The 53,549-nt window shown below is 71.7% G+C and carries 57 protein-coding genes, 1 tRNA gene and 2 pseudogenes (2 of these 60 only partly in view); 26 read left to right on the top strand and 34 right to left on the bottom strand.

The annotated features are described in order from the left end of the window. Positions 1–876, top strand: the 3' portion of a protein-coding gene (gene xerC, locus KK483_RS15815; RefSeq protein ID WP_262005879.1) for a tyrosine recombinase XerC. The gene continues 264 nt to the left of window position 1, outside the view; 876 of the gene's 1,140 nt are visible here — the last part of the coding sequence; its start codon lies off the left edge, out of view; it ends in the stop codon at positions 874–876. Between the two features lie 78 nt (positions 877–954). Here xerC and KK483_RS15820 read toward each other — a convergent pair. Further along, positions 955–1,028: transfer RNA gene (locus KK483_RS15820), tRNA-Thr, on the bottom strand. Positions 1,029–1,210: 182 nt separating this feature from the next. Between KK483_RS15820 and KK483_RS15825 the strand changes: the two genes are divergently transcribed. The 3 genes from KK483_RS15825 (at position 1,211) to KK483_RS15835 (ending at position 3,833) form a co-directional block, all read left to right on the top strand. Further along, positions 1,211–2,347, top strand: a complete 1,137-nt coding sequence (locus KK483_RS15825; RefSeq protein WP_262005880.1) for an ABC transporter ATP-binding protein — start codon at positions 1,211–1,213, stop codon at positions 2,345–2,347. Between the two features lie 202 nt (positions 2,348–2,549). Further along, on the top strand, positions 2,550–2,972 hold the full coding sequence (locus KK483_RS15830; RefSeq protein WP_262005881.1) for a hypothetical protein: 423 nt from the start codon (positions 2,550–2,552) through the stop codon (positions 2,970–2,972). Positions 2,973–3,116: 144 nt separating this feature from the next. Then, positions 3,117–3,833 (top strand): nucleotidyltransferase family protein, encoded by a 717-nt coding sequence (locus KK483_RS15835; protein ID WP_262005882.1) that lies wholly within the window; start codon positions 3,117–3,119, stop codon positions 3,831–3,833. A 136-nt stretch (positions 3,834–3,969) separates the two neighbouring features. Here KK483_RS15835 and KK483_RS15840 read toward each other — a convergent pair whose 3' ends face one another. The 7 genes from KK483_RS15840 to KK483_RS15870 form a co-directional block, all read right to left on the bottom strand. Continuing rightward, the gene (locus KK483_RS15840) at positions 3,970–5,646 is read right to left on the bottom strand and encodes a DoxX family membrane protein (RefSeq protein ID WP_262005883.1); all 1,677 of its coding nucleotides are present in this window, start codon (positions 5,644–5,646) and stop codon (positions 3,970–3,972) included. A gap of 181 nt (positions 5,647–5,827) precedes the next feature. After that, the gene (rlmB, locus tag KK483_RS15845; RefSeq protein ID WP_262005884.1) at positions 5,828–6,778 is read right to left on the bottom strand and encodes a 23S rRNA (guanosine(2251)-2'-O)-methyltransferase RlmB; all 951 of its coding nucleotides are present in this window, start codon (positions 6,776–6,778) and stop codon (positions 5,828–5,830) included. A 118-nt stretch (positions 6,779–6,896) separates the two neighbouring features. After that, entirely contained in the window at positions 6,897–8,312 is a 1,416-nt protein-coding gene (gene cysS / locus KK483_RS15850; RefSeq protein ID WP_262005885.1) for a cysteine--tRNA ligase, read from the bottom strand. A 96-nt stretch (positions 8,313–8,408) separates the two neighbouring features. After that, complete coding sequence (locus tag KK483_RS15855; RefSeq protein WP_262005886.1) at positions 8,409–8,816, bottom strand: PPOX class F420-dependent oxidoreductase; 408 nt, start codon at positions 8,814–8,816, stop codon at positions 8,409–8,411. Between the two features lie 90 nt (positions 8,817–8,906). Next, entirely contained in the window at positions 8,907–9,449 is a 543-nt protein-coding gene (gene ispF / locus KK483_RS15860; RefSeq protein WP_262005887.1) for a 2-C-methyl-D-erythritol 2,4-cyclodiphosphate synthase, read from the bottom strand. Further along, positions 9,439–10,176 (bottom strand): 2-C-methyl-D-erythritol 4-phosphate cytidylyltransferase, encoded by a 738-nt coding sequence (ispD, locus tag KK483_RS15865; RefSeq protein WP_262005888.1) that lies wholly within the window; start codon positions 10,174–10,176, stop codon positions 9,439–9,441. Before ispD ends, ispF begins: the two co-directional genes overlap by 11 nt. Before the next feature lie 523 nt (positions 10,177–10,699). After that, positions 10,700–11,182, bottom strand: a complete 483-nt coding sequence (locus KK483_RS15870; RefSeq protein ID WP_017945956.1) for a CarD family transcriptional regulator — start codon at positions 11,180–11,182, stop codon at positions 10,700–10,702. A gap of 574 nt (positions 11,183–11,756) precedes the next feature. Here KK483_RS15870 and KK483_RS15875 point away from each other — a divergent pair. Then, positions 11,757–12,491, top strand: coding sequence for a DUF461 domain-containing protein (locus tag KK483_RS15875; RefSeq protein WP_262005889.1), 735 nt, complete (start codon positions 11,757–11,759; stop codon positions 12,489–12,491). Between the two features lie 122 nt (positions 12,492–12,613). Here the strand turns inward: KK483_RS15875 and KK483_RS15880 are convergent, their stop codons facing one another. Beyond that, positions 12,614–13,294, bottom strand: coding sequence for a response regulator transcription factor (locus KK483_RS15880; RefSeq protein WP_126884732.1), 681 nt, complete (start codon positions 13,292–13,294; stop codon positions 12,614–12,616). Further along, a complete protein-coding gene (locus KK483_RS15885) occupies positions 13,291–14,619 on the bottom strand; it encodes a cell wall metabolism sensor histidine kinase WalK (protein ID WP_262005890.1) in 1,329 nt (442 codons plus the stop codon). Before KK483_RS15885 ends, KK483_RS15880 begins: the two co-directional genes overlap by 4 nt. Before the next feature lie 211 nt (positions 14,620–14,830). Here KK483_RS15885 and phoU point away from each other — a divergent pair, with 211 nt between their 5' ends. Continuing rightward, complete coding sequence (phoU, locus tag KK483_RS15890) at positions 14,831–15,508, top strand: phosphate signaling complex protein PhoU (protein WP_262005891.1); 678 nt, start codon at positions 14,831–14,833, stop codon at positions 15,506–15,508. A 109-nt stretch (positions 15,509–15,617) separates the two neighbouring features. Next, positions 15,618–15,770 carry a hypothetical protein gene (locus KK483_RS15895; protein ID WP_262005892.1) on the top strand — a complete coding sequence of 51 codons (153 nt, stop codon included), beginning with the start codon at positions 15,618–15,620 and terminating at the stop codon, positions 15,768–15,770. A gap of 142 nt (positions 15,771–15,912) precedes the next feature. Here KK483_RS15895 and KK483_RS15900 read toward each other — a convergent pair whose 3' ends face one another. Next, the gene (locus tag KK483_RS15900; RefSeq protein WP_262005893.1) at positions 15,913–16,392 is read right to left on the bottom strand and encodes a GNAT family N-acetyltransferase; all 480 of its coding nucleotides are present in this window, start codon (positions 16,390–16,392) and stop codon (positions 15,913–15,915) included. Positions 16,393–16,554: 162 nt separating this feature from the next. On the opposite strand from KK483_RS15900, the gene KK483_RS15905 reads away from it, so the two are divergent. After that, a complete protein-coding gene (locus KK483_RS15905; RefSeq protein WP_262005894.1) occupies positions 16,555–16,995 on the top strand; it encodes a nitroreductase family deazaflavin-dependent oxidoreductase in 441 nt (146 codons plus the stop codon). Positions 16,996–17,065: 70 nt separating this feature from the next. Here the strand turns inward: KK483_RS15905 and KK483_RS15910 are convergent, their stop codons facing one another. Continuing rightward, a complete protein-coding gene (locus tag KK483_RS15910; protein ID WP_262005895.1) occupies positions 17,066–17,827 on the bottom strand; it encodes a phosphoglyceromutase in 762 nt (253 codons plus the stop codon). Positions 17,828–17,959: 132 nt separating this feature from the next. Here KK483_RS15910 and KK483_RS15915 point away from each other — a divergent pair, with 132 nt between their 5' ends. Further along, positions 17,960–19,312 (top strand): MFS transporter, encoded by a 1,353-nt coding sequence (locus tag KK483_RS15915; protein ID WP_262005896.1) that lies wholly within the window; start codon positions 17,960–17,962, stop codon positions 19,310–19,312. Positions 19,313–19,440: 128 nt separating this feature from the next. Here KK483_RS15915 and KK483_RS15920 read toward each other — a convergent pair whose 3' ends face one another. From KK483_RS15920 to mshA, 3 genes are all read right to left on the bottom strand, one after another. Continuing rightward, the gene (locus KK483_RS15920) at positions 19,441–21,108 is read right to left on the bottom strand and encodes a glycosyl hydrolase family 28-related protein (RefSeq protein WP_262005897.1); all 1,668 of its coding nucleotides are present in this window, start codon (positions 21,106–21,108) and stop codon (positions 19,441–19,443) included. A gap of 112 nt (positions 21,109–21,220) precedes the next feature. Then, a complete protein-coding gene (locus tag KK483_RS15925) occupies positions 21,221–21,736 on the bottom strand; it encodes a YbjN domain-containing protein (RefSeq protein WP_262005898.1) in 516 nt (171 codons plus the stop codon). Next, a complete protein-coding gene (mshA, locus tag KK483_RS15930) occupies positions 21,729–23,072 on the bottom strand; it encodes a D-inositol-3-phosphate glycosyltransferase (RefSeq protein WP_262005899.1) in 1,344 nt (447 codons plus the stop codon). The genes KK483_RS15925 and mshA overlap by 8 nt, the downstream gene beginning before the upstream one ends. Before the next feature lie 199 nt (positions 23,073–23,271). Here mshA and KK483_RS15935 point away from each other — a divergent pair, with 199 nt between their 5' ends. The 3 genes from KK483_RS15935 to KK483_RS15945 all read left to right on the top strand — a co-directional run bounded on the left by KK483_RS15935 (position 23,272) and on the right by KK483_RS15945 (position 27,173). Further along, on the top strand, positions 23,272–24,123 hold the full coding sequence (locus KK483_RS15935) for a class I SAM-dependent methyltransferase (RefSeq protein ID WP_262005900.1): 852 nt from the start codon (positions 23,272–23,274) through the stop codon (positions 24,121–24,123). Between the two features lie 187 nt (positions 24,124–24,310). Further along, entirely contained in the window at positions 24,311–25,390 is a 1,080-nt protein-coding gene (locus tag KK483_RS15940) for a C40 family peptidase (protein WP_262005901.1), read from the top strand. 439 nt (positions 25,391–25,829) lie between these two features. Next, on the top strand, positions 25,830–27,173 hold the full coding sequence (locus KK483_RS15945) for a PP2C family protein-serine/threonine phosphatase (RefSeq protein WP_262005902.1): 1,344 nt from the start codon (positions 25,830–25,832) through the stop codon (positions 27,171–27,173). 49 nt (positions 27,174–27,222) lie between these two features. On the opposite strand, the gene KK483_RS15950 is transcribed toward KK483_RS15945, so the two are convergent. The 4 genes from KK483_RS15950 to KK483_RS15965 form a co-directional block, all read right to left on the bottom strand. After that, positions 27,223–27,561: a DUF2516 family protein gene (locus KK483_RS15950; protein ID WP_262005903.1), complete on the bottom strand. Its 339-nt coding sequence runs from the start codon at positions 27,559–27,561 to the stop codon at positions 27,223–27,225. A gap of 220 nt (positions 27,562–27,781) precedes the next feature. Further along, on the bottom strand, positions 27,782–28,414 hold the full coding sequence (locus KK483_RS15955; RefSeq protein WP_262005904.1) for a hypothetical protein: 633 nt from the start codon (positions 28,412–28,414) through the stop codon (positions 27,782–27,784). A 38-nt stretch (positions 28,415–28,452) separates the two neighbouring features. After that, complete coding sequence (locus KK483_RS15960; protein WP_262005905.1) at positions 28,453–28,917, bottom strand: helix-turn-helix domain-containing protein; 465 nt, start codon at positions 28,915–28,917, stop codon at positions 28,453–28,455. Between the two features lie 175 nt (positions 28,918–29,092). Next, a complete protein-coding gene (locus KK483_RS15965; RefSeq protein WP_262005906.1) occupies positions 29,093–29,461 on the bottom strand; it encodes a VOC family protein in 369 nt (122 codons plus the stop codon). Positions 29,462–29,605: 144 nt separating this feature from the next. On the opposite strand from KK483_RS15965, the pseudogene KK483_RS15970 reads away from it, so the two are divergent. Beyond that, positions 29,606–30,234 (top strand): annotated as a pseudogene (locus KK483_RS15970) (class I SAM-dependent methyltransferase); the annotation flags it as partial. A 16-nt stretch (positions 30,235–30,250) separates the two neighbouring features. Here KK483_RS15970 and KK483_RS15975 read toward each other — a convergent pair. Next, complete coding sequence (locus KK483_RS15975; RefSeq protein ID WP_262005907.1) at positions 30,251–31,093, bottom strand: alpha/beta fold hydrolase; 843 nt, start codon at positions 31,091–31,093, stop codon at positions 30,251–30,253. Between the two features lie 173 nt (positions 31,094–31,266). Here KK483_RS15975 and KK483_RS15980 point away from each other — a divergent pair, with 173 nt between their 5' ends. From KK483_RS15980 to KK483_RS15995, 4 genes are all read left to right on the top strand, one after another. Further along, positions 31,267–32,271 carry an SDR family NAD(P)-dependent oxidoreductase gene (locus tag KK483_RS15980; RefSeq protein WP_262005908.1) on the top strand — a complete coding sequence of 335 codons (1,005 nt, stop codon included), beginning with the start codon at positions 31,267–31,269 and terminating at the stop codon, positions 32,269–32,271. 186 nt (positions 32,272–32,457) lie between these two features. Next, positions 32,458–32,943, top strand: coding sequence for a MarR family winged helix-turn-helix transcriptional regulator (locus KK483_RS15985; protein ID WP_262005909.1), 486 nt, complete (start codon positions 32,458–32,460; stop codon positions 32,941–32,943). A gap of 315 nt (positions 32,944–33,258) precedes the next feature. Beyond that, the gene (locus KK483_RS15990) at positions 33,259–34,680 is read left to right on the top strand and encodes an MFS transporter (RefSeq protein ID WP_399016078.1); all 1,422 of its coding nucleotides are present in this window, start codon (positions 33,259–33,261) and stop codon (positions 34,678–34,680) included. 65 nt (positions 34,681–34,745) lie between these two features. Beyond that, positions 34,746–35,375, top strand: coding sequence for a dihydrofolate reductase family protein (locus KK483_RS15995; RefSeq protein ID WP_262005910.1), 630 nt, complete (start codon positions 34,746–34,748; stop codon positions 35,373–35,375). A 9-nt stretch (positions 35,376–35,384) separates the two neighbouring features. Here KK483_RS15995 and KK483_RS16000 read toward each other — a convergent pair whose 3' ends face one another. The 3 genes from KK483_RS16000 to KK483_RS16010 all read right to left on the bottom strand — a co-directional run bounded on the left by KK483_RS16000 (position 35,385) and on the right by KK483_RS16010 (position 38,255). After that, positions 35,385–36,530 carry an aminoglycoside phosphotransferase family protein gene (locus KK483_RS16000; RefSeq protein WP_262005911.1) on the bottom strand — a complete coding sequence of 382 codons (1,146 nt, stop codon included), beginning with the start codon at positions 36,528–36,530 and terminating at the stop codon, positions 35,385–35,387. Between the two features lie 94 nt (positions 36,531–36,624). After that, on the bottom strand, positions 36,625–37,446 hold the full coding sequence (locus KK483_RS16005) for an HAD family hydrolase (RefSeq protein ID WP_262005912.1): 822 nt from the start codon (positions 37,444–37,446) through the stop codon (positions 36,625–36,627). Continuing rightward, positions 37,395–38,255, bottom strand: a complete 861-nt coding sequence (locus KK483_RS16010; RefSeq protein ID WP_262009529.1) for a GntR family transcriptional regulator — start codon at positions 38,253–38,255, stop codon at positions 37,395–37,397. Before KK483_RS16010 ends, KK483_RS16005 begins: the two co-directional genes overlap by 52 nt. Before the next feature lie 217 nt (positions 38,256–38,472). Between KK483_RS16010 and KK483_RS16015 the strand changes: the two genes are divergently transcribed. Continuing rightward, positions 38,473–38,640 carry a hypothetical protein gene (locus tag KK483_RS16015; protein WP_262005913.1) on the top strand — a complete coding sequence of 56 codons (168 nt, stop codon included), beginning with the start codon at positions 38,473–38,475 and terminating at the stop codon, positions 38,638–38,640. 54 nt (positions 38,641–38,694) lie between these two features. Here the strand turns inward: KK483_RS16015 and KK483_RS16020 are convergent, their stop codons facing one another. Together KK483_RS16020 and KK483_RS16025 are read right to left on the bottom strand one after the other, a co-directional pair. Then, on the bottom strand, positions 38,695–39,951 hold the full coding sequence (locus KK483_RS16020) for a GNAT family N-acetyltransferase (protein ID WP_262005914.1): 1,257 nt from the start codon (positions 39,949–39,951) through the stop codon (positions 38,695–38,697). Between the two features lie 51 nt (positions 39,952–40,002). Next, a complete protein-coding gene (locus tag KK483_RS16025; RefSeq protein ID WP_262005915.1) occupies positions 40,003–40,698 on the bottom strand; it encodes an AmfC protein in 696 nt (231 codons plus the stop codon). A gap of 192 nt (positions 40,699–40,890) precedes the next feature. Here KK483_RS16025 and dtd point away from each other — a divergent pair, with 192 nt between their 5' ends. After that, entirely contained in the window at positions 40,891–41,316 is a 426-nt protein-coding gene (gene dtd, locus KK483_RS16030) for a D-aminoacyl-tRNA deacylase (RefSeq protein ID WP_262005916.1), read from the top strand. Positions 41,317–41,433: 117 nt separating this feature from the next. Here the strand turns inward: dtd and KK483_RS16035 are convergent, their stop codons facing one another. The 6 genes from KK483_RS16035 to KK483_RS16060 all read right to left on the bottom strand — a co-directional run bounded on the left by KK483_RS16035 (position 41,434) and on the right by KK483_RS16060 (position 46,338). Then, positions 41,434–42,444 carry a folate-binding protein YgfZ gene (locus KK483_RS16035; RefSeq protein ID WP_262005917.1) on the bottom strand — a complete coding sequence of 337 codons (1,011 nt, stop codon included), beginning with the start codon at positions 42,442–42,444 and terminating at the stop codon, positions 41,434–41,436. 9 nt (positions 42,445–42,453) lie between these two features. Further along, complete coding sequence (locus KK483_RS16040; RefSeq protein ID WP_262005918.1) at positions 42,454–42,891, bottom strand: Fur family transcriptional regulator; 438 nt, start codon at positions 42,889–42,891, stop codon at positions 42,454–42,456. A 19-nt stretch (positions 42,892–42,910) separates the two neighbouring features. Beyond that, positions 42,911–43,483, bottom strand: a complete 573-nt coding sequence (locus KK483_RS16045) for an FABP family protein (RefSeq protein ID WP_262005919.1) — start codon at positions 43,481–43,483, stop codon at positions 42,911–42,913. Positions 43,484–43,736: 253 nt separating this feature from the next. Further along, positions 43,737–44,615 carry a hypothetical protein gene (locus KK483_RS16050; protein ID WP_262005920.1) on the bottom strand — a complete coding sequence of 293 codons (879 nt, stop codon included), beginning with the start codon at positions 44,613–44,615 and terminating at the stop codon, positions 43,737–43,739. Further along, complete coding sequence (locus tag KK483_RS16055) at positions 44,612–45,475, bottom strand: hypothetical protein (protein ID WP_262005921.1); 864 nt, start codon at positions 45,473–45,475, stop codon at positions 44,612–44,614. Before KK483_RS16055 ends, KK483_RS16050 begins: the two co-directional genes overlap by 4 nt. Continuing rightward, the gene (locus tag KK483_RS16060; RefSeq protein ID WP_262005922.1) at positions 45,472–46,338 is read right to left on the bottom strand and encodes a hypothetical protein; all 867 of its coding nucleotides are present in this window, start codon (positions 46,336–46,338) and stop codon (positions 45,472–45,474) included. The genes KK483_RS16055 and KK483_RS16060 overlap by 4 nt, the downstream gene beginning before the upstream one ends. A gap of 108 nt (positions 46,339–46,446) precedes the next feature. Between KK483_RS16060 and KK483_RS16065 the strand changes: the two genes are divergently transcribed. Beyond that, on the top strand, positions 46,447–46,809 hold the full coding sequence (locus KK483_RS16065; protein WP_262005923.1) for a DsrE family protein: 363 nt from the start codon (positions 46,447–46,449) through the stop codon (positions 46,807–46,809). 92 nt (positions 46,810–46,901) lie between these two features. On the opposite strand, the pseudogene KK483_RS16070 reads toward KK483_RS16065, so the two are convergent. The 3 genes and pseudogenes from KK483_RS16070 to KK483_RS16080 form a co-directional block, all read right to left on the bottom strand. Beyond that, positions 46,902–47,153 (bottom strand): annotated as a pseudogene (locus tag KK483_RS16070) (DUF3099 domain-containing protein); the annotation flags it as partial. Positions 47,154–47,195: 42 nt separating this feature from the next. Beyond that, positions 47,196–48,218 carry a LacI family DNA-binding transcriptional regulator gene (locus KK483_RS16075; protein WP_262005924.1) on the bottom strand — a complete coding sequence of 341 codons (1,023 nt, stop codon included), beginning with the start codon at positions 48,216–48,218 and terminating at the stop codon, positions 47,196–47,198. A gap of 23 nt (positions 48,219–48,241) precedes the next feature. Further along, positions 48,242–49,045 (bottom strand): response regulator transcription factor, encoded by an 804-nt coding sequence (locus tag KK483_RS16080; protein WP_262005925.1) that lies wholly within the window; start codon positions 49,043–49,045, stop codon positions 48,242–48,244. A gap of 272 nt (positions 49,046–49,317) precedes the next feature. Here KK483_RS16080 and KK483_RS16085 point away from each other — a divergent pair, with 272 nt between their 5' ends. The 6 genes from KK483_RS16085 to KK483_RS16105 all read left to right on the top strand — a co-directional run. Then, positions 49,318–50,184 (top strand): alpha/beta hydrolase, encoded by an 867-nt coding sequence (locus KK483_RS16085; protein WP_262005926.1) that lies wholly within the window; start codon positions 49,318–49,320, stop codon positions 50,182–50,184. Positions 50,185–50,226: 42 nt separating this feature from the next. Beyond that, positions 50,227–50,481, top strand: a complete 255-nt coding sequence (locus KK483_RS16090; protein WP_262005927.1) for a MoaD/ThiS family protein — start codon at positions 50,227–50,229, stop codon at positions 50,479–50,481. A gap of 10 nt (positions 50,482–50,491) precedes the next feature. Further along, positions 50,492–51,676, top strand: coding sequence for a hypothetical protein (locus KK483_RS16095; protein WP_262005928.1), 1,185 nt, complete (start codon positions 50,492–50,494; stop codon positions 51,674–51,676). 95 nt (positions 51,677–51,771) lie between these two features. Then, positions 51,772–52,518 (top strand): DUF2993 domain-containing protein, encoded by a 747-nt coding sequence (locus tag KK483_RS16100; RefSeq protein WP_262005929.1) that lies wholly within the window; start codon positions 51,772–51,774, stop codon positions 52,516–52,518. A gap of 244 nt (positions 52,519–52,762) precedes the next feature. Continuing rightward, positions 52,763–52,870, top strand: a complete 108-nt coding sequence (locus tag KK483_RS35515; protein WP_360444406.1) for a putative leader peptide — start codon at positions 52,763–52,765, stop codon at positions 52,868–52,870. A 152-nt stretch (positions 52,871–53,022) separates the two neighbouring features. Beyond that, positions 53,023–53,549 carry the 5' portion of a sulfurtransferase gene (locus KK483_RS16105; protein WP_262005930.1) on the top strand. 319 nt of this gene lie beyond the right edge of the window, so the window shows 527 of its 846 coding nt (coding positions 1–527); its start codon is at positions 53,023–53,025; its stop codon lies beyond the right edge, outside the window.

Genomic DNA, 53,549 nt, shown 5'->3' on the forward strand with positions numbered 1-53,549 from the left:
AAGCGCACCACGTACGCGAAGTACGAGATGCATGTGCGGCTCTACCTCGTGCCCCTGCTTGGCAGTCGACGGTTGGAGTCGCTCACCACGGCGAACGTCCGGCAGATGCTTTCGAAGGTCACCTCACAGGCGTCGGCCGCGACTGCGAAAGAGGCACACCGAGTGCTGCGCACGGCGGTCACGGCTGCCTGCCGCGACGAGCTGATCAGTCGCAACGTCGTCCAGTTGGTCCCAGCACCCCGAGTCGAGCCGCGTGAACTGCGCCCCTGGTCACTGGACGAAACTCTGACGTTCCTGGAAGCCGCACGGACTGACCCCCTCTACACCGCGTTCGTTCTGGCGGTCGTCCTCGGGCTGCGGCGGGGCGAAGTCCTCGGGGTGCAGTGGAAGGACGTCGATCTTGACCGGCGCACCCTCACCGTCCGGACCACGCTGAACCGTGGCGGCAAGGAGTTGTACCTCGACACGACGAAGAACCGGCGCGCGCGGGTGATCCCGATTCCGCTGATGTGTGTGGCGCCGCTCCGGTGGCAGCGTTTACGGCAGGCCGGCGGCCGCGCGGCGGCCGGAGCGGAGTGGCAGGAGAGTGACCACGTCTTCACGACCCGCAGCGGACGACCGATCGAGCCGCGGAACCTCTACCGGTCGTTCCAGCGAATCTCCGAGTCCGCGGGACTGCCCAGGGTGCGGCTGCACGACACCCGCCATGGATGCGCATCCCTGCTCTTCGCGGCCGGTGTCGCGCCGCGCACGGTGATGGAGATTCTGGGTCACTCGCAGATCGCAGTGACGATGAACGTCTACACGCACGTAAGCGACAACCATCGGCGGGAGGCCATGGGTCATATGGACCGCCTGCTCAAACGGCGCCGCTGACCGGGACTGCCGTCAATCGCTACCGTCAGCGCCCCCACGATCCAAGATCGTGGGGGCGTTGTCCCTGGTAGATCAAAGAGCCCCCTGTCGGGTTCGAACCGACGACCCCCGCTTTACAAGAGCGGTGCTCTGGCCAGCTGAGCTAAGGAGGCACTGCGCATGAGTGTAACCGGATCAGCGGTCGTCCCGGTCGAGAATTTCGTGGCCTCTGAACTGCTGACAGACGCGAACTCGCCAGGTAGCGTCTCGGGGAGTTCACCCCGGTGGACTAGACCCATTCCTTCCTTTACTCGGACCGTCCGGCACGTTCCTGCCGGTGAAGGGACACATCACCATGGCCACTGTCACGTTCGACAAGGCGACCCGGATCTACCCGGGCACCACCAAGCCCGCCGTCGACGGGCTCGACATCGAGATCGAGGACGGGGAGTTCCTCGTTCTGGTCGGCCCCTCCGGCTGCGGCAAGTCGACCTCCCTGCGGATGCTCGCGGGTCTCGAGGACGTCAACGGCGGATCGATCCGCATCGGTGACCGCGATGTCACCCACCTCCCGCCGAAGGACCGGGACATCGCCATGGTGTTCCAGAACTACGCGCTCTACCCGCACATGACCGTGGCCGCGAACATGGGCTTCGCGCTCAAGATCGCCGGTGTCAACAAGGACACCATCCGGCAGAAGGTCGAGGAGGCGGCGAAGATCCTCGACCTGACCGAGTACCTGGACCGCAAGCCGAAGGCGCTCTCCGGCGGTCAGCGGCAGCGTGTGGCGATGGGCCGCGCCATCGTGCGTGAGCCGCAGGTGTTCCTCATGGACGAGCCGCTGTCGAACCTCGACGCGAAGCTCCGTGTCTCGACCCGTACGCAGATCGCCTCGCTCCAGCGCCGGCTCGGCATCACCACCGTGTACGTCACGCACGACCAGGTCGAGGCCATGACCATGGGCGACCGGGTCGCCGTGCTGAAGGACGGCCTGCTCCAGCAGGTCGACTCGCCGCGGAACATGTACGACCGTCCGGCGAACCTGTTCGTCGCCGGCTTCATCGGCTCCCCCGCCATGAACCTGGTCGAGGTGCCGATCACCGACGGCGGTGTGAAGTTCGGCAACAGCGTGGTGCCGGTGAGCCGCGAGGCGCTGTCCGCCGCCGCGGACAAGGGCGACCGGACCGTGACCGTCGGCGTCCGGCCCGAGCACTTCGACGTGGTCGAGCACAACGGCGCAGCCGCCAAGGCGCTGACGAAGGACAGCGAGGACGCCCCGGCCGGTCTGGCCGTGACCGTGAACGTCGTCGAGGAGCTCGGCGCGGACGGCTACGTGTACGGCACCGCCGAGGTCGGCGGCGAGAAGAAGGACCTGGTGGTCCGCGTGAACGGCCGTTCCGTGCCGGAGAAGGGCGCCGAGCTGCACGTCGTGCCGCGGCCGGGCGAGACGCACGTCTTCTCGACCTCGACGGGCGAGCGCCTCAGCGACTGACACCACTGACGGGCGCATCTGCCTGTACGAGCGGCCCTCTCGCTTCGGCGAGAGGGCCGCTTTCGCATGTCGACAAATACCCCGGCAGATCGGGCAATTCGCACCCCCGCGTCAACACCCGATTCGAAAAATGCACTCGAACGATCCCCCGCAGGGGTGACTAAATGTCGCCAAATCACTACTGCCCGCTACGCTCGCCTGCGTGACCCACACAGCCCGCCGTATCGGCCGCACTCTCGCCCTCGTCCTGCCCGTCGTCCTGGTGCTCTCCGGAACTCTCGCGGTCACCAGCGTCCCGTGGGCAGGGCGCTCCTCCGAGTCGCGGATGCTCACCGCGTCCTCGGAAAATGTATCGGCCCCCGCCAAGTCGCGTGCGCCGCAGGACGTTCTCCGCGACAGGCTGCTCGCCGAGCTCCAGGAGAAGGACCCCGGCGTCGCCCTCACGAGCCTCCAGCGCGAGGTCGAGGCACGTCCGTCGCTCGCCGGCCACTGCATGGCGATCGCGAAAGCGCTCGGCCGCGCCGCCGTGGCGCACTACGGCCCCACGCGCGCGCAGTCGTTCTCGCGCCCCGTGTGCGACACCTCGTTCGCGGCGGGCGTGTACCAGCAGGCGCAGGGCAGCTGACCGGCCGGCAGCCGGCCCGCAGGCCCACCGAGCCGCCGCTGATCGCCACCGAGCCGCCACTGACCGCCGCTGAGCCGCTAACGGGCCGCCACCGAACCGCCGCCGAGCCGCTGACGACGTAAGGGCACCGCATATGGTGCCCTTATGCCTATGTATCCGACACAGGCCGTCGTCCTGGCGGGCGGCCAGGGCTCGCGGCTGCGCCCGTACACCGACGACCGCCCCAAGCCGATGGTCGAGATCCCCGGAACGGGGACTCCGATCATCGGCCATCAGCTTTCGTGGCTGGCCGACGAGGGCGTGACCGACGCCGTCGTCTCCTGCGGGCACCTCGCGGAGGTCCTGCGGGAGTGGCTGGACGGCGCCGATCTGCCGCTGCGCGTGACGACCGTCGTCGAGGCGGAGCCGCTTGGCCGCGGCGGCGGCCTCAAGTACGCCGCCAAGAGCCTGCCGCACCCGGACGAGCCCTGGTACGCGACCAACGGCGACATCTGGACGCGCTTCTCGCTGCGCGAGATGGCGGCCTTCCACGCGGAACGGGACGCCACCGCGACGCTCGCCCTGGCCCGTCCGCGCATTCCGTGGGGCGCCGTGGAGACGGACGAGTTCGGCCACGTTCTGGACTTCATCGAGTCTCCGCCGTCGCCGTATCTCATCAACGCTGGTGTGTACGTCTTCTCCGCGGCCTTCACGGAACTGCTGCCGGACCGGGGCGACCATGAGCGGACGACGTTCCCGCGGCTGGCGCGTGAGCGGGCGCTGGCGGGGTTCCCGCTGCCGCAGGGAGCGTACTGGCGGGCCATCGACACCGCGAAGGATCTGACGGAGGCTGCCAAGGAGCTTGCGGCGCACACCCGTTGAGGAGGCGCCCGGACGCACGCGGAGGGCACACGGAGGGCGCGCGGAAGGCACACGGAAAGCACGCGGAAGGCACGCGGAGGGGCGGTCACCGATGATGCCGGTGACCGCCCCTCCGTACGTCCGGGACCCGGACGGCTCAGCCCAGGAGGCCGCCGATCGGATTGCGGTTCCCCCCTCCGGAACCGCCGGAGCTTCCGGAGCCGCCGCTGCCCCCGGAGCCGCCGCCGTCGTCCGATCCGCCGGTGCTGCCTCCGGAGTCGCCGCCACCGCCCGTGGTGCCGGCTCCGCCCGTCGTGGAGGGACCCGAGCTGCCGGACGGCGGCGGGACCGGCTGCGACTGCTCCGGAGACTGGCCGCCTCCCGCACCCTGGGACTGGCTGGGGCTGCCGGCCTCGCCGACGCGGCCGGTCTCGCGGACCGTCTCGGACGGTTCGGCCTGCTCGGCGGCGGGGCTGCTCGACTCGCTCCGTGAGGGCTCGGACGACTGCTGCCGCGCCTCGCGGGACGGGCTGCGCTCGCCCGACTCCTGCGGCAGCGGAGAGCCGGGAAGGTGGTTGGTCGGGTCGACGTTCGGCCCCGGCACGGTCACCAGCTCCGTGGAGCGCACCGCTCCGCCGAGGATCGAGCCGGTGAGCAGCGTCAGGCCGACGACCACCGCGGCGAGCATCCCGCCCCGCCGCAGCACCCGGCGGCGCAGCTCCCACAGTTCGGAGCGCGGGCCGAGCGTGCGCCATGCCTCGCCGGCGAGGCGCCCGTCGAGCGAGTAGACCGGGGCGCCGGCGATGACCAGGGGGGACCAGGCCGCGAGGTAGATGATGTCGGGGGCGTCGTAGACCGGCAGGGTGTGCCAGCTCACGGTCATGATCAGCACGGCGGAGAGCAGCACGCCGACGACGGCCGCGACCCGCTGCCAGAGGCCGAGGACGGTCAGCACGCCGACGACGACCTGGAGGAACGCGACGGTGAGCCCGGCGCCCACCGGGTGCTGGAGCGCGAAGTCGCGCAGCGGTTCGGCGAGCGTCCAGGGGTCAAGCGAGGTGAGCCACTTGACCATGGAGCCGCGCTCGCCGCCGTCGAAGTAGACGGGGTCGCAGAGCTTGCCCATGCCGGCGTAGACGGAGATGAGGCCGAGGAAGACGCGCAGCGGGAGGAGCACGACGCCGAGGTTCATCCGGCGGCCGGGGTAGTAGGCGTGCCGTACGCCGTTGCCGGTGTCGGCGGACTGGGACGAGGGGCGGAAGTCCGGCTCCTCGTCGGCCTCCTGCCCGTACGGCTCGTACGCGTCGTACGCGCCCTCCGCCTGCCGCATCGACGGCAGCAGCGGGGCCCGGTGCCGGGCGGTGGGCGTGGGCACGGTGTCGTCGATGCGCGGAAGGACCCGCGTCGCACCGCCGTCGAAGCCGTCGGCGAAGCCGCCTTCACCGAGGCCGTCGCCGAAGCCCTCGCCGAAGGCCCCGTCGGCGTGCGGACCCGCGTGGCGCCCGCCTGCGTGACGCCCCCCGGTGCGGGTGACCGCTCCGGAGCCGCGCACGGCCTGGAGCAGTCCGGTCGCCCCGGGATCGCCCGGAGCGGACCTCCCGCTCCATACGACGGGTGCGCGTCGGCGCGTCGCCGCACCGGCGCCGCTCATCGCGGGGATCCTGACGGTGTCCGTCATGGCGTGCGCGGTGAGCGTGGTCTGGCTCGGGCCGAGCTTCACCCGGAAGCTGGCGTGGTTCACGATGACCTGCGCGGGATCGCAGTTCACCTTCGTCATGCTCAGAGGCGACTGCTCGTCGAACCCGGGCCGGGGCGTTCTGGTGTCCACACTCATCTAACCGAGTGACCTGTCTTTAGGACACTGCCTTGACGACCGCGAAATGTCCGAGACCCGTCAAGATCGTTACGCGCCCGGGCGGCGGCCGCCGGCCCCGCCCGGTCAGGTCTCAGTCAGGCCCCGGTCAAGACCCGGTCCGGTCCCGGTCAGGGCTCCCGTCAGGTCCTCTCAGGCCCGCTCAGGCCCGGCGGCGCGCCGCCTCGTACAGCACCACGCCCGCCGCCACGCCCGCGTTCAGCGACTCCGCCCCGCCCGGCATCGGGATGCGGACACGGAAGTCGCATGTCTCGCCGACCAGTCGCGACAGGCCCTTGCCCTCGCTGCCGACGACGATGACGACCGGGCCGTCGAGGGCTTCGAGCTCGCCGACCTCGGTCTCGCCGTCGGCGGCGAGGCCGACGACGGTGATGCCGGCCTTCTGGTACGCCTCAAGGGCGCGGGTCAGGTTGGTGGCGCGGGCCACCGGCGTGCGGGCGGCGGTGCCGGCCGAGGTCTTCCAGGCGCCGGCTGTCATGCCCGCGGCGCGCCGCTCGGGCACGACCACGCCGTGGCCGCCGAAGGCCGCGACGGAGCGGACGACCGCGCCGAGGTTGCGCGGGTCGGTGACACCGTCGAGGGCGACGATCAGCGGGTCCTCGCCGTCGTCGAAGGCGGCGGCCGCGAGGTCCTCGGGGTGCGCGTACTCGTACGGCGGGACCTGGAGGACGAGGCCCTGGTGGTTGAGGCCGTTGGTCATCCGGTCCAGCTCGGCCCGCGGCGCCTCCATCAGGTGGATGTTGCCGCGCTGACCGGCGAGCTGGAGCGCCTCGCGCACCCGCTCGTCGTTGTCGATGAACTGCTGGACGTACAGCATCGTCGCGGGCACCCCGTCGCGCAGCGCCTCGAAGACGGGGTTGCGGCCGACGACCATCTCCGAGGAGCCCTTGCCGCCGCGCCGGGCCACGGGGCGCCGTGCGGCCTGCTTGGCCCTGGCGTTGGCGACGCGGTTCTTCACATGGCCCTTGCGGGCCGAGGCGGGCGGGGTCGGGCCCTTGCCCTCGAGGCCGCGGCGCCGCTTGCCACCGCTGCCGACCGTCGCGCCCTTCTTGTTGGACGTGCGGCGGTTCCTGCGCTGGCTGTTCCCGGCCATGACTACCTGTTTCCCTGGATCTTCACAGTCTGCGAATGCGTGTGCGTGTGCGTGCGTACGTCACTGCGTACGTAAGAAAGTGTGCCGCCCAGCACGCCGGGCGGCACAATGTCGCGGGTCAGCGGGGTCCCAGCGTCCAGCGTGGCCCGTCGGGACTGTCCTCGATGACGAGCCCGGACTGGTTGAGCTGGTCGCGGATCGCGTCCGCCGTGCCCCAGTCCTTGCGCGCCCGCGCGGCCTCGCGCTGCTGGAGCACCAGCCGCACGAGCGTGTCGACGACGCCGTGCACGCTCTTGTTGAACACAGCCTCGCCGCGGTCGGCCTCACCCGCCCAGTGCGGGTCGAGCGGGTCGAGCCCGAGGACGCCGAGCATGGCCCGTACCTCCGCGAGGCGGGCCACCGCCGCTTCCTTGTCGTCGGCGGCCAGTGCGCTGTTGCCCTGGCGGACCGCGGTGTGGACGATCGCGAGCGCCTGCGGGACACCGAGGTCGTCGTCCATCGCCTCGGCGAAGGCGGGCGGCACCTCGGTGGCGGGAGCGACCGCCTTCCCTGCCTTCTCGGTGACTCGCTGGACGAAGCCCTCGATGCGCGCGAACGCCGACTCGGCCTCGCGCAGGGCCTCCTCGCTGTACTCGATCATGGATCGGTAGTGCGGGGTGCCCAGGTAGTAGCGGAGCACGATCGGCCGCCAGTGCTTGACCATCTCGCTCACGAGGACCGAGTTGCCGAGCGACTTCGACATCTTCTCGCCGCTCATCGTCACCCAGGCGTTGTGCACCCAGTACGAGGCGAAGTCGTCGCCGAACGCCTTGGCCTGCGCGATCTCGTTCTCGTGGTGGGGGAAGACCAGGTCGAGCCCGCCGCCGTGGATGTCGAAGGCGGAGCCCAGGTACTTGTGGGCCATGGCGGAGCACTCCAGGTGCCAGCCCGGACGGCCCCGCCCCCACGGTGTCTCCCACGAGGGCTCCCCGGGCTTCTCCGCCTTCCACATGGCGAAGTCCCGCTGGTCGCGCTTGCCGGTCTCGCCCTCGCCCGACGGCTGGCGCAGATCGTCCAGGTCCTGGTTGGAGAGCTCCAGATAGCCGGGGAAGGAGCGCACGTCGAAGTAGACGTTGCCGTCGGCCTCGTAGGCGTGGCCGCGCTCGATCAGGCCGCGCATCATCTCGACCATCTCGGTGATGTGGCCGGTGGCGCGCGGCTCGTAGGTCGGGGCCAGGCAGCCGAGCACGTCGTACCCGGCGTTGAACGCCCGCTCGTTGTCGTACCCGATGGCCCACCAGGGGCGGCCCTGGAGCTCCGCCTTGGCGATGATCTTGTCGTCGATGTCCGTCACGTTCCGCACGAACGTGACCTCGTAGCCGCGGTACTCGAACCAGCGGCGCATGATGTCGAAGTTGAGCCCGGACCTGATGTGCCCGATGTGCGGGGCGGACTGCACGGTCGCGCCACACAGGTAGATCGAGACACAGCCCGGCGTGAGCGGGACGAAGTCACGGATCTGCCGGGCGCTGGTGTCGTACAGCCGAATAGTCACCACTCAAGAGTAGTGGCCCGGCACCAGTGCCCCGCGCCCCTTTGGGGGCGCGGGGACCGGATTGTGACCGGCGGGGCCGGCCGGGTGTCGGCCGCGTTACGCGAGCGCGCCCACGACCTTCCGCGGAGTGATCCGGACGACGACGCGCGGGGCGTCCTTGCCGGCCTCCGGGTTGAAGTCGGCGTAGTGCTTGCCGGTGTACTTCATCGACAGTTCGTCGATGAGCTCCTGGCCGCCCTCGCTCGTGAGGTCGGCGGTGCCGCGGATCTCCGCGTACGTGTACGGCTCGTCGAAGGGCTGCACGACGACGGTCACACGCGGGTCCCGGCGGAGGTTCTTCTCCTTGCGGCGCCCGACGGTGGTCGAGATGAGCAGGTCGTCGCCGTCTCGCTTCACCCAGACGGGAGACACCTGGGGGCTCCCGTCCGGCTGGATGGTGGCGAGGTTCACGAAGACGGGGCCGTCGAGCAGTTCCTTGAGCTTGTCGCTGAGCGGGGCGGTCACGGTGCGGTCCTCCTGTGCACAGGAATTCGTTGACGTCACAACCGCATCTACCCCACCCGGCGCGCCGTAGCGGTCAGGACGCGCGCCGCGTCACCCGGGGAGACGAGCCCCGGGCCCCGGGCCGAGCCGAGGAGGCAGGACCAGCGCCGTCGCGATCGCCGCCAGCCCTTCGGCCCGGCCGGTCAGCCCGAGGCCGTCGGTCGTCGTGCCCGAGACGGAGACAGGGGCCCCGGCCGCCTCGCTCAGCGCCTTCTGGGCCTCGTCGCGCCGCTTGCCGATCTTCGGCCGCACGCCGATGACCTGGACCGCGATGTTGCCGATCTCGAAGCCCTCGGCGCGTACGATCCTGGCCGCCTCGGCGAGCAGTGTCACCCCGGAGGCGCCGGACCACTCGGGGCGGCCGGTGCCGAAGTGGGCGCCGAGGTCGCCGACGCCGGCGGCCGAGAAGAGCGCGTCGCAGGCGGCGTGGGCGGCGACGTCGCCGTCGGAGTGGCCGGCGAGACCGTACCCGTCGCTGTCGGAGCTCTCCCAGCGCAGGCCGGCGCACCACAGCTCGCGGCCCTGCTCGAAGGCGTGGACGTCGGTGCCGACGCCGACGCGGGGGATCGGGGGCGGGGTCGGGCTAGAAGCCATCGTTGGCCCTCCTGCGGGCGAGTACGGCCTCGGCGAGCACGAGGTCCAGCGGGCGGGTCACCTTGAACGCCTCTTCGTGGCCGGGCACGACCACGACGGGCGCGCCGAGCTGCTCGACCATGCTCGCGTCGTCGGTGACGTCGTCGGTGACCGTCTCGTGGGCGCGTACGAGCGTCTCTCGGTCGAAGCCCTGCGGGGTCTGCACGGCGCGCAGACGGGCCCGCTCGGGGGTGGCGACGACCGGCTCGGGCTCGCCCTTCTCGCGCGGCTCGACCTGCTTGACGGTGTCGGCGAGCGGCAGGGCGGGCACGACGGCGACGGCGCCGTCCCGTACGGCCTCGATGACGGCGTCGACGGTGTCGACGGGGACCAGCGGCCGGGCGGCGTCGTGCACGAGCACGGTGGTGACCGTCTCGGGGAGCGCTTCGAGGCCGAGGCGCACGGACTCCTGGCGGGTGTCGCCGCCAGGGACGACGAGGTAGTCGGTGCGCTCGGGCAGGGCGTGGTCGTCGAGGAGGTTCTTGACCTCGCCCGCGCCGTCGGGCGGAGCGACCACCACGACGAGCGCGACGGCCCGGGACGCGGCCATGGCCCGTACCGCGTGGATCAGCATGGGGGTGCCGCCAAGGGCGCGGAGCGCCTTGGGGGCACCCGGGCCGAGTCGTACGCCCCGGCCTGCCGCGGGGATCACCACGGCGGTGCGGCCGGTGCGCGTCTGTTCTGACATCGGTTCCACTCCGGAGGTCGGGGACGGTCCGTGACGACGCCCCAGTTCTGACATGGCCAGGACCGAGTTGGGCTTGGCCAGGTTTGTGTCCTCGGCCGTTGTGGGTATGGCCACAGCGTGCCGGGAGCTCCGCCTTGACCGGACCCTTTTCCGTGACAACTGGTTGAGCGAGCTGCGCCAGCCGCCCGGGCCCGGCACACTGCGTGGCCGGAATCGGTCGGGAGTCGATCGTCGGGGACAGTCGGGGGACAGGGGGGACGTCGGGGTAGACGGGGGACGTCGGGAGATCGATCTTTCGGATCCTGCGTGCGGATCCTGCGGGGACTGTGCCGCGGGAGCAGCCCATGGGGTCACCTGAGGGTGCTGCCTCGGGGGCGCTGCCGTCAGGGCGCTTGGGTCTGGCCCTGCGGACATGCCGCAGTGCCCGGCGACACAACCCTTCAGCTGGTCAGCGGGCACCGCGGCATTCAGTTCTGCACCGTGGACGCTTGGGCGCGCGAGAGCGCCGGCGCGACGACCGGCGTCAGGACGCGAGGACCTCGTCGAGCAGAGCCTCGGCCTTGTCCTCGTTGGTGTTCTCCGCGAGGGCCAGTTCGCTCACCAGGATCTGCCGAGCCTTGGCCAGCATGCGCTTCTCACCTGCGGAGAGACCGCGCTCACGCTCGCGGCGCCACAGGTCGCGCACCACTTCGGCGACCTTGATGACGTCGCCGGAGGCGAGCTTCTCGAGATTTGCCTTGTAGCGACGGGACCAGTTCGTGGGCTCCTCCGCATACGGCGCACGCAGCACGTCGAAGACCCGGTCGAGCCCGTCCTGACCGACCACATCGCGCACGCCAACGAGATCCGCATTGTCCGCCGGCACACGAACCGTCAAGTCGCCCTGGGCGACCTTGAGCACCAAGTAGGTCTTGTCCACGCCTTTGATCTGGCGAGTTTCGATGGCCTCGATCAGCGCGGCCCCGTGATGGGGATAGACCACGGTGTCGCCAACCTTGAACGTCATGTGACAGGTACCCCTTCCGTGGCTATCCAGGGTAACACGAGAACGGCTTCTTCTGAATGGCGTTTCCGCAGGTCAGGGCATATCTCGGGGCTTGACAACAGCAACCCGGACGTGCTGCGGGCGGCTTCGGGGAGGGGGTAATCGCAGGTCGGAGCCGCTGCACGGGCATGCGGAAACGCGCACGTTACGCGCGCCACAACCCCCGCCCAAGCGGATGAACGTCCCGATTTGCCGGTTTCTCAGCAGTCTACTTCCCGTACTCCGTTCGAGGCTCGGTCACCCGCACGGCGGGACGGCGAGAAGGAATCCGGAATTGATCACCGAGGCGACCTCGGCGGTTTATTCGCAAGGAATGCGCGAGGGCGGCGGAATTGATCATCCGCCTTATGTGAACAGCAGACCAAATCCGGGTGAGGGTGCCGACAGTGGTGCTCACTCGGGGTGTCGGGCGGCCTCCGGGGGCGGGTCGGGTGCGGGACGCCGACTCCGGCTCGGTAACCTGAGCCCGCTGTAAGACCCGTAAGACCCGTTCAGTCCGTCCGCACGTCCGTACGTCCAAGGAGTTGCCGCCGCCGTGAGCCGCAGCCTTCGACGCGGCGCCATCGCCGCCTCTGTCCTCGCGATCTCGATCGCCACGCTCTCCGCCTGCGGTGCGGGCCAGGACGCGCAGACGCTCGGCGTGAAGCCGGACAACGCCGCCACCTCGGTCGGCGTCATCAAGGTCCAGAACGCGACGGTGCTCGCCCAGCCCGTGGCGGGCGCGGAGGGGCCGGCCGTCGTGTCGGCGACGCTCTTCAACGACGGCCAGAAGGACCAGACGCTCGAGTCCATCACGCTGCCCGGCAGCAACTCCGCGGTGAAGCTGTCCGCGGCCAAGGGCGGCGGCCCGGTCACCGTGCCGGCCGGCGGCTCGGTCATCCTCGGCGGCGAGGGCAACGCCTCGGCGGTCATCGAGAACGGCCGCGAGGCCGGCAAGGCCGGCGATGTCCAGGAGGTCGTCTTCCGGTTCAGCGAGACCGGCGACGTCCGCCTCGACGCCTTCGTCATGCCGGCGATCGGCTACTACAAGGACTACGGCCCGACCGGTGCCGCGCAGCCCCCGTCCGAGTCCCCGTCGCCGACGGGCTCCCCGACCGCCGGCGCGCACGGCGGCGAGGGCGAGCACGGCGAGGAACAGGACGGCGAGCAGGGCAGCCAGCAGGGTGGCGAGCACGGCTCGGAGCAGGGCGGCGGCGACGAGCACGGCGGCGAGGGCGGGGCGACCCCGTCCGAGTCCACCACTCCCGCCGAGGGCGGCTCGGGTCACTGACCCCGCCGCGTACGGTCCGTACGCGAACGCACGGCGGCGCCCCACCGGGAGGATCCGGTGGGGCGCCGCCGTGCCGCGCGTGCGTACGTGCCGGTTAAGGCGTACGGCTTGCGGCTTGCGGCTTACGGCTCGAACTTGTAGCCGAGGCCGCGGACCGTGACCAGGTAGCGCGGCGCGCCCGGGTCCGGCTCGATCTTGGCGCGGAGGCGCTTGACGTGGACGTCGAGGGTCTTGGTGTCGCCCACGTAGTCCGCGCCCCAGACGCGGTCGATCAGCTGCATACGGGTCAGCACACGGCCCGCGTTGCGCAGCAGCATCTCCAGGAGGTCGAACTCCTTGAGCGGCAGGTCGACCTTGCCGCCGGCGACGGTGACGACGTGGCGGTCCACGTCCATCCGGACCGGACCGGCCTCCAGGGCGGCGGGGGTGACCTCCTCCGGCTCACCGCGGCGGCGCAGGACCGCGCGGATGCGGGCGACCAGCTCCCGCGAGGAGAAGGGCTTCGTCACGTAGTCGTCGGCTCCTATCTCCAGACCGACGACCTTGTCGATCTCGCTGTCCTTGGCGGTCACCATGATGACGGGGACGTTGGAGCGGCCGCGCAGCTGGCGGCAGACCTCGGTGCCGGGCAGGCCCGGCAGCATCAGGTCGAGGAGCACGAGGTCGGCGCCGTTGCGCTCGAACTCGTCGAGCCCCTCGGGGCCGGTGGTCGCGACGGCGACCTCGAAGCCCTCCTTGCGGAGCATGTAGGAAAGAGCGTCGCTGAAGGACTCCTCGTCCTCGACGACAAGCACTCGGGTCACGGAAGGACCTCCGGGGCAGGCAGTGGTTCGCGTGGGGTGGTCCGGGGATCCGGACCGGGGTGGGTTCGGGGGTGGGGAGCGGTGTCGGCGGCGTGGTGGGGACCGGGACCGGGATCCGAGTCGTACGGAGCGTCGTCGGCTTCGTCGGCGACGTGGCTGTGTGTACGGTCCCGGACGGAGCCGGCCTCCGGCAACCGCAGGGTGAACGTGGAGCCCTGACCCTCGGAGCTCCACACCGTGACCTCCCCGCCGTGCGAGGCGGCCACGTGCTTGACGATGGCCAGGCCCAGGCCCGTACCACCGGTCGCCCGGGAGCGGGCGGGGTCGACGCGGTAGAAGCGCTCGAAGATCCGCTCACGGTCCCGCTCGGAGATGCCGATTCCCTGGTCGGTGACGGCGATCTCGATCAGGTCGCCGCCGGAGGCGGAGACGCGGCGCGCGGCTATGCCGACGCGGGTGCGGGCCGGCGAGTAGTTGACGGCGTTCTCGACGAGATTGCCGAGGGCGGCGGCCAGCTGGCCGCGGTGGCCCCAGACGTGCAGGTCGGCGGTGCCACCGGCGGCCATGGTGATCTGCTTCGTGGACGCGGTGTGCCGGGATCGGTCGATGGCCTCGGCGACCAGCTCGTCCACGCGCACGGGCTCGGCGTCCTCCAGCGGGTCGTCGTTCTGCACCCGGGAGAGGTCGATGAGCTCCTGTACGAGACTGGTGAGGCGGGTCGCCTCGATCTGCATGCGGCCCGCGAAGCGGGTGACCGCCTCGGGGTCGTCCGACGCGTCCATGACCGCTTCGGAGAGCAGCGAGAGCGCGCCGACGGGCGTCTTGAGCTCATGGCTGACATTGGCGACGAAGTCGCGTCGTACCGCTTCGATACGGCGGGCCTCGGTGAGGTCCTCGACCAGCAGCAGCACCAGGCGGGAGCCGAGCGGCGCGACCCGGGCGGAGACGGCGAGTGCCTCGCCGCGGCCGCTGCCGCGCCGGGGCAGGTCGAGCTCGACCTGCCTTATCTCACCGTCGCGGCGGGTGTCGCGGGCCATGTGCAGCATGGGCTCGATGGCCAGCTTCCCGCCCCTGACCAGACCCAGCGCGTACGCGGCCGAGCTGGCCTTGACCACGGAGTCGCTCTCGTCGAGGACGACCGCGGAGGAGCGGAGCACGGAGAGCACGGTGTCGACGCCGGGCGGAAGCACGGCGTCCGTGTGCAGCGATGTGCGGGTGGGCCGTGCCTGGTCGCGCTCGCTCCAGCGGAACGCCAGCATGGCGATCACGCCGGTGCACACCCCGGCGATCGCAGCCAATGCGGCGACCGCCGCGTTCACGTCCATGCATCCAGACTAAGCGGGCCGTCTGACCAGCTCCCAGCCTTCCGAGTGGCACCTCGAACACTCGTCGCCCAGAGTTCACCGAGGGGATAGTGGCGGTTCACTTGGGAGGGAGGGATCGGACGCGTTGCACACGGAACGTGGGAGCGTGGGAGTCTCATCCCCACCACCGGACACTCGTTCGTATCAAGAGGTATCAAGAGAGGGACATCCCATGCGGGACGCGTACCACGAGGAACTGGACTCGATCGGCGAGGGCCTCGTCGAAATGGCCCGGCTGGTCGGGTCGGCGATCGGGCGCGCAACGACGGCCATTCTCGACGCGGATCTGAAGCTCGCCGAGAGCGTCATCGCCGCGGACCAGAAGATCGACGAACTGCAGCACGACCTGGAGGCCCGGGCGATAGCCCTGCTCGCCCGCCAGCAGCCGGTCGCGACGGACCTGCGGATCGTGGTGACCTCGCTGCGGATGAGCGCGGACCTGGAGCGCTCCGGCGACCTGGCCCAGCACGTGGCCAAGCTGGCCCGGCTGCGCTTCCCCGACACGGCCGTCCCGCGGGACCTGCACGCCACGATCCTGGAGATGGGCCAGCTCGCGCAGCGCCTGATGGCGAAGGCGGCGGAGGTCATCATCACCAAGGACGTCGACCTGGCGCTCCAGCTGGAGCACGACGACGACGAGATGGACATGCTGCACCGCACGCTGTTCACGCACCTCATCGACGAGCGCTGGAAGCACGGCATCGAGACCGCGGTCGACGTGACGCTGCTGGGCCGCTACTACGAGCGGTACGCCGACCACGCGGTCGCGGTCGCCAAGCGCGTCGTCTACCTGGTCACGGGCGAGCACGCGGACGAGCTCCAGCCGGAGACGACGGTCGAGGGCGCGTGAGCGAAGAGCTCACCGGCGGCATGAGCACATCCGTGCGCCGTTGATGCGCCGGGCCGAGTGGGCATGCAATGGGGAGAGGCGACACACGCACGCCTTCGAGGAGGACCCCATGGCCGATTCCCCCACGACCGACGCACAGCAGGACGCACCTGTCGAAGTGGCCCCCACGCCCCGCCGCCTGCCGCTCCTCGGCGCCTGCGGCTGCGGCTCGGGCTGCGGCTGTGGCTGCCAGTCGGGCGCGCCGTGCCAGTGCGGCGGCTGAGCTAGGGAGTGTCTTCACAGTGGCGTCGTCCGCCCGGAGGGCAGGCGTCACCGGGCAGACGGGACTTGAAGACACGACCTAGCAGCGCGAAGACAGCGGAAGGGCCCCGTCCGACACCGGACGGGGCCCTTCCGCGTCCTCCTCAGCCGGTGAGGTCGAGCACGCCGACGGTCTGGCCGCCGCTCGTCTCACCGGTCGTGCGGAACCCCAGCTTCAGGTAGAACGCGCCCGGCCCGTCCTCCCCCGGCTCCCAGCTCACGTACATCCGCTTCCCCCCGCGCCGCCGCACCTCGTCCGCCACGGCCCCCACCGCGAACCGCCCGTACCCGCGCCCCTGGGCGTCCGCCCGGATGTTCAGCCGCCACAGCCCGCTGCGCCGGTCGGCGGGGTCCTTCTCCGGGGCCCACGGGATGTCGATGAAGGCCATCAGGAACCCCACCGGCTCGTCCCCGTCCTCGTCCCCGTCGAAGACCAGCCGCGGCCAGGCGACGTCCCCGTGCGCGTACGCCTCCGCGAGCGACCGCGCCACGGACGCGACGTTCTTCTCCTGCCCGGGCCGCACCCGCAGCTCCAGGGCCGCGTCCACGTTGTCGGGGGTGATCTTCTCCAGCCTGGGCGTCATCCGGGCAACGTAACAGCGGGTCGGACCGCCTGCCCACGGGATTTCCGCGAGCGGGCGATCGGGCAGGCGGATCGGCCGGCCGTGACGAGGCGGTCTCGCCTCCGCGCGAGGCTTGTGGTGAACTGCGCACCATCAGACGTACGCGACGATGGGGTGACCGCGATGCCTCTTGAGGGCGAGTACGAGCCGAGTCCGGCGCAGTGGGTGCGCGAGCAGGTCGAGCTGTACGAGAGTTCGGGCGGCACGCAGGGGACGACACTCTGGGACACGGGGCTGCCCGTCGTCGTTCTCACGACGCGCGGCGCAAGGAGCGGCAAGCTCCGCAAGGTCCCGCTGATGCGCGTGGAGCACGACGGGAGGTACGCGGCCGTGGCCTCGAAGGGCGGCTTCCCGCATCACCCGGTCTGGTACTTCAACCTCAAGTCCGACCCGCACGTGGAGCTCCAGGACGGGTCCGTACGCCAGGACATGACGGCCCGTGAGGTCACCGGTGACGAGAAGGCCGACTGGTGGGAGCGCGCGGTCGCCGCGTATCCGCCGTACGCCGAGTACCAGGAGAAGACCGACCGCGAGATCCCCGTCTTCGTGCTGGAACCCTCCTGAAGAGGTCCCACGGCATGAAAATGCCCCTGAGCCGCGCCGTATGCGCAGCTCAGGGGCATGATCACCAAACCTACTTCTTCTTGCCCTGGTTCTTGACCGCCTCGATCGCGGCCGCGGCGGCCTCCGGGTCGAGGTAGGTGCCGCCGGGCTTGACCGGCTTGAAGTCGGCGTCGAGCTCGTAGACCAGCGGGATGCCGGTCGGGATGTTCAGGCCCGCGATGTCGGCGTCGGAGACGCCGTCGAGGTGCTTGACCAGCGCGCGGAGGCTGTTGCCGTGGGCGGCGATCAGGACCGTGCGGCCGGCCAGGAGGTCCGGGACGATGCCGTCGTACCAGTACGGGAGCATGCGGACGACGACGTCCTTCAGGCACTCGGTGCGCGGCCGAAGCTCCGGTGGGATCGTGGCGTAGCGGGCGTCGTGGGCCTGCGAGAACTCGTTGTCGTCGGCGAGGGCCGGCGGCGGGGTGTCGTACGAGCGGCGCCACAGCATGAACTGCTCCTCGCCGAACTCCGCGAGCGTCTGCGCCTTGTCCTTGCCCTGGAGCGCGCCGTAGTGGCGCTCGTTCAGGCGCCAGGAGCGGTGGACCGGGATCCAGTGGCGGTCCGCGGCCTCCAGCGCGAGCTGGGCGGTGCGGATGGCGCGCTTCTGGAGCGAGGTGTGGAGTACGTCGGGGAGCAGGCCGGCGTCCTTGAGCAGCTCACCGCCGCGCACCGCCTCCTTCTCGCCCTTCTCGGTGAGGTTGACGTCCACCCAGCCGGTGAACAGGTTCTTCGCGTTCCAGTCGCTCTCGCCGTGGCGGAGGAGGATCAGCTTGTACGTCGCGTCGGCCATGGGCCCGAGCCTAATAGACGCCCGGGACGGCCGACGATTGACGTCCGCCGTCAATTGACTGGCGCGGCGGAGCACACGGCTTGTAACTTCCGGAGTGCCGCTGCGCCGCTTACACCTCGGGGGGATGCCCACATGTCCGTTGCCTCGCTCAGACGGGCCGCGAAGGAGAGCGTCTCGGGCCTTCCCCGGGCGTTCTGGTGGCTGTGGGTCAGCACCCTGGTCAACCGGCTCGGCGCCTTCGTCGCCACCTACATGGCGCTCTACCTCACCCTGGAGCGCGGCTACTCCGCCTCGTACGCGGGGCTCGTCGCCGCCCTGCACGGACTCGGCGGTGTGGTCTCGTCGCTCGGCGCCGGGGTGATGGCCGACCGGCTGGGGCGGCGGCCCACGCTGCTCCTCGCGCAGACGTCGACCGCGCTGTCCGTCGCGCTCCTCGGCTTCATGGAGCATCCGGCCGCGATCGCGGCCGTCGCCTGCCTCGTCGGCATGACGAGCAACGCCTCACGCCCGGCGGTGCAGGCGATGATGGCGGATATCGTCCGGCCCGAGGACCGTCTGCGGGCCTTCTCGCTCAACTACTGGGCCATCAACCTCGGTTTCGCGATCTCCTCCGCCGCCGCCGGCCTCATCGCCGAGTACAGCTATCTCGCCGGTTTCGTCGGCGAGGCCGTGCTCACCCTCGTCTGCGCGGTGCTGGTCTTCGTCAAGCTGCCCGAGTCCCGCCCCGAGCGGAGCGCCGCGGCGGCGAAGAGCGAGCCCGGGATCGGTCTCGGTACGGTCCTGCGCGACGGCCGCTTCATGGGCGTCGTCGGGCTCTCCTTCCTCATCTCGCTGATCTTCATGCAGGGTTCGGTGGGCCTGCCGGTCGCGATGGGGCTGAGCGGCTGGTCCCCGTCCGACTACGGCTTCGTCATCGCGGCCAACGGCGTGCTGATCGTCGCCCTCCAGATCCCCGTCACCCGCTTCATCGAGCACCGCGACCCGCAGCGGCTGCTGGTGATCTCCGCCCTGCTCGCGGGGTACGGCTTCGGGCTCACGGCCTTCGCGGGCTCGATCGGGGTGTACGTGCTGACCGTCTGCGTGTGGACGCTGGCCGAGATCGTCAACTCCCCCACCCAGATGGGCCTCGTCGTCCGGTTCTCGCCGCTCCACGGCCGCGGCCGCTACCAGGGCGTCTACACCATGTCGTGGTCGGCCGCCGCGCTGATCGCCCCGCTGATGGCGGGATACGTCATCGACCGGTACGGCGCCGAGTGGCTGTGGGGTTCGTGCGCGGCGATCGGAACGGTGGCGGCGCTGGGGTACTGGCTGCTGATGCGCGGGCTCCCGGAAACCGCCCCGGAAGCCGCCCCGGACCCGGCGCAGGTACCGGCGCAGGCGCCGGAAGCGGAGACCTCGGCCGTCCCCGCCGCGTCCGAGGCCGCTCCCGCCACCTCCGCATCCGCACCCGCACCCGCACCCGCACCCGCACCCGCCCAGGGCTAGGGCGAGGGGGCGGTCGGAGCGCGGGCCCGGAACAGCGCAAGGGGCGCCCCCTGTGGCGCCCCTTGTGTCGCTCTTTCTAGATTTTCCCCTCGGGTGGCCCGTCCCGCACGCCGGAGGCGGACAGGGCTTCAGCGGTCGAGCGCGCGCTGCGCCTCGTACAGGTTCCGCGGGTGCACGGCGCCCGGCGAACCGTACGCCTCGATCCGTGAGTTGAGCTCCCCCGCGAAGTCCGGCACATCGGTCTGGTCGAACTCGCGAACCGTGGAGATGCCGACGGTCGCGCTGTACGGGGCGATGCCGTCGATCCGTACGAGACCGGCCCGCTCGTTGGTCACCGTGACGTTCCAGTGGGTGAAGCGTGCGCCGTACAGCGGCCCGGAGCTCGCGTCGCCGCCGTGCCGCCCGTTGTTGTTGACGGTGATGTCGGTGCGCACGTTCGCGAAGGGCATCCCGCGGTGCGTGTCGAAGGTCCCCATCCCCATGACGCCGCGCGACCAGACGTTGTGGCTGGACAGTCCCTCGACGTTGATGCCGTGCAGCTGGGTGCCGGCCGGCGCGGGCACGGTGCGCTCCTCGACGGCGAAGTCCTCGACGAGGTTGTCGTGCGCGCCCTCGCGGCAGAAGTACGGGTGGTGCGAGCCGCGGCCGGCGACCCGGGTGCGGCGCAGCGTGCAGGCGGAGGCGGCGACGAGCCCGAAGCCGTTGTCGACGTGCCGGACGGTGATGTCGTCGGCCCAGCAGTCGTACGCGCACTGGAAGGTGACGCCGTTGTAGCCCTTGTCCAGCAGGTGCGGCTGCTGCGGGGTCTCGACGGCTTCGAGCGTCAGTCCTTCGACGCCCGAGCCGGTCAGCGGCGCGACGTGGGTGGTCAGGCGCGGGTCCCATTCGGGGCGTACGTCGAGGGGCAGCGGCCGTTCGAGCGCGACGGTGTTCCCCTTGACGGCCCGGATCCGTACGGGCCATTCGTAGGGGACGTAGCTGGTCAGCTTGGCCTTGTCGTCCCAGACGTACGCCTCGGGGCCCGGTCCGCCGCCGGCCATGTGCTCCAGCAGCGTGTGCGCCGTGTCGTCGGCGAGGCGCAGCAGGACGAGCTGTCCCGGCCGCAGCGCCGACGGGTCGTCGACGGTGACGGCGCGGTCGCCGCGCCGGGCGGGGCGAACGGCGGTGAGGCTGTCCCATTCGTCGCGCTTGTTGCCCGTCCAGCCCTCGAACGGCCACTCCCTGGCCCGGATGGCCGCGGTGAGACTCTCGTAACGGCCCTGCGGGCAGAGCCAAATGAGGCCGCCCGCCCAGGACCAGCTCGACTTGTCGCCGCCGTAGCGACTGCCGTACGGGCCGATGAGCTCGGTCAGGTTCTTGGTCGCCACGAGTTTCGTCCGGCCGCTGCCGGCGCCGCGCAGGACGACGTTGCTGTGGCCGATCCGGATGACGTCGTCGATGCGGTACGTCCCGGGCGGGATGGTGACCGTGCCGCCGCCGCGCTCACCGGCAGCGGCGACGGCACGGTTGATCGCGGGCGCGGCGTCCGTGGAGCCGTCGTTCAGGGCGCCGTATCGGAGGACGTCGGCCACGACGCGCCGCCGGGGGAAGTGCGCCGATCCGCCGCGCTGTCCCGCCCGTGCGACGAAGGGGATCTGGGGGTGGTCGTACGGATTGCGGGCGAACTCCCGCCAGAGCTCGGCGGTCCCCGGCCGCGGCGCGGCCGAGGCCGCCGCTGCCCCGGCTCCGCCGCTCGCGGCGACGGCCGCGACGGCGATCGCGCCACCGAGCAGGCCCCGCCTGGTCAACCCCTCCATACGCCCCCACCTTCCACGCATGTGAACGACGTTCAGGTTTGCGTCGGCGGTGAGCATGCCACGGCCTCGGCCGGGCGCGGAAGGGGTTGAGCGGAAGGGAAGGTGATCCCGGTCAGTCCGACGGGCGTCGGGTCGGATGAGGCTGGGTCAGATGCGTGAACGCATCGAGGTTACGGGTCGACTCCCCCCGCGCCACCCGCCACGCGTACTCCTTGCGGATCGCGCTCGCGAAGCCCAGCTCAAGCAGGGAGTTGAAGCCGCCGTCCGCCGCCTCCAGGACCGCGCCCAGCAGCCGGTCCAGTTCGTCCGGGGTGACGACCGCGAGCGGGAGCCTGCCCACGAGGTAGATGTCGCCGAGCGGATCGACCGCGTAACTCACGCCGTACAGCTTGAGGTTGCGCTCCAGCAGCCAGCGGTGGACACCCGCCTCGTTCTCGTCCGGGTGGCGGATGACGAAGGCGTTCAGGGACAGCGAGTGCCGGCCGACGAGGAGGGAGCAGGTCGTCGCGAGCTTGCGGGTGCCGGGCAGCGTGACGACGTACGAACCCGGTGCGGGGCTCTCCCACTCCAGCTCGGCGTCCTTGAGGTACGTCTCGACGACCTCGTTGGTCTGCCGCGCGTCAGCCATGGTGGGAGCGTACGCGACGGCGGTGCTCGTGCATCGCCGCGGTGTACACGTCCGCCGTGGCCGAGGCCGCCGTGGCCCAGCCGAAGCCGCGGGCGTGGCGGGCGGCCGCCGCGCCCATCCGGTCCGTCAGCCGCTGGTCGTCGACGAAGCGGCGCAGCGCGCGGGCGTAGTCCGCCGGATCGTGCCCCGGCACGAGGAAGCCGGTCTCACCGTCGCGCACCGCCACCGGAAGGCCCCCGACGCGGGCCGCGACGACCGGTGTGCCGGTGGCCTGCGCCTCGATGGCACACAGTCCGAAGGACTCGCTGTACGAGGGCATGACCAGCACGGACGCGGCGCGGAACCAGTCCGCGAGCCGGTTCTGCGCGACCGGCGGGCAAAACCGTACGACATCGGTGATGCCGAGCCGCGCCGCGAGCTTCTGCAGGCCCTCCGGCTTGGCGAGACCGCTGCCGCTCGGGCCGCCGACCACCGGCACGACCAGGCGGGAACGGAGCGAGGGGTCCTCGTCGAGCAGCAGCGCCACCGCGCGCAGCAGCACGTCGGGGGCCTTCAGCGGCTGGATGCGGCCGGCGAAGAGCGGGATCACGGCGTCCTGCGGGAGGCCGAGGCGGGCACGGGCGGCGGCCCGGCCGTCGGCCGTGCGGAAGCGCTCCAGATTGACGCCGGGGTGGACGACGGCGACCTTCGCCGGGTCGGCTTCGTAGTGGCGGACCAGCTCGGCCGCCTCCTCCGCCGTGTTGGCGATCAGCCGGTCCGCGGCCTCGACTATCTGGGTCTCGCCGATCACCCGGGCCGGCGGCTCGGGGGTGTCGCCCTCGGCGAGCGCGGCGTTCTTGACCTTGGCCATGGTGTGCATGGCATGGACCAGCGGGACGCCCCAGCGCTCGGCGGCCAGCCAGCCGACGTGGCCGGAGAGCCAGTAGTGGGAGTGGACGAGGTCGTAGTGGCCGGGGCGGTGGCCCGCCCACGCCTGCATCACGCCGTGCGTGAAGGCGCACAGCTGGGCGGGGAGGTCCTCCTTGGCCAGGCCCTCGTAGGGTCCCGCGTCCACGTGGCGTACGAGCACACCGGGCGTGAGCTCGACCACCGGGGGCAGTCCGCCCGTGGTCGCGCGGGTGAAGACCTCCACTTCGACGCCGACGGCGGCGAGCCGCTTGGCGAGCTCCACGATGTAGACGTTCATCCCGCCCGCGTCGCCGGTGCCCGGCTGGTGGAGCGGGGAGGTGTGGACGCTGAGCATGGCGACACGGCGGGGCTTGCGGTGCTGACCGGGAAACCGCAGCCGGGGCGGGGCCGCAAGGGTTCCGGCGAGCCGGGACACGTACTGGCTCACGTGGACGGTCCTCTCCGGGGGCTGGGGTCCGGGACTCGGGCCCCTCGTCTCGGGCATGTCAGAGCAAGGGCACGCACCGCCCTTCAAGCCCGTCAACAGCGGAACCGACCCTTTCATTTCCCCTTTGCCCAATCATTGCCAAGGCCGGCCGGAGCATTGCCAAGGCCGGCCGGCCTCCCGGGCCCGTACCCTCGTTCCCATGCCGCCGCACCCCACCACCACGCTCACGACCCGCCCTGCGGGCGCGTCGAGCCGCCCCGTGGGGGCAGTGACCCGGGGGACCACCAATCCGAACCGGCTGCGCCGTATGGACCGCTGGATCGCCGCCGTGCACGGCCCCGCGCTGCGCCGCTCGACCGCCGCCCCGGTCGCGGTGGACCTCGGGTACGGGGCCGCCCCCTGGACCGCCGTGGAGCTGCTGGAGCGGCTGCGCGGCGCCGAGCCCCGCACCGAGGTCGTCGGCATAGAGATAGAACCCGCCCGGGTCGCCGCCGCGCGCCCGTACGAGCGCGCCGGGCTGCGCTTCCTCCACGGCGGCTTCGAGATACCGCTGCCGGAGCCGGAGCGGCCGCTGCTCATACGGGCGGCGAACGTGCTGCGCCAGTACGAAGAGGACCAGGTCGCCGCGGTCTGGGAGCGGCTGTGCGCCCGTCTCGCCCCGGGCGGACTGCTGGTCGAGGGGACGTGCGACGAGATAGGACGGCGCCATGTGTGGGTGGCGCTCGGGCCCGAGGGGCCGCGGACGGTGACCTTCGCCACGCGGCTGGGCTCGCTGGCCCGGCCGTCGGACCTGGCGGAGCGGCTGCCCAAGGCGCTGATCCACCGCAATGTGCCGGGCGAGCCGGTCCACGCGTTCCTGCGCGACTTCGACCGGGCATGGGCGGCCTCGGCGCCGTACGCCTCGCTGGGCGCGCGCCAGCGCTGGATCAGGACCGCGCGGGAACTGTCGGCCGACTGGCCGCTGACCGGGACGGGTACGGATGGGCTACGGCGGTGGCGGCAGGGCGAAATCACCGTGAACTGGTCAGCCCTGGCGCCCAACTCCCGCTGAACGTGCGGCGACGGGGGCTGCGCGGGGAACGCTCGGCGGGTTTTGTTCGTCTCTGACGGATGGTTACGGATGTGGGGGGTCACGCGCGTGCCTCTGTCGTTTTGCGCGTGTGCGTGGCACCATCACGACGTCCGCGCGTAAGTTACTGACGGTAAATCACATTTTGCCTTTGCATGAGGGGGAGCTCGTGAACCGACGCCACCGCGCCGCCGCCGCGATCGCCGTGGTCTGCGCCGTCACGCTGCTGGCGGCACCGGGACACGCCTTCGCCGCGCCGTCACCGCCCGAGCCCCCGGCCACGGCCCCGCCCGCCGCCGGACAGGGCGCCGGAAAGAAGAGCCTTGAGGACGTCCGCCTGGAGATCGACGGCCTCTACGCCGCGGCTGCCTCCGCGACCGACGCGTACAACCTCGCCGAGGAGCGGACCAGGAAGCAGTCGACCGAGATCGTCAAGCTGGCCCAGGAGATCGTGAAGGGCCAGGACAGGATCGCCGACCTCAAGCAGCGCGCCGGCGCCGCGGCCCGCGCGCAGTACCGCGGCGGCGGGCTGCCGCCCGAGGCCCAGCTGATGCTCACCGACGACCCCCAGCTCTTCCTCGACGGCATCGGCCGCTTCCAGCAGGGCCAGAAGGCGACGAAGGACCTGATCGCCGAAGTCGAGGAGACCCAGGCCTCCTTGGCGGCGTACACCAAGGAGGCCGGTGCCCAGTGGACCCGGCTGGAGGCCGACCGGGTCAAGCAGGAGAAGGCCAGGAAGCAGATCAACGAACGGATCGCGGAGGCCAAGAAGATCGAGGCCAGGCTGGCGAAGGAGGAGCGCGAGCGGCTGCTCGAACTGGAGCGGCAGGCCGCGTACCGGGCCCAGACCGCCTGGCTGAGCTCCGGCGTCCTGAAGAACGCGAAGGGCAGCGCGAGCGCGCAGGGCAGGAAGGCCATCGCCTTCGCCACCGCGCAGATCGGCAAGCCCTACGTGTGGGGCGCGGAGGGCCCCGGCTCGTACGACTGCTCGGGGCTGACGTCCCAGGCGTGGGCGGCGGCCGGACGCGGCATCCCGCGGACCTCGCAGGAGCAGTGGCGGCTGCTGCCGCGCGTGGACGTCAAGGACATGCGGCCGGGCGACCTGATCATCTACCACGCCGACGCGAGCCACGTCGGGATGTACGTGGGCGACGGGGCGATCGTGCACGCGCCGCGGCCGGGCCGGCATGTGACGCTGGCGGGCGCCGGGTCGATGGCGATCCTCGGGGTCGTCCGCCCCGACAAGTAGCCCGTCCCCCGCGGCTGGACGGGCAGCGGCGCGCCCCCCGCGCGGACGGGCAGCCCGTCCCCCGCGCGAGCGGCAGCCCGTCCCCCATGCGGACAAGTAGCCGTCGCACAGGGCGGTATGCGCGGTTTGCGCTCCTTGCCGCGACAAACGCACCCATGTACGTCTGTTACCGTCGTTGCCACCGATGACGTGAGCGGGACCACGTAACTGCCGCCACAGTGAGCCGGGTCACGCGGCGTCAGCGTGACACCCGTCACCCGTGGCGGGTGACGTTCGTCATCACCGCCCGGGCAACTACCTCCCGATGCGCGGCATATGCCAACCGATCTTCGCGGAAGACCATTCCGCTGCACCGTCCCCTACCGCTATGGTCCCCGTCTGGCGGGACGTCGTTCGTCGACCTGCCGCGCCCTCGGGGGGAGGGAAGGAAACCAGACCGATGCCCGTACCCGTTCCGCGCCAGCGGACCGGTTCACCCGTATCCGTACCGGCCGCCCGCCCGGCCACCGCACCGCCCGCAGCCCCGGCACCCGCCGCGGGCACCCCCGTCGACGCCGTGACGGACACCGCCACGGACGCCGTCACCGGGACCGCGGGCGGCGGTGACCTCACCCTCCTCGTCATCGAGGACGACCCCGCGGGCACCTTCACCGTCCCCGAACTGCTCGGCGCGGCCGGCACCCGCGTCCGTATCCGCACCGCCCGCAACCTCACCGAGGCCGAGCGGCTGCTCACGGACGACGTCCACTGCATCCTCGTCGACCTGGCGCTGCCGGCGCCCGGCCGGGTGCGCGACGGCGAGGAGGCCGACGAGCTCGCCGTCCTGCGGCATCTGCTGCGCCTCGCGCCGCACCACGCCGTGCTGGCGCTGACCGCGGAGGCGGACATCGAGCGCGCGGCCGAGGCGGTACGCGTCGGCGCCCAGGACTTCCTTCTCCGGGACGAGCTGGACGGCAGGCTGCTGAGCCGCGCCATCCGGTACGCGGTCGCGCGCAAGCGCGCCGACAGCGCCCAGGTGAAGCTGGCCGAGTCCCGGGTGCGGGCGCAGGAGAACGCCCGGCTGGAGCGCGGCCTGCTGCCCACCCCGCTGCTCCAGGGCTCGGACCTGCGCTTCGCGGCCCGCTACCGGCCCGGGCGCTCCCGTGCCCTGCTCGGCGGCGACTTCTACGACACCGTCCGCACCCCGGACGGCACGGTCCACGCGATGATCGGCGACGTCTGCGGCCACGGCCCCGACGAGGCCGCGCTCGGCGTGGAGCTGCGGATCGCCTGGCGGGCGCTGACCTTCGCGGGCCTGTGCGGCGACGAGCTGCTCTCCACGCTCCAGCAGGTGCTGGAGCACGAGCGGGAGAGCGAGGAGATCTTCGCGACGCTCTGCACGGTCGACATCGCCCCTGACGGACGCCGCGCCGGTCTGTGCCTGGCCGGCCACCCGTCCCCGCTGATCGCCCGCCAGGGCCGCCCCGCGCAGCTGCTGCCGTACGAGAACGGCGGTCCGGCGCTGGGCCTGCTGCCGAAGGCGCGCTGGCCGCGCCGCCAGGTCGAGCTGGGCGGTGCGTGGAGCCTCATGATGTACACGGACGGGCTCATAGAGGGCCGTGTCTCGCCGGGCGGGGAGCGCCTGGGCCAGGACGGCATGGTCGACATGATCAACCGCCGGCTCGCGGCCGGACTCCGCGGCGAGGCGCTGCTGGAGGCCGCGGTGGCGGAGGTGCGGGAGCTGAACGGCGGCGACCTGACGGACGACGTGGCGGTGCTGCTGCTGGACCGGACGCGGGGCTGAGCTCCTCCCCCGACTCCCGCCGCTCCTCCCCGGGCGGGCGCCTCGGCGGCTACCGCCCGCCGTTGTACGGACCGTAGGGCCCGTCGCTGCTCGACCCGCCGCTCCGGCCGCGCCCGCCGCCGGAGACCTGCCGGAGCGCGGGCCGCACGTCGACCAGGAAGACGATCGTCGCGACCAGCCCGGCGAGCTGCAGGAACAGGAACGGCACGAAGAGATTCACCGCGACCGCGACGCCCAGCAGGATCAGCCAGAACATCTTGGTCTGCTTGTCCGCGGCCCGGTAGGCGTCCTCGCGCGCGAACACGGCGATGCCCAGCGCGACCACCGCGAGAACGAGCATCGCCAGATAGAGCAGCGAGAGGAACGTCCCGAATCCTTCGAGCAACATGCTGAGCACCGCCTAGTGCCTAGTGGGTGGTGTACGACGTGTCTGCACGACGCCTGCTTACGGCCTCGCGGCCAACGTACTCCTACGTACCCCGACAACGGGCCGGACACCTGTGAGGTGCCCGGCCCGTTCGTCCGAGGTCCGCCGTGCTCGCTGTCCGCTTGCCCGGCCTGCTCCGCGCCTGCTTCGCTTACTGTCCGCTACTCCCTGCTACTTCCCGTTACTTCCCGGCGGAAGGGCTGGACTTCTTCGCGGCAGGCTTGCGGACCGGCGCCTTGCGCGGAGCCGGGGTGGCGGCCTTCGCCTGGCCCGCCGGAGCGGCCTTGGCCTGGGGCGCCTTGGCCTCGGCCTTCACGGCGGTGCCGTTCGCCTTGCCCTGGTCCTTCTTCGGCTCGTCGGCGTCGGGCTCGACGGCGATCGCGATCTCGGTGATCTCCTCGGCGGCCTCGCCGCGCCACGTCTTGACGGTCTGCTCGCCGTGCTCGGCGACCTTCTCGTACGTCTCACGGGCCCGCACGGCGTACTCGGCGGCCACGCCCACGCCCCGCAACGCGAGGTCCTGAGCGCTCTCGCCCAGCTTCTTCAGATCGGTGTCGAGGTTCCCGAGCACCTCGGTCACCTTGGCCTGCACGGTGGCCTGGGCCTCCTTGGCCTGCTCGGTGACCTTCGCCTGCACGGCCTTCGGGTCGGTCTCCCGCACCTTCTCCAGCCGCGCGGGCGCCTCGGCCCGCAACTGCTCGATCAGCGCGGGCACCTTCTTGGCCTGCTGCACGGCGAGGTCGGCCGTACCGGCCGCGAAGTAGAGGGGGGTCGGGTCGGTGAACGTCTTGCGCAGGTCATCAGCGATGGCCATGACTGTGGTCCTCCCGGATCGCAGAGTCGGTGGGTGGTTCACGTACGGGGTCCTGCGGGTTGTTCTGCACCACTGCCTCCCCCGGAGACTCCGTCCTGGGAGGTGCCCCCAGCCGTGCGGGGGCCGTCATCGGTGGCGTCCTTATCCGTATCGGCGTCGAAGCCGTTCTCCTTGCGGAACGAGTCGTAGATCTGCAGAAGAACCTGCTTCTGCCGCTCGTTGATCGACGGGTCGGCAAGGACGACGGCCCGCGTCTCCAGCTCGTCCCGCTCCCGCTCGTCCAGAATCCCGGCCCGCACGTACAGCGTCTCGGCCGAGATCCGCAGCGCCTTCGCGACCTGCTGCAACACCTCGGCGCTGGGCTTGCGCAGCCCGCGCTCGATCTGGCTGAGGTACGGATTCGACACCCCGGCGGCGTCGGCGAGCTGCCGCAGGGAGAGCTGCGCGGAGCGCCGCTGCTCGCGGAGGTACTCGCCGAGGTTGCCGACGTTGAGTGATGCCATGGATCGATACTGCGACATTGGCGCTAACTTTTGCAAGCACCCGCTTGCAAAAGTGCGCCCTGTCACTGCGACGGGCCACATCACCGTCGACCACCGAACTGGTGTTCATCGGAGGGCGGTCGGCGCGGCTGGATGTCGACGCGGCTCCGGTCCTCGTCGAACGGCTTGCCCCCGATCAGCCCCTGACGATGCAGAAGGGATGTCCCGCCGGGTCGGTGAGGACCCGCCACCTCTCCTCATGCGGCTGGTGATCCGGCTTGCCCGCGCCCAACTCCAGCAGCCGGGCCTCGGCCTCGTCCAGGTCCATGACGTCGAAGCAGAGGTGAAGCTGCTGGGGAACGGTCGGGTCGGGCCAGCTCGGAGGCCGGTGGTCGTCGACCCGTTGAAAGCCGATGACGAGTCCGTCCTCACGGGTGAGGCCGGCGAAGTCGGCGTTCGACTCCGGGTGGGGTTCGAGGCCGGTGGCCTGCTGGTAGAACGCCGCCAGCGCCGGCGGATCCGGGCAGTCCAGCGTTATCGCGCTCAACGTCATCTGCGGGGGCATGGCTCTCCGGGCCGATCGGCGCACTTTCGGGACGCACACCCTAGAGGCTGCTGGGACTGAAGGGCTCAGCAGCCGGTCACGATCGGTGCGCCGGGAATCGAACGCAGGTCGAGCGGAGTGCGTGAGATCCCGGCCGATCGGTGCCGTGTGCGGTGGGTGCGGGCCCGCGCCGAGGAACTGCCCGCAGGTCTGGGCACGTTCACCGTCGCGGTCTTCGGCCAGTCCTTCCACTGGATGGATCGCGACCTGGTGGCTGCGACCGTCCGGGAGATGCTCCGGCCGGGCGGAGCGCTGGTGCACATCTCGGACCTGAAGACGGAGGCGGAGGCGGAGGCGGAGGCGGAGGCGGAGGCAGAGGCGGAGGCGGGGACGGGGGCAGAGACCCGGGCCGTCGACGGTCCTCCGCACCCGGCAGTGCCGTATGCGGCTCTGGAAGAGCTGGTCAAGCACTACCTGGGCCGGTACGACGGGCCGGGCGAGGAGTACTGCCGCACGGAACGCCCGGCGGCGAGGCGGCGGTGCTGATCCGGGCGGGGTTCTCCGGTCCCCGGCGCCTTGTCGTTCCCGGCGGGCAGGTGCTGGAACGCACGGTCGACGATGTCGTCGCGTCGGTCTTCTCGATGTCGTTCTCGGCGCCGCACCTGTTCGGCACGCGCCGCGGCGACTTCGAGGCCGACCTCCGTCGACTCTTGGCGGAGTTCTCCCCTGCGGGCCGGTTCTCCGAACGCCTGCCCAGCACCGAGGTCTTCGTCTGGGGGAACGACCACGCGTGATCGCACCCCGTACGCCTCACTCGGCCAGGAACGCCGCAGTCGCCGCCACGAACCGGTCGGCGTCGTCGAGCCACGGGAAGTGCCCGGCGCCGGGCTGGACGACCAGGTCCGCGTGGGGGAACAGGCCGGCGAACTCGGCCATCGCACCGGGCGGCGAGTTCAGGTCGACCTCACCGGCGAGCAGGAGCACCGGCGACGTGAAGCGGGCGAGTGCGGCGCGGGTGGCGGGCGGGTCGAAGGCGCCGTCGGCGCCGAAGACGGCCGCGGCCTCCTTGTTCCTCTGGCCGTCCTCGGCGGCCCGGAAGGTCCGGGCCGTGTCGTCCCAGCGGCCGTACCAGAACGGGGCAATGGCCTGGAAGTCGTCGGCGGTCCCCCTGCCGGCGAGGATCGTCTCCAGCGCCGCGTACGCCGCCGGGAACCACGGCTCGTCCCGGCGGAGCAGCGCCGTCTCGTGCCGGAGGTCACCCGTGACCGTGATGCCGACCGCCGCGACGCTCGGTGTGATCAGCGCGAGCTTGCCGACGCGTTCCGGATGGCGCTCCGCGTACAGCACGGCCAGGTTCGCACCGGCGGAGTGCCCCAGCAGGTCCGTCCGGTCGCGGCCCAGGTGCTCGCGCAGGGCCTCCACGTCGTCGACGAGCCGGTCGCAGCGGTAGGACGCGACGTCCTCCGGTGTCGCCGAGCGGCCGGTGCCCCGGAGATCCGGCACGATCAGCTGCCGGTGCCCGGAGAGGCCGCCGAGCTCCCCGAGGTACACGGAGTCCTGCATCGGCCCGCCGGGCAGGCAGACCACCGGAGGACCGTCCCCGACGACGCGGTAGGCCAGCTCGGTCCCGTCGTACGCGGTGAAGGCAGGCATGGCGAAGACCATGTCAGCGGCGGGAGGGCGAAGCAACCGGGTTCCCCGGCGCACCACGTCGCTGCGGTACTTCTGCCGCGGCGCGGGACTTTTACGCCGTGCGAGACCCTCGCCGCCACAGACGCGCCGCCGCCGTTTGACTTCGAGTGCGCTCCAGTCCTTAGCGTCGAAACATGACGACTCCACAGCACAAGATCGGCTCTGGCTTCGGAGCACGCAGCACCACTCAGGACGTCCTGCACGGGATCGACCTCACCGGCAAGCTCGCGATCGTCACCGGCGGCTACTCCGGCCTGGGACGGGAGACGACGCGTGCGCTGGCCGGCGCCGGCGCCCATGTCGTCGTGCCGGCCCGGCGCCGCGCGGTCGCCGAGGAGGCGGTCGCGGGCCTGGGCAGTGTGGAGGTCGACGAGCTCGACCTGGCCGACCTCGACAGCGTCCGCGCCTTCGCGGACCGGTTCGTGGCCTCCGGCCGGCCCATCGACCTCATGATCAACAACGCCGGGATCATGGCCGCGCCCGAGACCCGCGTCGGACCGGGCTGGGAGGCGCAGTTCGCGACCAACCACCTCGGCCACTACGCCCTGGTCAACCGGCTCTGGCCGGCGCTCGCACCTCGCGACCGGCGCGAAGGGGCGCGCGAGGGAGCACGCGTCGTCTCGGTGTCCTCCCGGGGCCACCAGCTCTCGGACATCCGCTGGGACGACCCCCACTTCGAACGCGGCTACGACAAGTGGCAGGCGTACGGGCAGGCGAAGACGGCGAACGTCCTCTTCGCCGTCCGGCTCGACGCGCTCGGCCGGGACTTCGGCGTACGGGCGTTCGCGAACCACCCCGGCGAGATCATGACCGAGCTGGCCTGCCATCTCGCCAAGGAGGAGATGATCGCCGCCGGCTGGATCGACGAGGACGGCAACCCGACGGACCGCGGTTTCAAGACCCCCGAGCAGGGCGCGGCGACGCAGGTCTGGGCCGCGACCTCCCCGCAGCTCGCGGGCGCGGGCGGCGTGTACTGCGAGGACTGCGACATCGCGGAGCCGAGGGACGAGGGCCCGGCCGCCATGGGGCAGCTCGGTGACGGCGTACGGACGTACGCGACCGACCCCGAGGCGGCGGCGCGCCTGTGGCGGCTGTCGGCGGAGCTGACCGGGGTGGACGCCTTCGCGAAGGCGCCCTGACCCGGGGCCCGGATGCAGGGCCCGGATGCAGGGCCGGTGACAGGGGCCGAGGACGGGGTGAGGGGGTCGGGGACGGGGCCGAGACCGGGAACGGGGCCGGGGACGGGGGCCTCGGCAGCCTGGGAGCGGCGCCAGTAAGTCCGCTTCCGGATAATCCGTCACGGATCGAATTGTTACGCTGGCACCATGACCGCCATGACACCCGCCCGCACCTCCCCCGACCTGTCCTTCCTGCTCGACCACACCAGCCACGTGCTGCGCACCCAGATGGCGGCCGCGCTCGGCGAGATCGGACTGACCGCGCGGATGCACTGCGTCCTCGTGCACGCACTGGAGGAGGAGCGCACACAGGCGCAGCTCGCGGAGATCGGGGACATGGACAAGACCACGATGGTGGTGACGGTGGACGCGCTCGAAGAGGCCGGGCTCGCCGAGCGGCGACCGTCCCGCCGGGATCGGCGGGCGCGGATCATCGCCGTGACCGAGGAGGGCGCCCGGGCCGCGGAGCGGAGCCGGCGGATCGTCGACCGCGTCCACGCGGAGGCGCTGGCCACGCTCGCGGAGGGGGACAGGGAAACGCTGCTGCGGGCCCTGCGCCAGCTGGCGGGCGAGGCCCTGGCGACCCCGGCCGAGAGTGCGCGGCCGGCCCGGCGGGCGCGGCAGCGCGGATGATCCGGGCCCCGGGCGTCGGTGAACGTCCCCACAGGCATCGATAAATCCGAGAAAGATAGTCTGCAACAAAACCATCTGTTACGGTCTCTCTGTCATGCTGTCCCGGCCCCTGCGGTCCGACAGGAGAGCTCCGTGTCCCGCGACTCCTTCGCCTCTGCCGCACCACCCGCCGCCCAGACCGTCCCGGCCACACCGCCCACCCTGGCCACCCCAGCCACCCCGGCCACCGCGGCCACCGCGGCCACCGCCACCAGCACATCCCCCCGACGGCCGTCCCGATGGCTCGCCCTCGCCACCATCGCCACCGCCACGCTCATGACGATCCTGGACGGCAGCATCGTGACGGTGGCCCTGCCCGCCATCCAGGACGACCTGCGTTTCTCCCCCGCCGCCCTCAGCTGGGTGGTCAACGCCTATCTGATCGCCTTCGGCAGTCTGCTGCTGCTCGCCGGGCGTCTCGGCGATCTCATCGGCCGCAAGCGGATGTTCCTGGGCGGCACCGCCGTCTTCACCGCGGCCTCGCTGCTCGCGGGCATCGCCACCACCCCGGGCGTGCTGCTGGCCGCCCGCTTCCTCCAGGGCGTCGGCAGCGCGATGGCCTCGGCGGTCGGCCTCGGCATCCTCGTCACCCTCTTCACGGAGCCCGGGGAGCGCGCCAAGGCGATCGCCGTCTTCAGTTTCACCGGCGCCGCCGGGGCGTCGCTGGGCCAGGTGCTCGGCGGCGTGCTCACCGACGCGCTCGACTGGCACTGGATCTTCTTCATCAACCTGCCGATCGGCCTCGCGGCTCTCGCGGTCGGCGTGCCCGTCCTCCCCGGCGACCGCGGGCTCGGCCTGCGGGCGGGAGCCGACCTCATCGGTGCGCTGCTCGTCACCGCCGGGCTGATGCTCGGGATCCACACCGTCGTCAAGGCGGAGGAGTACGGCTGGGCCTCACCGCACACCCTCGGCCGGGGCGCCCTCGCCCTCGTCCTGCTCGCCGCGTTCACCGCCCGCCAGGCCACCGCCCGCACCCCGCTGATGCCCCTGCGGCTCCTCCGCTCGCGCGGCGCCTCGGGCGCGAACCTCGTCCAGCTGCTGATGGTGGCCGCCCTCTTCTCGTTCCAGCTGCTCGTCGCGCTCTACCTCCAGCGGGTCCGCGGATACGGCGCCCTCGAAACCGGGCTCGCCATGCTGCCGGCGGCGGCCGTGATCGGTGTGGTGTCCCTCGGCGTCTCCGCCCGGCTGATCGCCCGCTTCGGCGAGCGCGCGGTCCTGCTCACCGGACTGCTGCTCCTGGGCGCGCTCCTCGGGCTCCTGACCCGACTGCCCGTAGACGCGAACTACGCCGTCGACCTGCTGCCGGTGATGCTGCTCGCCGCCGGTTTCGGCCTCGCCCTGCCCGCGCTGACCTCCCTCGGCATGTCCGGCGCGAGCGAGGAGGACGCCGGACTCGCATCCGGTGTCTTCAACACCACCGCACAGATCGGCATGGCCGTCGGCGCCGCGGTGCTCTCCACCCTCGCCGCCTCCCGCACCGGAAGCAGGCTCGCGGCGGGCGCCGGCCAGGCCGAGGCGCTGACCAGCGGCTACCACCTCGCCTTCGCCACCGGGGCCGGGCTCATCGGCGCCGCGTTCGTGGTCGCGTACGCCGTACTGCGTCCTCGTCGCCCCCGTCACCCTCGTCGGCCCCGTCGCTCTCGTCGTCCTCGTACGGCCCGCCGTGTCGAAAGCGGCGTCTCCCGTTCGACGCAATAGGCAGGAAGAGCAACGCGGGACGAGCAGCCCGCACGAGGCAGGAACAGGCAGGAACAGGAGACGCCATGACGAACGTGACCGCGGATCTGATGATGTCGCTCGACGGCTTCATCGCCGGCCCCAACGCCGGCGTCGGCAACCCCGGCGGCGACGGCGGCGAGGCCCTCCACGCCTGGATGGCGGAGCTGGCCAGCTGGCGCGAGCGCCAGGGGCTGTCCGGCGGTGCGCACAACCGCGACTCCGAGCTCGTCGGCGAGTGGTTCGACGCGACGGGCGCGGTGGTCATGGGCCGGACGATGTTCGACTCGGGTGAGAAGTACTGGGGCGACAACCCGCCCTTCCGCACCCCGGTGTTCATCCTGACCCACCGCCCCCGTCCGGTCGAGGTGAAGCAGGGCGGCACCACCTACACCTTCGTCACCGACGGCATCCACAGCGCCCTCGACCAGGCCAGGGCCGCCGCCGGCACCCGTAACGTCGACATCGCGGGCGGCGCCGCCACCGTGCAGCAGTTCCTCCGCGCGGGGCTGCTGGACGAGCTCCAGCTCCATGTGCTCCCGGTCCTCTTCGGCGAGGGCCTGCGCCTCTTCGACCACCTGGGCGTGCTCCACCAGGAGTTGGAGCCGCTCAGGGTGGTCCGCACGCCGAACGCGACGCATCTGAAGTACCGCCTCGTCAAGCCCCCGACGGCGTAGTGCGCCCCTTCAGCGCCCGGAAGCCCCGGCGGGGACGGACGGGGCGGCGGGGACGGCGGGGACGGCCTCGGCCCCTGACCGCTTGTGCCAGGCGGTCAGGGCGTTCCCGATCTCCCACGCGCTCGGCACCGCCGCAAGCCCCAGGGGTCTCGCGGCCGCCGCCAGCACGTCGTGCAGCCGGGCCGCCGTACGGTCCAGCAGCGGCCGGTCCGGTTCGGCGGCGGCGGCGAGGGTGAGGGCCGAGCGGATGGTGTCGGTGAAGACGGACTGGGCCCGCTTGAAGTCCAGCAGCCGGTCCAGGTCCTCGTACCAGCCGGCGGAGCCTCCGGGCAGCGCCTCCTCCACGGCGGCCGCCCAGGCACGGGTGACCTCGGCGGCCTGGGCGGCGGGGTAGCGCATGAGGTGGAGATGGGTGGCCAGGTCGTAGAGGGGATCGCCGACCATGGCCAGCTCCCAGTCGATCGTCCACACCTTGCCGTGTCCGTCCAGGATGAGGTTCTCCCGGTGCAGATCGCCGTGGAGCAGGCAGAACGGCCGCCGGGTCAGCCCGGAGACGCGCCGCCTCAGGTGGTGCAGTGCGGCATCGGTGATGCCGAGTTCGGTGAAGATCTCGCCGTACTCGGCGGAGTTCTCGCGCAGGACGCGCTCTTCGACGAAGAGGACCAGACGCTCCAGGAAGCCCTGGGTGTCGCCGTCGTGGGGGCGGTCGGCCGATTCGCAGGTACGGTCGGCCGCGAGGTTGCCGGCGCGGACGGCCGCCAGTTCGCTCACCAGCCGCATCAACTGACGGACGACGTCCGCGGGGAGCGGGCCCGCGTGCCCGAACGCCTCGCCGAGCGTGGCACCTTCGACGAAGCGCTGAAGCGAGACGCCGCCGGTCTGGAGGACGATCCCCGGAAGGCTGCTGATGCGCCCTCTGAGGGCCTGGACGAGGCCCTCCTCGGACTTGAAGCACCGGCGGTCGAACCAGAGGAGCCCGGCCCTGGGCTCACGGCACTTCACCGGTACCGGCAGGCCCGTCTCGGGGGACACCACCGGGAAGAAGTACGTCTCGTGATGGGAGCCGCGGAAGGGCCCCTTGATGCAGTGCGGGTCTACGTGCAACTCGTCGGCGGGGGCAGGGCGACGCGTCGCGGACACCGGTTCGGCGACCATGGTGCACCCTAGCGCTTCCCACGGTGGCGGCCGGCCAGGCATCGCCGGGCCGCCTCTTGCCGGTCCGGGGGATGTGCGCGGGGTGCGGCAGGTCTCAAGGCCGCCCCAGCGTCCGTACGGCCTGAAGCAGGGGCTCCAGCGACTCCACGACCATCGGCGCACCCGCCTTCCACAGCCGTGCGGTGCGGTGCTCGCCGCGGCCGTACCCGAGGAAGCGGACGCCCGCCTCGCGGGCCGCGTACAGGTCGGCCGGGGTGTCACCGATCATCAGCGACGCGGCGGGGTCCGCGCCGAGGGAGTCCAGGGCCCGGCGGACGCAGTCCGGGTCGGGCTTCAGGAGGCGGGGGTCGCCGGTGCGGCCGTGGATGTGCGGGGCGAAGCACTCACGCAGCCCGCGGCCGGTGAGGTACTCCTCCGCCACCCGCGGGGAGTTGTTCGTGGCGACGGCGAGGCCCACCCCGATCGCGCTCCAGGTCCGTATCAGCGGATCCGCGTACGCGGTGGGCCAGGAGGTCCGTGTGGCCTGGAGCTCCTCGCGGGTGAGCTCCGCCTCCAGCTCCCCGACGAGTCCGCTGCCCGGATGGTCCCGGCTCACGGCACGCAGCACGGCGTGCGGATCTCCCGCCTCGTCCTCGGCCAGCCGCACCGCGGCCCCGCGCGCCCGCAGCCACTCCACCAGGCCGGCGGCGACGGTGCGCGGGGGATGGCGCGCGAAGAGATGGCAGATGGGGCCGTCGAAGTCGAAGAGGACGTACTCCGCGCCGCTGATCAGATCCTCGATGCTCTCGGCCACCGTGTGTGCCGCCTGTTTCGCTTGTTTCGCCAGTTCCGCTTGTTTCGCTTGTTCCGCCTGTTCCGTGGTCACTAGGAGAGTGTCAGGTCCGAGGCGATGGTGTTCCAGAGTGCGTCGAACCATTGCTGCGCCTGTTCCACGAAAGCCGCGTCGCGCGGCCCGCTGCCGGCCCGGAAGGGGAACAGGAGCGACTCGGTGCCGAGCGCGTCGTACATCTCCACGGGTGTGGAGTTGATCTCCTCCTCCCGCCTGGTGACCTTGTAGTACCCGAAGAGCGCCTCGGTGCCGTTGAGCACGTACAGCTTGACCGGCGGGGTCAGGGGCAGCGCGCGGAACGAGATGCGGACGTCGATCCCGTGGCTGGCGTGCAGGGCCTGGAGGCTGTGGCGCAGGACCTGCCCCTGGGCGTTGCGCTGGGCGAGCCACCGGTCGTGGACCGCGTGGTCGTCGGGCTGCGCGTCGACCGGGCTGGGGAAGGCGAGGTTGATGGAGCTCGCGGGCAGCAGGATCCGGGCCGTGACGGACCCGGGGCGGATCCGGCCCTCGTGGATCCGCCGCAGTGGCTCCGAGAGCGCGAGCATCAGGGTCTCGGAGGTCAGTCCGAGGGAGTCGATGCGCACGTCCGGGACGGCGAACGCCCGCGCCATCCGGGCCGCGAGCGCAACCATCGTCGGCTGGGGTTCGTCGTCGGCGACCGCCTCTCGCTCCGACGGGTCGACGACACGGGGCGGGGCGCCCCGGGTGGCCCCGGTGAGCAAACCCTCGTCGTGGAGGAGTTCGAGGGCCCGGCGGACGGCGCCCCGCTCGACGCCGAACTCCGCGACGAGCTGGGACTGGGTGGGTATCGGGGCGCCGGGCCGGAGCTCTCCGCCGTGGATACGCCCCCGCAGGGCATCGGCGATGTCCTGGTGGGTCAGCCTTCGTCCGTTCATCGCGCCGTTCTCCTGAGTCACCACTCGACGCTACAACTCTCTTCCAATTGTGGGGAGTTGTTGGAGGCAAGGTTATTGTCCACCGCCAAGTGGGGACAACTCCAGTAGTTGGCGACAACTTTCGGAACTTGGTCGAAGTAGGCCGACAGCGATCACAGTTGGCTGATCAGCCGCCCCCGTTCATGCGCTCCTCCCCACCCCAAGGAGGGATTCCGCCATGCCGCTCCTCACCTTCGCCGTCGAAGAGTTCATCCACTGGCGCTTCGGTCTCATGGGCGCGATCAGCCTCGGACTGCTGAGCTTCGGCCTGCGAGCCAGGAACGCCACCGCCGCGGGAGCGGGCAGCATCATGCTGGCGCTGCTGCTCCACTCCGCCTCGGGATGAGCGAAGGACACCTACCGCCCCTCAGGCCGTCGCCGAGGAAACCGTCTCCGGCCGTCAGAACATGTCCGGGCACCAGGGCCGCCGCCGCGCGCGGAACACCCCGTCCGCGCGCGCCGCCGCGCCCTGCCGCTCCTCGTCGAGGCACCCCAGGGCCACCAGCCGCAGGACCGACTCGTCCCCGAGGTAGAGCCGCCCCAACTCGCCCGCCCCCATGACCAGATCGGGCTCCTCCGTCGTCGGTACGCACCAGGCGCCCTCGGGCGTCGCGTCCAGCCGGAAGCGGCCGCCCGCGAGGCCCGCCTCGTCCCGTACGTCGAGCACCAGCGAACCCGACGCCTCGTACGTGCGCGACTGGAGGGCCCGCACGACGTCCAGCAGCCGCACCCACAGGAAGTCCGTGTGCGACACGGTCCGGGCGGCGCGCGGGTCCGGCAGGAGCAGCGGGAGCAGATCGTCGGGGGCGCGGCCGCCCGACCGGACCCTGGTGATCCAGTCGATCGAGCAGACGAACTGCCACAGGGCTCGCTCGGCCGCCGGGGAGACCGCGATCAGACTCTGGACCCTCGCCGTGTCCGCGGGCTGGCCGCCGTCGGTCCAGTGGGACTCCGCGGTGTACGTGATCAGGCCCTCCACCTCGCCCGCCGCCGAGCGGTACACCGCGTGGTACGGCTCGGTCCACGGCTGTGAGGGCAGCCGCACCGCGCCGGTGTGGAGGCTCCACCACCGCTCGTCCCGGTCGATCGCGCCGTGCTGCCGTGCGCGGAAGCGTTCGTGCAGTTCAGGGCCGACCTTGCGGACGTCCTCGGCGTCGGCCAGGTCCACCCTGCCGCCGTCGGCCGGGCCCGACCGACGGGGGTCGAGGCCGCTGCGGGTGACGTCGATCTCCCATTCGGTGCACGAGGTGGCCGGGCCGAACCCGAAGCGCCCGTAGATCGCGTACTCGGCCGGGAGCAGCGTCGCCGCGGTGTCCCCGCGCTCCTTCGCCGCCGCGAGATCGTCGGTGATCATCCGGGTGAGGATGCCCCGGCGGCGGTGCGTCGGTGCGACGGTGACCTGTGCGACGGCGTTCGCCGTGACGAACGCGCCGCCGACCACGGTCAGTTGCTGGCTGAAGGAGCGGTACGTCGCCACGCACCGCCCGTCCCCCGCGAAGCCCCCGCGCACCCGGCCGAGGTCCATATGGGCGAGCCGGTCGGCCGCCTCGGACTCCTCGACGACAGGCGGCTGCAGAAACCCGGTGGCCAGGGCCCGCAGCCAGTCGCGGCCCTCGGCCGCGGTGACGGTACGCACCTCGACATCGTCACGGCTCATACCGTCCACGCTAGGGGGTGTCCTCACCGACCCGCCCGGGGCGGTGGCGCTTCAGGTCAGAAGATCGTCCACTTGCGCTTCCCCTTCGCGGTATCTGCGGGCGATCTCTGCACTGCAGCCGTCGGCCGTCCGCTGGAGCTGCGCGCGCTGCCGCGACACCTGCTGCTCGTAGCGCGCGAGCCGCCCCATCGCCGCGCGCAGCTCGTCGTCCGTGCGTGCGTCCAGGTCGGAGAGCTCCACCTCGGCGAGCATCTGCGCGGCGAGCCGCCCGTACTCCTCGCCCCGCGGGGTGGACAGCGTCACATGGCGGGCCGAGCTGCCGCGCCGCGACGGCGGGTCCGCGAGGATGGCCGAAAGCCGGTCGACCACCGCGGCGTCAGGCCCGAGCCGGCCCGCCGCGGGCGCGGCGACGGACGGCGCCGGCAGGGCCGGCGGGTCCGTGCGCCGGGCCAGCTCCGCGCGCAGGATGTCGATGCGGCCGTGCAGCAGCCGCCGCACATAGCTGAGGTCCGCCTCGTCCCGCTGCGCCTCGCGGCGCAGCGCGCGCAGCTCGGGCAGCCCGAGGGCGGCGAGATCGTGGACACGGGGCTCGGACAGCGCGTACGGCGAGGCTTGCGAGGCCGACGAGGCCAGCAAGGCCGACGAGTCCGAGGTGCGCTGCTGGGGCGGCCGCATGGCGCCCGAGCCGCTGCACGTGGTCGTCGTGGGTACGGGACCGGACGGCTGCCCGGCGCCAGGTGTGGTCATGCGTGAATCAGTCCCCTCGACCGGTGCATGGGGTCTCCCGGAGGCCCGGAGGGCCGAGGGGATGCACCGTCTCGGTGCATCGTGCCATTACGGACGGTTCGGGCGCAGGCCCTCTCCACCCGTTCAGCCCCGGATGGCCCCGCGATCGGCCGCCCGACGGGTGCCGGTCGGCTCCCGGATAGGTTGGTCCGTATGCGAGCAGTGGTACAGCGGGTCGACGGCGCGAGTGTCGCGGTGGCCGGCGAGACGGTGGGCGAGATCGTCGGCGAGGGGCTGTGTGTGCTGGTGGGGGCCACCCACGGGGACACACCGGAGAAGGCGGCGCAGCTCGCCCGCAAGCTCTGGTCGCTGCGGATCCTGGACGGCGAGAAGTCCTGCTCGGACGTGAACGCGCCGCTGCTGGTGATCTCGCAGTTCACCCTCTACGGGGACGCCCGCAAGGGCCGCCGTCCCACCTGGCACGCCGCGGCACCCGGCGAGGTCGCCGAGCCGCTCGTCGACGAGGTGGTGGCGCAGCTGCGGGGGCTGGGGGCGCGTGTGGAGACGGGCCGGTTCGGGGCGATGATGCGGGTGTCGCTCACGAACGACGGCCCGTTCACGGTGCTGCTGGAGGTGTAGCACCGCGGAGGGGCGGCACCTGAAGATGCGGCACTGCGGCAGTGCGGCACCTGGGGAGGTGTAGCGCCTCGGAGGTCGGTGCCTCCGAGGGGCTCCGCCGCCCCGGGAGGACACGGCCTACGGCTCGACGACCGTCTCCTGGGCCGCCGCCGTGCCGCCGGCCAGCAACTTGGCGTCGACCGGCACGTTCCGCTTCACCAGCGCCAGCGCGATCGGGCCCAGCTCGTAGTGGCGGGCCGAGGTGGTGATGAAGCCCAGCTGACGCCCCTCCTCCCCTCCCCCAGAGCCTTCGGCCTGGGAGGTGCCCCCAGCCGCGAGCCGTACCGGCGTACCGTGCCCGGGCAGGTGCACCTCGCTGCCGTCCAGGTGCAGGAAGACCAGCCGGCGCGGCGGCTTCCCCAGGTTGTGGACGCGCGCCACGGTCTCCTGGCCCCGGTAGCAGCCCTTCTGGAGGTGCACGGCGGTGCCGATCAGCCCGATCTCGTGCGGGATCGTCCGGTGGTCGGTCTCGAAGCCGAGCCGCGGGCGGTGCGCCTCGACCCTCAGCGCCTCGTACGCCAGCACGCCTATCGCGGGGCCGTTGGCCGCGGCGTACGCCTCCAGGCCGTCCCGCGGCAGGAACAGGTCGCGGCCCTGCGGGGTCTCCCGAACGACCACGCCCTCCGGCGCCTCGGCGATCGAACCGGCGGGCAGATGCACCACGGCGAAGTCGTCCGTCCGGTCGGCGACCTCCACCCGGTAGAAGAACTTCATCGACTCCAGGTACGCGATCAGCGCCTCCTGCGTCCCGGGCTCGACATGCGCCCACACGGTCTCGCCGTCGTCCACGAGGGACAGCGCGTGCTCGATATGGCCGTGCGCGGACAGGACCAGTGCCTCGGTGGCCTGCCCCGCCGGGAGGTCGCTGACGTGCTGGGTGAGCAGCAGATGCAGCCAGCTCAGCCGGTCACCGCCGGACACGGTCACCACGCCGCGGTGCGAGAGGTCGACGAAACCGCCGCCGTCCGCGAGGGTGCGCTGCTCGCGGAACAGATCGCCGTAGTGTGCGGCGACACCTTCGTCGCGCCCTTCGGCGGGGACGGCGCCGGGCAGGGACAGCAGAGGGCTGATCGTTGAATGTCGCTGCATACGCACAGCCTACGACTGGTCAGCAGCCGCCTTCACTGCGCAGTCGGCGCACCGCCCGAAGATCGCGAAATGCTTCATGTCGGTGTCGAACCCGTAGGTCTCGCGGAGCTTCGCGATGAACTCGGCGGCGACCGCGACGTCCGCCTCGATCACGTTCGTACAGTCCCGGCAGACCAGGTGCATGTGATGGTGCCGGTCGGCCAGGTGGTACGTCGGCGCCCCGTGCCCAAGATGCGCGTGCGAGACCAGGCCCAGCTCCTCCAGCAGCTCCAGCGTCCGGTAGACCGTGGAGATGTTCACCCCGGAGGCGGTCCTGCGCACCTCGACGAGGATGTCGTCGGGGGTCGCGTGCTCCAGGGTGTCGACGGCTTCGAGGACAAGCTGGCGCTGCGGGGTCAGCCGGTAGCCGCGCTGCCGCAGATCGCTCTTCCAGTCGGTGCTCACCACCCGACCAGTGTAGGAAGACCTACTTGAAGAAGGCGATGCCGTCGTCCGGAAGATCGCCCAGATCCTTGGCCCACGCCTCGACCTGCTCGGGCGTGACGACCTTCTTCAGGTGCGCCGACATGTAGGGCCGCAGCGGCACCTCGGGGGTGGCCTTCTCGCCCACCCACATCAGGTCGCTCTTCACATAGCCGTACAGGCGCTTGCCGCCGCTGTACGGGCCGGCGGCCGCGGTGCGGGCGACGGCGTCCGTCGCCAGGTCGATCTGCGGCTTCTGGTCGGCGAGCTCGCCGTACCAGATCTCCACGACGCCCTGGTCGCGGACCATGACGACCTCGACCTTGCGGTCCTTGTCGATCCGCCAGTAGCCGGACTCGGACTCGAGCGGCCTGACCTTGCGGCCCTCGGAGTCCAGCACCCAGGTGTGCGACACGTACTCGATGAAGTCCCGGCCGTCGTGGCTGAACGTCACCGACTGCCCGAAGTTGCACTTCTCGGCGCCCGGGAAGTCGGAGACACCGGCGCCTTCCCACGTGCCGAGGAGGAACGCGAGGGGGACGAGGTCGGGGTTGAGGTCGGAGGGGATCTCGATCATGAGTGGCTCTGGCGATCTACTGGATCTACGTGGACAGGGGGGGTTCAGCGCTGGCCCTGGTACAGCTTCTTCACGGCCAGGCCGGTGAAGGCGAGCACGCCGACGCAGACGAGGACCAGCAGGATCTCGAAGAACAGAATCACGAGGTGCTCCTTGACTGAGCGGTGAAGCAGAACGGGCCGGACCCCAGCTTAGTGGGCTCGGGTCCGGCCCTCGCGGAGAGGGCCTCTGACGAGGCCCTTACCGTGCGCTCTCAGCCCAGCAGCTGGTTCTGAAGGGCGACCGTCTGGTGGAAGGGGACAGCGGCGGCTTCCCCCTTGCGCGACTGGACGATCAGCGCGAGCGTGTCGCCGGCGATGACGTACGCCTGACGGGTCTGCTCCGCGCCGACGGGAGCGGACTCCGCGAAAACGTACGTGGAGGTGAAAGGGGCCTGGCCCGTGCTGCTCCAGGCGGAATCGAGCGCGAGCGTGTCCGTCCCCTCCAGCGGGACTCCGGGCTGCGCGCCGATGCCGATCTCGTCGTCCTTGAACGCTTCCGCCGTACCGACCGAGTCGAACCGGAGCAGATACACCCGTGACGTCGTGCCGTCCGGCATCGTCCAGCCGCGGGCCGCGATGTGCCGGAGACCGTAGTCCTTGAGGGCGAGCTCCAGCTCCGCGCGCTTTTCCTTCCCGTACTCGGCGGAGTACTGCTGCGGCGTCGCCCAACCACCGGTGAGCTTCTTGTCCACCGTGGCGCCCGCGGGCGCGGGAAGCAGAAGCTTCCGCAGGTCGGTGTGGTGGATCTCCTCCGGGCTGCCCCCGGAAAAGGGCCGCGGGGTGTCCTTGGGGAGCGCGGGCAGCGACAGCTTCGGATAGTCCCAGCGGCCGTCGTTCTCGGTGGCCAGGCCCGGTACGTCCGTTCGCTCCATGGACGTGATGCCGAGCGCGGTGCCGGCACCGAGGCCGCCGCACACCAGCACGGCCACGGTCCAGCGGGCCACGGCCCGCAGCACCCGGCGGTCCCGTACGGGAGCGGGCGGCGCAGGTACGGCGGGCGCAGCCGGCGGGTGCTGCGGCATCGGGGGCACGGGGGACACGGGCGTGGGGGACACGGGCGTGGGTGCCGTGTCCGTGGTCGGCTCGGTCATACGTACTCCCCCGGGGACGCGATGTGGTCGAGCTGCTTCTTCACCAGCTCGGCGACGGCGGACTTGTCGAACGGCGTGGTGCCGTACGCGGTGACGGTCACGAGCAGTTCGGAGTCGTACGCCGAGCACGTCATCGATTCGAGGCCGGCCTTGCCGTCCTCGTCCTCCTCCCTCTCCGGCTGAGGCATCAGGTAGCAGGCCGCCTTCTTGTGGCCCTTGATCGTCGGGCCCTTGCGGAACTCCAGCAGCTCGGACAGCTCCGTCGTGACCTCGTACAGATCGTGGATCCGCTTCTTGTCCTTCATCTGCTGGATCTGCACCTCGACGACGAGGTCGTTCGCCTCCGAGGCGAACGAGCGCAGGGCGATGCCCTGGACGCCCAGCTTGTCGATCCGCTTCTCGTAGTCGCGGCGCTGCTTGCCGGAGAGGCCGCGGCCTCGCTCCTTGAGAAGGGCGGCGGCCTTCCCGCCGCCGATCTCGCCGTCGTTTCCGTACGACTCGATGTCCGGCCCGAGGCGGTAGCCGGCCGGCACCGGGAGCAGCAGCTTGCTGAGCGGCGTCGAGGCCCGGCCGCGCAGCACGCCGGCCGCCGGGTCCGTGCCCGAGTCGCCGTCGGTCGGGCCCCACACGGTGGTGGGGGCGGTGCGGTCCGCGCGATCGACGGCGAGCCCCGTGTACGTGAGACCTCCGGCGACGGCACCGAGGACGAGCACGGAAGGGAGCGCTGCGGCGAGGATCCGGCGGGCGCGTGCGGGCCTGCGTGCGGGCTCGTTCGCGCTTTCGGGTTCGTTCGCGGGCCCCGCCACCGGATCGGGGAGCTGCGCGGCGGGCGGCTCCAGGGAAGTCTGGTCCTCGTTCACAGGCGCTCCAGCTGTCGCTCGGCCACGGTGCGGATGTCGTTCTTGCTGATGCGCTTGGTGTCGATCATGTGGATGTCGACCATGATGTCGCCGCGCTGGACGATGGCCCGCGCCACGTACAGCGGCAGGTATCCCGCCTTCTCCTCCACGTCGTAGAGGTAGTAGCGGCCGTTCCCGCTGCCCTTCAGCGCGTCGCCCTCGTTGCCCGCCCCCTCCTCCTCGTCGGGCATGTAGTCCTGCTGGCCCTGGGCGTGCTCCATGGCGGCCTTGGCCGAGCGGAACTGGACGAGCTGGACGGTCGTCACCCTGTACTGGCTCTGCTCCCAGGCGGCCGAGGCGACCCTTCGGATGTCGGCCTCGACGAGGTTTTCGAACATGAAGTCCTCGCTGTCGAAGCCGAGTGCGTAGGACCGGGTGTCCGTCCAGCCGTCGACCAGCCACTCGTCGCGCGCCTTGCGGGCGCCCGACGGCTTCGCCACCAGCAGCTTGCGCAGATCGCCGTCCGTCTTGACCTTGTGGTCCTCCGCGGCGGAGAGCGGCGCCGGGCGCTTGCTCTCCGGAAGCGGCTTCGCCGGGTACGAGAGTCCCGCCTGGGAGAGTGCGGGCAGCGGTGTGGGCTGGCGCTCGGCCTGGATGCCGTAGCCGACGGCCGTACCGCCGACGATGCCGATGACGGCGGCGGCCGCGATGATCAGCGCGGTACGCCCGCGGCGGCGCGGGCGTACGGGCGCTTCCGCTGCCGGCTCCGGCGGCTGCTCCCGCTGCTCTGGCTGCTCCGGTGCCGGCTCCGGCCGCTGCGCCGGCTGCTCTGGCGGCTGCTCCCGCTGCTCCGGTTCCTGCGTATCGATGTCCTGCGTGTCCAAAGGGGTCCCCCCACGAGACCTGGAGGCACGGATTCCGTTGTCCGCGCACACTCAACCGACCCGCGCCCCGGGGCCGGGGTTGTACCGCCGCGCATTACAGTTCGGCATATGGCGAAGAAGCTCGTGATCAAGGTGACCGCCGGGGCCGACGCCCCCGAGCGCTGCTCCCAGGCGTTCACGGTCGCCGCCGTCGCGGCGGCCAGCGGCGTGGAGGTCTCGCTCTGGCTGACCGGTGAGTCCTCGTGGTTCGCGCTGCCCGGCCGGGCGGCCGAGTTCGAGCTGCCGCACGCCGCGCCGCTGCCGGACCTGATCGAGTCGATCCAGGCGGTCGGGCGGATCACGCTCTGCACCCAGTGCGCGGCGCGGCGCGAGATCACGGAGAAGGACGTGATCGAGGGCGTCCGGATCGCGGGCGCGCAGGTCTTCGTCAGCGAGGCGATGACCGAGGGCACCCAGGCCCTCGTCTACTAGGTCTACTAGTCCCGGTGCTCGTCGGGGTAGTCCCGGTGCTCGTCGGGGCGCCGCTTCTTGCCGTCGGGGTAGTCCCGGTGCTCGTCGGCGCGCCGCTTCTTGCCGTCGAGCTCGTCCCACCACTGGTCGGACTCCGGATCACCTGACGGGTCGTCCCACCAGCGGTCCTCGGGCCCCCGCCGGTTCGCCACCATCGCCGCGACCGGCGGGATCACCATCGCCACGAAGCACATCGCGATCGCGGCGGGCACCGACCAGAGCCGCACGAAGGCCCAGGCGGACACGAAGAGGACGAGGCATCCGCCCATCATCAGGAAGTAGACGTGACGACGCCGGGCGTACATGTATTCAGCGTACGGCGGGACGGCGGCCGGGCGCAGAAGTCCTCAGCCGCAGCCGCAGGACCTGCGGACGATGAGGGCCGAGGGGAACTGCTTCACCCGCTCGCGGCGTGAGCCGACCACCCGCAGGCCGTCGTCCAGCACCAGATCCACCGCGGCGCGGGCCATCGCCGGGCGGTCGGAGGCGATCGTCGTCAGCGGCGGATCGGTGAGCCCCGCCTCCTTGACGTCGTCGAAGCCCGCCACCGCCAGCTCGCCCGGCACGTCGATGCGCAGCTCGCGGGCCGCCCGCAGCACGCCGATCGCCTGGTCGTCCGTGGCGCAGAAGATGGCCGGCGGCCGGTCGGGGCCGGAGAGGATCTTCAGGGCGACGAGATAGGCGTCGTAGCGGTTGTACGGGGCCTGGAAGAGCCGGCCCTCCACCGGCCGCCCCGATTCCAGCATCGCCCGCCGCCAGCCCTCGACGTGGTCGGCCACGGGGTCGCCGACCGCCGGGGTGTTCTCCACGCCGCCGAGACAGGCCACGTACGGATGCCCGTGCTCCAGCAGGTGCCGGGTCGCGAGCTGCGCGCCGCCGATGTCGTCGGTCACGACCGCGACGTCGTCGATGGCCTCGGGCCGCTCGTGCAGCAGCACGACCCGGGCGTCCCACGCCTCGATCTCCTGCGCGGCGCGCTCGCTCGGGCCCTGGCTGACGAGGATCAGCCCGGCGACCCGCATGCCGAGGAAGGCGCGCAGATAGTGGACCTCGCGCTCGTCGCGGTAGTCCGAGTTGCCGACGAGGACCATCTTTCCGCGGTCGGCCGCGGCCCGTTCCACCGCGTGCGCCATCTCGGCGAAGAAGGGCTGCCGGGCGTCCGGCACGATCATGCCTATGAGGTCCGTGCGCCGCGAGGCCATCGCCTGCGCAACGCGGTCGGGCCGGTAGCCCAGCTCCTTGATGGCGGCGAGTACCCGCTCGCGCGTGGCCGGGGCGACCGGCCTGGGTCCGTTGTTGATGACGTAGCTGACGACGGCGGTGGAAGTACCCGCCAGTCGTGCCACGTCGTCCCGCGTCACCTTGGCCACGCGCGAAGTCTACGCGGGGTGACCTACCGCTGGGCAGGCCGTACAGCCGCTTCGTGCTCTTCGGTCATGTCCCCCGCTCGGGTGACCGCGGCCGCGGCCTTCGCCCGGGCCTGCTCGGCGGCCTTCGCCTTGGCCTCCTCCGCCGCGCGCTCCACCTTCTCCGGCGTGACGAAGCGGTAGCCGACGTTCCGTACGGTCCCGATCAGCGACTCGTGCTCGGGGCCGAGCTTCGCGCGCAGCCGCCGTACGTGCACGTCCACCGTGCGCGTACCACCGAAGTAGTCGTAGCCCCACACCTCCTGGAGGAGCTGGGCCCGGGTGAAGACCCGGCCGGGGTGCTGCGCCAGGTACTTCAGCAGCTCGAACTCCTTGAAGGTCAGGTCCAGGACCCGACCCTTCAGCTTCGCGCTGTACGTCGCCTCGTCGACCGACAGATCGCCGCTGCGGATCTCCATCGGGGAGTCGTCGGCGGAGATCTGCTGGCGGCCCATGGCCAGCCGCAGCCGGGCCTCCACCTCGGCCGGGCCCGCCGTGTCCAGCAGCACGTCGTCGATGCCCCAGTCGGCGGTGACGGCCGCGAGGCCGCCCTCCGTGACGACGAGGAGCAGCGGACAGCCGGGGCCGGTGGAGCGGAGCAGCTGGCAGAGGCTGCGCACCTGCGGGAGGTCGCGCCGGCCGTCGACCAGGATCACGTCGGCACCGGGGGTGTCGACCAGCGCCGGGCCCTCGGCAGGGGCGACCCGGACGTTGTGGAGCAGCAGGCCGAGAGCCGGGAGCACCTCCGTCGACGGCTGGAGGGCGTTCGTCAGGAGCAGCAGAGAGCTCATCGCGTCCCACCTGCCCGGGCCGCCGTTCCCGCCGTACGCACGCGGGTCGTCGTCTTTCGGTCGTGCACGTTTCGCTCGCCCATAACGTCGGTTCCTCCTCGGTCCCTGCGAGGACGTTTACGGCACTGGCTTCTTGCCCGGTCAGGGACCCCGCGCCCCGGGGTCCGCGACCGCGTCGATCGTCTCGTTCACCTGCCTGTAACAACGGACAGGAAACACAAAAGGACCCGGGGGCTGCGTCGCCCGGATCCTCTGTCAGCAGAATAGCCCACATGAGCGCGAAGGCGGAGGGCCGGTTTCACAGTGTGGATGTTTTCCCGATCACCCGAGGACCTCGGCGAGTAACCCTCCGTACCTCCGACGGTATCCGGATCGAGGCCCTGCACGAGCCGTGCACGGCACACGAGTCCGATACGGCGATCGTCGTCGCGCACGGTTTCACCGGCTCGGTCGACCGGCCGGCGGTGCGGCGCGCGGCCGGCGTCTTCGCACGTCGTGCGGGGGTCGTCACCTTCTCCTTCCGGGGTCACGGCAGGTCCGGAGGACGGTCGACGGTGGGCGACCGCGAGGTGCTGGATCTGGCCGCGGCGGTGGCCTGGGCGCGCTCGCTGGGGTACGGCCGCGTGGTCACGGTCGGCTTCTCGATGGGCGGTTCGGTGGTGCTGCGGCACGCGGCGCTGTACGGGCCGGAGGAGCCGGAGGGGCCGGACACGCCGGACACGCCGGACACGCCTGACAGGTCGAACAGAGCGGACGGCGCGCACACCGATGCCGTCGCCGCCGTCAGCGCTCCCGCCCGCTGGTACTACCGCGGTACGGCCCCGATGCGGCGGCTGCACTGGGTCGTCACCCGGCCGTTCGGGCGACTGGTCGGCCGGTACGGCTTCGGAACGCGGATCCATCACCGGGACTGGGACCCCGTCCCCCTCTCCCCGGTCGAGTCCGTGCCGCTCATCGCCCCGGCGCCACTGCTGGTCGTGCACGGCGACCGCGATCCGTACTTCCCGCTCGACCACCCGCGGATGCTCGCCGCGGCGGGGCCCTGCGAGCTCTGGCTGGAGCCGGGCATGGGCCACGCCGAGAACGCGGCGGACGACGCGCTCCTGGGGCGCCTCGCGGACTGGCTCGTCGGGGCATAGCCCATCATGGGTACGCGACGAGCCGACGAGAGGAGTGCCGCCATGGCAGCGGGGACCATCCGCTACTGGGCCGCGGCGAAGGCGGCCGCGGGCGTGCCCGAGGAGCCGTACGCCGCGGAGAACCTGGCCGAGGCGCTGGACGCCGCCCGCGAGCGGCACCCCGGCGAGCTCGTCCGGGTGCTCCAGCGGTGCTCGTTCCTCGTCGACGGTGATCCCGTCGGGACCCGCGGACATGAGACCGTACGGCTTGCCGAGGGCGGCACGGTCGAGGTGCTCCCGCCGTTCGCAGGAGGGTGAACCGCACAGCATGAGCAGCGATCAGCAGTACCCGTACGACCCTTACGGGCAGAGCTACCAGCCCGATCCCCACGTCACGCAGACGTGGGAGGGGCAGACCTGGGACACCCAGTACCAGCCGACGGTCCAGCAGGGCGGGCCCGTGCAGTCCCCGCAGCAGCCCCCGCAGCCTGCCGCCCCGTACCCGACGGGGGCGGCGGACACCGCGTACCTTCCGCCGGTCGCCGCATCCGGGCCGTACCCACTGCCGCCCGAGACCCAGGCCGTGCCCGGGGCGTACGGGGCCCAGGCCCCCGCCCGGGCGGGGGCCGCCACCGCCGCCACCGCCTCGACCGCGGGGCCCGCGTACAGCGCGCCCACCACCCTGGGCAACACGCGGGTCACCGACGCCCAGCGGGCCCGTGCCAATCAGGCAGGGGCGGCGCGCAGCGCCTCGTTGAGGGGTGGTGGCCGGGAGACGGGCGGGAGCTCGCCGATCATCCCGCCCGGGATCCAGCCCGCCGGGCTGACCGCCGTGCTCGGCCTGCTGCTCGCGGCGGCCGGGGCCGCCGCTTCGCCGTACGTCCTGCTCGTGCCGCTGGTCCTGCTCCAGGCGGTCACCGCCGCCGGCTGGTTCCGGCTGAACGGCATGTGGCCGGCCCGCCAGGGCATCGCCCTCGCCTTCGCGGGCGGCGTCGCGGCCGACGTCGTCCTCGTGGCGGCGGGCCGGGAGCACGCGCCCGCCGCGATCATCGGCACGCTCGGTGTGTGGGTGCTGCTGACACTGGTGCTCCAGCTGCGCAGCCGCGCCGGGGCCGACGAGCGGATGCAGGGCCTGATGGCCACCGTCGCCTCCGCCGCGCTCACCATCCTCGCGGCCGGGTATCTCGCGGCCGAGCCGGACGCCGTGGTCGTCGGCGGCCTCGCGGTCGCCGCCGCCACCGTCGCCCGCGCGCTGCCGCTGCCGGGCGCCGCGTCGGTGGTCGTGGCGCTGCTGGCCGCCGCGGGCGCCGGTATCGCGGCCGCCGGGTTCACCGGCACGGGTTCGGGCGGCGGCGCGCTGCTCGGCCTCGGGGCGGGCGTGTGCGCCCTCGTCGGACTGCGGGTGGCCAGCTACGACTACCCGTCGCGCTTCGTCCACATGACCGCCGGGGTGGCGCTGCCGCTCACCGCGGCGGCGCCCATCGTCTACCTGCTGGGCCGCGCCCTGGTCTGAACCTGTCGGGAACCATTACGGTGCGCCCGGACGTCGATCATTCGGACCGGTCGGAACCCCGGCGGGCCAGGACAGGGGTGGGGGCACACCGAGTCATGCGCGCACTGCGAGTACTGCTGATCACCGCCGTGATCCTGGGCGGGCTCTTCGCCATCGCCGACCGCCTCGCGGTCGGGTTCGCGGAGAGCGAGGTCGCGGCCAAGGTCCGGAGCAGCCAGGGGCTGAGCACGGAGCCCGAGGTGTCGATCAACGGCTTCCCCTTCCTGACCCAGATGGTCAGCTCCGAGCTGGACGATGTCGAGCTGCGCTTGGGCGGTGTGCAGGCCACCGCGGGCGGCCACGAGGTCGAGGTGACCGAGGTCTCGGCCGAGCTGACCGGTGTCCGGCTCAACGGCCTCACCTCCGCCGTCGCCGACCGCGCCACGGGCTCCGCCCGTATCTCCTACGCGGACCTCGGCAAGTCGGCGCCGAAGGGCGCGACGGTTTCGTACGCGGGCCCGGAGCGCGCCGCCAAGGGCCAGGTCAAGGTGGAGGGCCCCGCCACGGAGCTGCTCCAGGGCGCGGGCCTGGCCATACCCGGCTTCGCCGAGGCGATGCTGGAGGGCCGCACGCTCACGACGTACAGCACGGTGTCGATCGCCAACGGCGACACCGTGCGCCTGCGCGCCGCGGAGCTGCCCGAGCTCCCGGTCCCCGGCCTGGACCGCAAGCTGCGCGAGGCCGTCGACTACGACCTCGAGATCGACGGCCTCCCGAGGACGATCAAGCTCGACAAGGTCACCACGGACGGGACCGGCCTCCTCTTCTCGGGCGTGGGCACGAACGTCTCCCTGGCGGGCTGACCGCCCCACCGACCCGACTCCGGCCGGGGCAGGGAGGGGCAGGGGGCAAGGCGGGGGGCGCGCGCCCAGGCGATCGGATCGTGAGACGGGCATGTCCGGTCCGTAGATGCCGGGCCGCGCAATGCGCTCCGCACGGCGGCGCGGTCGCCACGGCATCGATCGCCGTACCGCCATTCGGACGATCGCGTCTCATCATTCGACACGCCGGTGACACGGCCGCCCCGTCGTCCCTACGATCGACCGCATGCAGCGATTTTCGAGCGGTCTCCGTCCGCGGGGACAGGCGGACCTCACGAAGCGGCGGGCAGTAGACCTGTGCCGCGTCGCCGCCATGCTCTGTCGCACCATCTGAGCGGAAGCCGCGACTTCCGTATCCCCAGGCCCTCTGAGCCGCTCCGGCCAGGGCCACCCGCGTGCCCCTGCGCCGCTCCGGCGTACCCGCACCCGCCCGCGCACCGATCTCCCGCGTATCACCCGCCGCACACTGCCCCGGAGGAGAACAGCATGAGCCGCAGCGACGTCCTGGTAGACGCCGACTGGGTCGAGGCCCACCTGGACGACCCGAAGGTCGTCGTCGTCGAGGTCGACGAGGACACCTCGGCCTACGACAAGAACCACATCAAGAACGCCGTCCGGATCGACTGGAAGAAGGACCTCCAGGACCCGGTCCGCCGTGACTTCGTGGACCAGGCAGGCTTCGAGAAGCTGCTGTCCGGGAAGGGGATCGCGAACGACGACACGGTCGTCCTCTACGGCGGCAACAACAACTGGTTCGCTTCCTACGCCTACTGGTACTTCAAGCTCTACGGCCACGACAGCGTCAAGCTCCTCGACGGCGGCCGCAAGAAGTGGGAGCTCGACTCCCGCGACCTGGTCGACGGCGCCGACGTCCCGCAGCGCCCGGCCACCGAGTACCAGGCCAAGGCCCAGGACACCTCGATCCGCGCCTTCCGCGACGACGTGGTCGCCGCCATCGGCAGCCAGAACCTGGTCGACGTCCGCTCGCCCGACGAGTTCAGCGGCAAGCTGCT

It is taken from the genome of Streptomyces sp. FIT100 (genome assembly GCF_024584805.1).
Taxonomy (GTDB): Bacteria; Actinomycetota; Actinomycetes; order Streptomycetales; family Streptomycetaceae; genus Streptomyces.

What these genes read in the sequence shown, in the direction of transcription:
- KK483_RS15825 (WP_262005880.1), top strand. Translation starts at nt 1,211, where the DNA reads ATGGCCACTGTCACGTTCGACAAGGCGACCCGGATCTACCCGGGCACC.
- KK483_RS15835 (WP_262005882.1), top strand. Translation starts at nt 3,117, where the DNA reads ATGCCTATGTATCCGACACAGGCCGTCGTCCTGGCGGGCGGCCAGGGC.
- KK483_RS15840 (WP_262005883.1), bottom strand. Translation starts at nt 5,646, where the DNA reads ATGAGTGTGGACACCAGAACGCCCCGGCCCGGGTTCGACGAGCAGTCG.
- rlmB (WP_262005884.1), bottom strand. Translation starts at nt 6,778, where the DNA reads ATGGCCGGGAACAGCCAGCGCAGGAACCGCCGCACGTCCAACAAGAAG.
- ispF (WP_262005887.1), bottom strand. Translation starts at nt 9,449, where the DNA reads ATGGCTTCTAGCCCGACCCCGCCCCCGATCCCCCGCGTCGGCGTCGGC.
- ispD (WP_262005888.1), bottom strand. Translation starts at nt 10,176, where the DNA reads ATGTCAGAACAGACGCGCACCGGCCGCACCGCCGTGGTGATCCCCGCG.
- KK483_RS15870 (WP_017945956.1), bottom strand. Translation starts at nt 11,182, where the DNA reads ATGACGTTCAAGGTTGGCGACACCGTGGTCTATCCCCATCACGGGGCC.
- KK483_RS15885 (WP_262005890.1), bottom strand. Translation starts at nt 14,619, where the DNA reads ATGGACGTGAACGCGGCGGTCGCCGCATTGGCTGCGATCGCCGGGGTG.
- phoU (WP_262005891.1), top strand. Translation starts at nt 14,831, where the DNA reads ATGCGGGACGCGTACCACGAGGAACTGGACTCGATCGGCGAGGGCCTC.
- KK483_RS15895 (WP_262005892.1), top strand. Translation starts at nt 15,618, where the DNA reads ATGGCCGATTCCCCCACGACCGACGCACAGCAGGACGCACCTGTCGAA.
- KK483_RS15900 (WP_262005893.1), bottom strand. Translation starts at nt 16,392, where the DNA reads ATGACGCCCAGGCTGGAGAAGATCACCCCCGACAACGTGGACGCGGCC.
- KK483_RS15905 (WP_262005894.1), top strand. Translation starts at nt 16,555, where the DNA reads ATGCCTCTTGAGGGCGAGTACGAGCCGAGTCCGGCGCAGTGGGTGCGC.
- KK483_RS15910 (WP_262005895.1), bottom strand. Translation starts at nt 17,827, where the DNA reads ATGGCCGACGCGACGTACAAGCTGATCCTCCTCCGCCACGGCGAGAGC.
- KK483_RS15915 (WP_262005896.1), top strand. Translation starts at nt 17,960, where the DNA reads ATGTCCGTTGCCTCGCTCAGACGGGCCGCGAAGGAGAGCGTCTCGGGC.
- KK483_RS15920 (WP_262005897.1), bottom strand. Translation starts at nt 21,108, where the DNA reads ATGGAGGGGTTGACCAGGCGGGGCCTGCTCGGTGGCGCGATCGCCGTC.
- KK483_RS15925 (WP_262005898.1), bottom strand. Translation starts at nt 21,736, where the DNA reads ATGGCTGACGCGCGGCAGACCAACGAGGTCGTCGAGACGTACCTCAAG.
- KK483_RS15935 (WP_262005900.1), top strand. Translation starts at nt 23,272, where the DNA reads ATGCCGCCGCACCCCACCACCACGCTCACGACCCGCCCTGCGGGCGCG.
- KK483_RS15945 (WP_262005902.1), top strand. Translation starts at nt 25,830, where the DNA reads ATGCCCGTACCCGTTCCGCGCCAGCGGACCGGTTCACCCGTATCCGTA.
- KK483_RS15950 (WP_262005903.1), bottom strand. Translation starts at nt 27,561, where the DNA reads ATGTTGCTCGAAGGATTCGGGACGTTCCTCTCGCTGCTCTATCTGGCG.
- KK483_RS15955 (WP_262005904.1), bottom strand. Translation starts at nt 28,414, where the DNA reads ATGGCCATCGCTGATGACCTGCGCAAGACGTTCACCGACCCGACCCCC.
- KK483_RS15960 (WP_262005905.1), bottom strand. Translation starts at nt 28,917, where the DNA reads ATGGCATCACTCAACGTCGGCAACCTCGGCGAGTACCTCCGCGAGCAG.
- KK483_RS15965 (WP_262005906.1), bottom strand. Translation starts at nt 29,461, where the DNA reads ATGCCCCCGCAGATGACGTTGAGCGCGATAACGCTGGACTGCCCGGAT.
- KK483_RS15975 (WP_262005907.1), bottom strand. Translation starts at nt 31,093, where the DNA reads ATGCCTGCCTTCACCGCGTACGACGGGACCGAGCTGGCCTACCGCGTC.
- KK483_RS15980 (WP_262005908.1), top strand. Translation starts at nt 31,267, where the DNA reads ATGACGACTCCACAGCACAAGATCGGCTCTGGCTTCGGAGCACGCAGC.
- KK483_RS15985 (WP_262005909.1), top strand. Translation starts at nt 32,458, where the DNA reads ATGACCGCCATGACACCCGCCCGCACCTCCCCCGACCTGTCCTTCCTG.
- KK483_RS15990 (WP_399016078.1), top strand. Translation starts at nt 33,259, where the DNA reads ATGACGATCCTGGACGGCAGCATCGTGACGGTGGCCCTGCCCGCCATC.
- KK483_RS15995 (WP_262005910.1), top strand. Translation starts at nt 34,746, where the DNA reads ATGACGAACGTGACCGCGGATCTGATGATGTCGCTCGACGGCTTCATC.
- KK483_RS16000 (WP_262005911.1), bottom strand. Translation starts at nt 36,530, where the DNA reads ATGGTCGCCGAACCGGTGTCCGCGACGCGTCGCCCTGCCCCCGCCGAC.
- KK483_RS16005 (WP_262005912.1), bottom strand. Translation starts at nt 37,446, where the DNA reads ATGGTTCGACGCACTCTGGAACACCATCGCCTCGGACCTGACACTCTC.
- KK483_RS16010 (WP_262009529.1), bottom strand. Translation starts at nt 38,255, where the DNA reads ATGAACGGACGAAGGCTGACCCACCAGGACATCGCCGATGCCCTGCGG.
- KK483_RS16015 (WP_262005913.1), top strand. Translation starts at nt 38,473, where the DNA reads ATGCCGCTCCTCACCTTCGCCGTCGAAGAGTTCATCCACTGGCGCTTC.
- KK483_RS16020 (WP_262005914.1), bottom strand. Translation starts at nt 39,951, where the DNA reads ATGAGCCGTGACGATGTCGAGGTGCGTACCGTCACCGCGGCCGAGGGC.
- KK483_RS16025 (WP_262005915.1), bottom strand. Translation starts at nt 40,698, where the DNA reads ATGACCACACCTGGCGCCGGGCAGCCGTCCGGTCCCGTACCCACGACG.
- dtd (WP_262005916.1), top strand. Translation starts at nt 40,891, where the DNA reads ATGCGAGCAGTGGTACAGCGGGTCGACGGCGCGAGTGTCGCGGTGGCC.
- KK483_RS16035 (WP_262005917.1), bottom strand. Translation starts at nt 42,444, where the DNA reads ATGCAGCGACATTCAACGATCAGCCCTCTGCTGTCCCTGCCCGGCGCC.
- KK483_RS16045 (WP_262005919.1), bottom strand. Translation starts at nt 43,483, where the DNA reads ATGATCGAGATCCCCTCCGACCTCAACCCCGACCTCGTCCCCCTCGCG.
- KK483_RS16050 (WP_262005920.1), bottom strand. Translation starts at nt 44,615, where the DNA reads ATGACCGAGCCGACCACGGACACGGCACCCACGCCCGTGTCCCCCACG.
- KK483_RS16065 (WP_262005923.1), top strand. Translation starts at nt 46,447, where the DNA reads ATGGCGAAGAAGCTCGTGATCAAGGTGACCGCCGGGGCCGACGCCCCC.
- KK483_RS16080 (WP_262005925.1), bottom strand. Translation starts at nt 49,045, where the DNA reads ATGAGCTCTCTGCTGCTCCTGACGAACGCCCTCCAGCCGTCGACGGAG.
- KK483_RS16085 (WP_262005926.1), top strand. Translation starts at nt 49,318, where the DNA reads ATGAGCGCGAAGGCGGAGGGCCGGTTTCACAGTGTGGATGTTTTCCCG.
- KK483_RS16090 (WP_262005927.1), top strand. Translation starts at nt 50,227, where the DNA reads ATGGCAGCGGGGACCATCCGCTACTGGGCCGCGGCGAAGGCGGCCGCG.
- KK483_RS16095 (WP_262005928.1), top strand. Translation starts at nt 50,492, where the DNA reads ATGAGCAGCGATCAGCAGTACCCGTACGACCCTTACGGGCAGAGCTAC.
- KK483_RS16100 (WP_262005929.1), top strand. Translation starts at nt 51,772, where the DNA reads ATGCGCGCACTGCGAGTACTGCTGATCACCGCCGTGATCCTGGGCGGG.
- KK483_RS35515 (WP_360444406.1), top strand. Translation starts at nt 52,763, where the DNA reads ATGCAGCGATTTTCGAGCGGTCTCCGTCCGCGGGGACAGGCGGACCTC.